The organism is Aetokthonos hydrillicola CCALA 1050 (assembly GCF_017591665.1).
In the GTDB taxonomy this organism is placed as follows: Bacteria; Cyanobacteriota; Cyanobacteriia; order Cyanobacteriales; family Nostocaceae; genus Aetokthonos; species Aetokthonos hydrillicola.
This window is the reverse complement of the sequence record NZ_JAAKGC010000059.1, coordinates 1-45906: the sequence shown is the minus strand read 5'-3', so window position 1 is coordinate 45906 and position 45906 is coordinate 1. Positions and strand designations below refer to the sequence as shown.

General features: G+C 41.0%; 38 protein-coding genes, 1 tRNA gene and 1 rRNA gene. 16 read left to right on the top strand and 24 right to left on the bottom strand.

Annotation, left to right across the window (positions count from 1 at the left end; genetic code table 11):
- Positions 1-3: 3 nt before the first annotated feature.
- The 4 genes from rrf (at position 4) to G4P69_RS24560 (ending at position 4846) form a co-directional block, all read left to right on the top strand.
- Positions 4-121, top strand: a 5S ribosomal RNA gene (rrf, locus tag G4P69_RS24575).
- 697 nt (positions 122-818) lie between these two features.
- Positions 819-1601, top strand: coding sequence for a hypothetical protein (locus G4P69_RS24570; protein ID WP_208351887.1), 783 nt, complete (start codon positions 819-821; stop codon positions 1599-1601).
- A gap of 134 nt (positions 1602-1735) precedes the next feature.
- Positions 1736-2545, top strand: coding sequence for an ABC transporter permease (locus tag G4P69_RS24565; protein ID WP_310833858.1), 810 nt, complete (start codon positions 1736-1738; stop codon positions 2543-2545).
- A 468-nt stretch (positions 2546-3013) separates the two neighbouring features.
- On the top strand, positions 3014-4846 hold the full coding sequence (locus tag G4P69_RS24560; protein WP_208340503.1) for a bifunctional serine/threonine-protein kinase/formylglycine-generating enzyme family protein: 1833 nt from the start codon (positions 3014-3016) through the stop codon (positions 4844-4846).
- Positions 4847-4863: 17 nt separating this feature from the next.
- On the opposite strand, the gene G4P69_RS40035 is transcribed toward G4P69_RS24560, so the two are convergent.
- Together G4P69_RS40035 and G4P69_RS24550 are read right to left on the bottom strand one after the other, a co-directional pair.
- Positions 4864-4995: an AAA family ATPase gene (locus G4P69_RS40035; RefSeq protein ID WP_279605124.1), complete on the bottom strand. Its 132-nt coding sequence runs from the start codon at positions 4993-4995 to the stop codon at positions 4864-4866.
- Positions 4996-5265: 270 nt separating this feature from the next.
- Entirely contained in the window at positions 5266-6252 is a 987-nt protein-coding gene (locus G4P69_RS24550) for a DUF1517 domain-containing protein (RefSeq protein WP_208340502.1), read from the bottom strand.
- A gap of 419 nt (positions 6253-6671) precedes the next feature.
- Between G4P69_RS24550 and G4P69_RS24545 the strand changes: the two genes are divergently transcribed.
- Positions 6672-7889 carry a glycosyltransferase family 4 protein gene (locus G4P69_RS24545; RefSeq protein ID WP_208340501.1) on the top strand — a complete coding sequence of 406 codons (1218 nt, stop codon included), beginning with the start codon at positions 6672-6674 and terminating at the stop codon, positions 7887-7889.
- A gap of 106 nt (positions 7890-7995) precedes the next feature.
- Here the strand turns inward: G4P69_RS24545 and thiS are convergent, their stop codons facing one another.
- Together thiS and G4P69_RS24535 are read right to left on the bottom strand one after the other, a co-directional pair.
- Positions 7996-8208, bottom strand: coding sequence for a sulfur carrier protein ThiS (thiS, locus tag G4P69_RS24540; RefSeq protein ID WP_208340500.1), 213 nt, complete (start codon positions 8206-8208; stop codon positions 7996-7998).
- On the bottom strand, positions 8201-9319 hold the full coding sequence (locus G4P69_RS24535; RefSeq protein ID WP_208340499.1) for a thiamine phosphate synthase: 1119 nt from the start codon (positions 9317-9319) through the stop codon (positions 8201-8203). Before G4P69_RS24535 ends, thiS begins: the two co-directional genes overlap by 8 nt.
- A 346-nt stretch (positions 9320-9665) precedes the next feature.
- Here G4P69_RS24535 and G4P69_RS24530 point away from each other — a divergent pair, with 346 nt between their 5' ends.
- Entirely contained in the window at positions 9666-11651 is a 1986-nt protein-coding gene (locus G4P69_RS24530) for a DUF1565 domain-containing protein (RefSeq protein WP_208351885.1), read from the top strand.
- Between the two features lie 275 nt (positions 11652-11926).
- Here G4P69_RS24530 and G4P69_RS24525 read toward each other — a convergent pair whose 3' ends face one another.
- The 3 genes from G4P69_RS24525 to G4P69_RS24515 all read right to left on the bottom strand — a co-directional run bounded on the left by G4P69_RS24525 (position 11927) and on the right by G4P69_RS24515 (position 15819).
- Entirely contained in the window at positions 11927-12598 is a 672-nt protein-coding gene (locus G4P69_RS24525) for a hypothetical protein (RefSeq protein ID WP_208351874.1), read from the bottom strand.
- A 95-nt stretch (positions 12599-12693) separates the two neighbouring features.
- The gene (locus G4P69_RS24520; protein WP_208340497.1) at positions 12694-14853 is read right to left on the bottom strand and encodes an S-layer homology domain-containing protein; all 2160 of its coding nucleotides are present in this window, start codon (positions 14851-14853) and stop codon (positions 12694-12696) included.
- Between the two features lie 723 nt (positions 14854-15576).
- Complete coding sequence (locus tag G4P69_RS24515) at positions 15577-15819, bottom strand: antitoxin family protein (protein WP_208340496.1); 243 nt, start codon at positions 15817-15819, stop codon at positions 15577-15579.
- 141 nt (positions 15820-15960) lie between these two features.
- On the opposite strand from G4P69_RS24515, the gene G4P69_RS24510 reads away from it, so the two are divergent.
- Complete coding sequence (locus tag G4P69_RS24510) at positions 15961-16434, top strand: cupin domain-containing protein (protein ID WP_208340495.1); 474 nt, start codon at positions 15961-15963, stop codon at positions 16432-16434.
- A 6-nt stretch (positions 16435-16440) separates the two neighbouring features.
- Here the strand turns inward: G4P69_RS24510 and G4P69_RS24505 are convergent, their stop codons facing one another.
- Complete coding sequence (locus G4P69_RS24505; protein WP_208340494.1) at positions 16441-16836, bottom strand: nuclear transport factor 2 family protein; 396 nt, start codon at positions 16834-16836, stop codon at positions 16441-16443.
- An 81-nt stretch (positions 16837-16917) separates the two neighbouring features.
- On the opposite strand from G4P69_RS24505, the gene G4P69_RS24500 reads away from it, so the two are divergent.
- Positions 16918-17388: a hydrogenase maturation protease gene (locus G4P69_RS24500; RefSeq protein WP_208340493.1), complete on the top strand. Its 471-nt coding sequence runs from the start codon at positions 16918-16920 to the stop codon at positions 17386-17388.
- Here G4P69_RS24500 and G4P69_RS24495 read toward each other — a convergent pair.
- The gene (locus tag G4P69_RS24495; RefSeq protein WP_208340492.1) at positions 17369-18022 is read right to left on the bottom strand and encodes a response regulator transcription factor; all 654 of its coding nucleotides are present in this window, start codon (positions 18020-18022) and stop codon (positions 17369-17371) included. The two genes, G4P69_RS24500 and G4P69_RS24495, sit on opposite strands and share 20 nt — an antisense overlap.
- Positions 18019-19140: a sensor histidine kinase gene (locus G4P69_RS24490; protein ID WP_243903049.1), complete on the bottom strand. Its 1122-nt coding sequence runs from the start codon at positions 19138-19140 to the stop codon at positions 18019-18021. Before G4P69_RS24490 ends, G4P69_RS24495 begins: the two co-directional genes overlap by 4 nt.
- 499 nt (positions 19141-19639) lie before the next feature.
- On the opposite strand from G4P69_RS24490, the gene G4P69_RS24485 reads away from it, so the two are divergent.
- The 5 genes from G4P69_RS24485 to G4P69_RS24465 all read left to right on the top strand — a co-directional run bounded on the left by G4P69_RS24485 (position 19640) and on the right by G4P69_RS24465 (position 28822).
- Entirely contained in the window at positions 19640-21085 is a 1446-nt protein-coding gene (locus G4P69_RS24485; RefSeq protein WP_208340490.1) for an efflux RND transporter periplasmic adaptor subunit, read from the top strand.
- 48 nt (positions 21086-21133) lie between these two features.
- Entirely contained in the window at positions 21134-24370 is a 3237-nt protein-coding gene (locus G4P69_RS24480) for an efflux RND transporter permease subunit (RefSeq protein WP_208340489.1), read from the top strand.
- A 57-nt stretch (positions 24371-24427) separates the two neighbouring features.
- Positions 24428-27556 carry an efflux RND transporter permease subunit gene (locus G4P69_RS24475; protein WP_208340488.1) on the top strand — a complete coding sequence of 1043 codons (3129 nt, stop codon included), beginning with the start codon at positions 24428-24430 and terminating at the stop codon, positions 27554-27556.
- 494 nt (positions 27557-28050) lie between these two features.
- On the top strand, positions 28051-28461 hold the full coding sequence (tnpA, locus tag G4P69_RS24470; protein WP_208340487.1) for an IS200/IS605 family transposase: 411 nt from the start codon (positions 28051-28053) through the stop codon (positions 28459-28461).
- Positions 28462-28492: 31 nt separating this feature from the next.
- A complete protein-coding gene (locus tag G4P69_RS24465) occupies positions 28493-28822 on the top strand; it encodes a CpcT/CpeT family chromophore lyase (RefSeq protein WP_208340486.1) in 330 nt (109 codons plus the stop codon).
- A gap of 133 nt (positions 28823-28955) precedes the next feature.
- Here G4P69_RS24465 and G4P69_RS24460 read toward each other — a convergent pair whose 3' ends face one another.
- The gene (locus tag G4P69_RS24460; RefSeq protein WP_208340505.1) at positions 28956-30257 is read right to left on the bottom strand and encodes an MFS transporter; all 1302 of its coding nucleotides are present in this window, start codon (positions 30255-30257) and stop codon (positions 28956-28958) included.
- Positions 30258-30415: 158 nt separating this feature from the next.
- Between G4P69_RS24460 and G4P69_RS24455 the strand changes: the two genes are divergently transcribed.
- On the top strand, positions 30416-30898 hold the full coding sequence (locus G4P69_RS24455; protein ID WP_208340485.1) for a hypothetical protein: 483 nt from the start codon (positions 30416-30418) through the stop codon (positions 30896-30898).
- Between the two features lie 117 nt (positions 30899-31015).
- Here the strand turns inward: G4P69_RS24455 and G4P69_RS24450 are convergent, their stop codons facing one another.
- The 5 genes from G4P69_RS24450 to G4P69_RS24430 all read right to left on the bottom strand — a co-directional run bounded on the left by G4P69_RS24450 (position 31016) and on the right by G4P69_RS24430 (position 37847).
- A complete protein-coding gene (locus tag G4P69_RS24450; RefSeq protein ID WP_243902270.1) occupies positions 31016-32563 on the bottom strand; it encodes an ATP-binding response regulator in 1548 nt (515 codons plus the stop codon).
- Between the two features lie 168 nt (positions 32564-32731).
- Positions 32732-33184 (bottom strand): DoxX family protein, encoded by a 453-nt coding sequence (locus G4P69_RS24445; protein WP_208340483.1) that lies wholly within the window; start codon positions 33182-33184, stop codon positions 32732-32734.
- Positions 33185-33528: 344 nt separating this feature from the next.
- Positions 33529-35526, bottom strand: coding sequence for a DUF4129 domain-containing transglutaminase family protein (locus G4P69_RS24440; RefSeq protein WP_208340482.1), 1998 nt, complete (start codon positions 35524-35526; stop codon positions 33529-33531).
- Positions 35523-36869: a DUF58 domain-containing protein gene (locus tag G4P69_RS24435; RefSeq protein WP_208340481.1), complete on the bottom strand. Its 1347-nt coding sequence runs from the start codon at positions 36867-36869 to the stop codon at positions 35523-35525. The genes G4P69_RS24440 and G4P69_RS24435 overlap by 4 nt, the downstream gene beginning before the upstream one ends.
- Positions 36870-36884: 15 nt before the next feature.
- Positions 36885-37847: an AAA family ATPase gene (locus tag G4P69_RS24430; RefSeq protein ID WP_208340480.1), complete on the bottom strand. Its 963-nt coding sequence runs from the start codon at positions 37845-37847 to the stop codon at positions 36885-36887.
- Positions 37848-39291: 1444 nt separating this feature from the next.
- On the opposite strand from G4P69_RS24430, the gene G4P69_RS24425 reads away from it, so the two are divergent.
- Positions 39292-39639, top strand: coding sequence for an STAS domain-containing protein (locus G4P69_RS24425; RefSeq protein ID WP_208340479.1), 348 nt, complete (start codon positions 39292-39294; stop codon positions 39637-39639).
- 127 nt (positions 39640-39766) lie between these two features.
- Entirely contained in the window at positions 39767-40207 is a 441-nt protein-coding gene (locus G4P69_RS24420; protein ID WP_208340478.1) for an ATP-binding protein, read from the top strand.
- 16 nt (positions 40208-40223) lie between these two features.
- Here G4P69_RS24420 and G4P69_RS40030 read toward each other — a convergent pair whose 3' ends face one another.
- The 8 genes from G4P69_RS40030 to hisF form a co-directional block, all read right to left on the bottom strand.
- On the bottom strand, positions 40224-40355 hold the full coding sequence (locus G4P69_RS40030) for a hypothetical protein (RefSeq protein ID WP_279605123.1): 132 nt from the start codon (positions 40353-40355) through the stop codon (positions 40224-40226).
- A gap of 66 nt (positions 40356-40421) precedes the next feature.
- Positions 40422-40661: a hypothetical protein gene (locus G4P69_RS24415; protein ID WP_208340477.1), complete on the bottom strand. Its 240-nt coding sequence runs from the start codon at positions 40659-40661 to the stop codon at positions 40422-40424.
- Positions 40662-40801: 140 nt separating this feature from the next.
- The gene (locus G4P69_RS24410) at positions 40802-42265 is read right to left on the bottom strand and encodes a hypothetical protein (protein WP_208351872.1); all 1464 of its coding nucleotides are present in this window, start codon (positions 42263-42265) and stop codon (positions 40802-40804) included.
- 116 nt (positions 42266-42381) lie between these two features.
- Complete coding sequence (locus G4P69_RS24405; protein WP_208340475.1) at positions 42382-43542, bottom strand: hypothetical protein; 1161 nt, start codon at positions 43540-43542, stop codon at positions 42382-42384.
- 763 nt (positions 43543-44305) lie between these two features.
- The gene (locus tag G4P69_RS24400) at positions 44306-44530 is read right to left on the bottom strand and encodes a hypothetical protein (RefSeq protein WP_208340474.1); all 225 of its coding nucleotides are present in this window, start codon (positions 44528-44530) and stop codon (positions 44306-44308) included.
- Between the two features lie 67 nt (positions 44531-44597).
- Positions 44598-44670: transfer RNA gene (locus G4P69_RS24395), tRNA-Ala, on the bottom strand.
- A gap of 102 nt (positions 44671-44772) precedes the next feature.
- Positions 44773-44964: a hypothetical protein gene (locus G4P69_RS24390; RefSeq protein WP_208340473.1), complete on the bottom strand. Its 192-nt coding sequence runs from the start codon at positions 44962-44964 to the stop codon at positions 44773-44775.
- 79 nt (positions 44965-45043) lie between these two features.
- Positions 45044-45835, bottom strand: coding sequence for an imidazole glycerol phosphate synthase subunit HisF (gene hisF, locus G4P69_RS24385; RefSeq protein ID WP_208340472.1), 792 nt, complete (start codon positions 45833-45835; stop codon positions 45044-45046).
- Positions 45836-45906: the final 71 nt, after the last annotated feature.

Genomic DNA, 45906 nt, shown 5'->3' with positions numbered 1-45906 from the left:
ATTCCTGGTGTCAATGGTGCGGTGGAACCACACTGATCCCATCCCGAACTCAGAGGTGAAACGCTGTTGCGGCGACGATAGTCGGAGGGTAGCCTCCCGCTAAAATAGCTCGATGCCAGGTAGATATATCAAGAAAGCCCTCTAACCAATTGGTTAGAGGGCTTTCTTTTTATATCTATCTAATTAATCATCAATTTCTTGGCCTATTTGAAGCTTAGGAAGCAGGCAAGATATCCCCCCACTACAATAATTTTACGTTTTATCCTCGATTAATAAATCTATTATCAATCTTCGACATCCTTGAGAAGGAAACTTTCTTTATATTTTCAGTGAATAGTGTAAGTTAAATCTCCAATTTTTTACTTCATTTCTCAAAGCCGCATCAAACCTAGATATAGGTGTTTTACACTGTATGAAAATTATTACCTGCAAAAAATAAACTTCCGAAATATCCTTTTGCTAAAAATTAGAGCTAATGCGATCGCCTAATGGCAGTAAGCTTTTTACAAGCCCTTATCTTCTGAAAAATGGCAGAAATACGTAGGTGTTGACACAGAAACTTAACAAAAGGTAAAAATCTATTACTTTAGTAGCAATACATCTACTCCAGTGGTAGAAGTTATCTAAAATATTAGTAGTTATTCTAATCATTAATCATAATAATTGATTCAAATTACATTTTTATAGGATTATTTTTGAATAATTATCATGATAGTCATGAGTGGTAAATTTTCAATTGTTTCCGCAATTTTCTAAATTGAAATAGAAATAAAAAAATTGAACTGAGAGAAATTTCAAATATCAAAGGAAGCAAGAACATGAAAACTTCTAATAAATCTAAAACTTTCTGGGCTAGTATTTTTGCCATCAGCTTAGCTGCTTTGCCTTTAGCCGCCCCTGTTTACGCTCAAGGAGCAGGTGGTGGTGGTGCTGGTGGTGTTGGAGCAAGCGGATCTGGTACAGGTTCCAGCACGGGTACTGGCACGGGCACAGGTACTACAGGTACTGGCATGGGCACAGGTACTACAGGTACTGGCACGGACACAGGCACTACGGGTACTGGCACGGGCACAGGTACTACAGGTACTGGCACGGACACAGGCACTACAGGTACTGGCACGGGCACAGGCACTACAGGTACTGGCACGGGCACAGGTACTACAGGTACTGGCACGGACACAGGCACTACAGGTACTGGCACGGGCACAGGCACTACAGGTACTGGCATGGGCACAGGTACTACAGGTACTGGCACGGACACAGGCACTACAGGTACTGGCACGGGCACAGGCACCACAGGTACGGGTACAGATACTACGGGTGGTGCTGGCACCGGCAGTACAGGTAGCGGCACAGCTTCTGATGGTACAGGAACTACAGGTAATAGCTCAAATTCTGGTGGTACTAACACTGGCAGTAGCACCAATAGTACCGGAACAACTACTGATAATAGCGGTTCTCAAGGAGCTAGTACGACAAATGACAATCGCGGTTCTAGTTGGGGTTGGTTAGGCTTACTTGGTCTAGTTGGTCTTGTGGGTTTAGGTCGTAACCGCTCTAAATCTGTTGCTTATCGCAATAACGTTGATCCAACGCGGTGAACTTAAAGCAATTTGGGCCTGAGCTATTGACTTATAACTAAAAGTATGCTAGCTATAGTTAGTAGCTGTATTGTTGTTGGTTGTTTCATGCCAACTACTAAGTAATAGCTAACAACTAGCAACTGACAAAAACGGTGAATAAATCTCCATCCCAAAACAAACCGCGTGTCGTATGGCAGGCGGTTTTCTCACTGCTGATGTTTATTTTCATGTATCTACCCATACTGATACTTGCGTTTTATAGTTTTAATCAGTCCCCTTATAGTGCAACATGGCAAGGGTTTACGTGGGATTGGTATCGCAAATTATTTAGTGATGAACGAATTTTAACTGCTTTGCAAAACAGTTTGCTCGTTGCCTGTGGTGCAGTAGGTGTTTCAGCCGTATTGGGAACTCTGATGGCAATTGGTTTAGCACGATATCATTTTCCAGGGAAGGTATTGTATCGTGGTATTGCTTACTTGCCATTGATTATTCCCGATATTGCGATCGCCGTATCTACCCTAGTTTTTCTAGCAGCATTCGCTATCCCGCTGAGTTTATGGACAATTATTGCTGCCCATGTGGTATTCTGTCTTGCCTACGTTAGCCTTGTTGTCTCGTCTCGACTGAATAACTTAGATCCGCATTTAGAAGAAGCAGCACTAGATTTAGGAGCAACACCAGGACAAGCCTTGATTAAAGTATTACTCCCTCAGTTAATGCCTGGCATTATAGCTGGCTGCCTACTAGCCTTTGTCTTAAGCTTAGACGATTTTCTGATTGCCAGTTTTACTGCTGGTAGCGGTTTTAACACTTTGCCAATGGAAATTTTCAGCCGAATCAGAACAGGTGTCAAACCAGATATTAACGCTCTCTCAGTTATCTTAATGTTAGGCTCTGCGATCGCTGCTTTTGTCGCTGAATGGATTCGGGCTTCTTTTGAGGATAAACGTCGAGCGTGAAGGGTGTAAGAGTGAACAGGGTGTGGGGTGTAGGGTGTAGGGAAAATATAAAGCCACCACTCATAGGTGGGGTTTCAACCGAACCGTATAGAGATCGATTTTTTCGACCACTTTCAAAGCGAGACTTTAAACCTTACGCTCGCGGGCTAGTTTCTCACCCCACACCCGCCCCGGAGGGGCTAATCTGTACGCTTGACAAGATTAGCTCTTTGGAGATATCTTTGAAAAATGGAAATCCGTGCGCTCATATATTATAGATATATTTAATTTCTAAGAGTAGACGAATAAATAGCTCCTTTTACCTTGTTGTACTAGTCTGTGTTAGCCCCGTATGAGATTATATACAGACTCTCCAATATGGATCTTGCCCTTATAAATATCTATTTTGCACTTACTCTTATAATTAAGATTATTTTGCACTTGCTCTTATAGAGTCAACTTTGAACAGGATGGGGTCTACGGCTCATTATGGAAATATGCCAAAATCCCGATTGCTCAAATCCTTTCAACCCTGATGGCAATAGGTTTTGCATTAGTTGTGGAGAAAGAAACTTTGGCAAGCTTCTGAGAAACCGATTTCGGGTATCAACATTATTAGGCGAAGGTGGGTTTAGCAGAACTTATAAAGCAGAAGATGTAGATAGACTCGATGCGCCTTGCGTTATCAAGCAATTTTTTCCCCAAGTTCAGGGAACCTCCCAACTTACCAAAGCAGCGCTTTTGTTTAAAGAAGAAGCTTTTCGGTTGTATGAACTGGGAGAGAACCACCCTTCAATTCCCAGATTACTTGCTTATTTTGAACAAGGTTCATGCTTGTATTTAGTGCAAGAGTTTATTCAAGGACATACTCTCCTAAAGGAACTTCAAGAAAAAACCTTTAGTGAGCAAGAGATTTGGGAAATCCTAGGTGATTTATTACCTGTTCTCGAATTTATTCACTCTCGTAACGTTATCCACCGAGATATAAAACCAGAAAATATCATTCGCCGAACCTTTCCTAAAAAGGAACTCGTATTAATCGACTTTGGCGGTGCAAAACAGGTAACTCAAACCAGCATAGGTAGACAAGCAACAGCAATCTATACAATTGGCTATGCGCCTACAGAACAAATGGCTGGGTTTGCCTACCATTCCAGTGATTTATACTCTCTAGGTGTCACTTGTATCCGTCTTTTAACTAAATGTTTACCCATACAAGATGATTATGGACAAATTCAAGATCATCTTTATGATCCCATGAGTGGGCAATGGCTATGGCGAGAGTGTTTGCAAGAAAAAAGTCTTACCGTTAGCAAAGAATTAGAACAAATTCTAGATAAATTACTAAAACATTTACCAAAGGAAAGATATCAATCAGCAGCAGAAGTTCTCAAAGATTTATCTTCTTCACAATTAAGCAGTACACAATTGCTTTCCCATTCGCAATATGAGTCACCGACTCGAATACAAAAAATAATATCAGTCTTTCCCCCCCTACAATCTTTTGAATTTGAAGTGGTGACAGTAAACGCTGCTGGTAACGAAATTAGGCGCGAAGAAAGGAGTGGGAACTTTTATATAGAAGAATTGGGTAATGGCGTTACTGTTGAAATGGTAGCAATTCCTGGTGGCAGTTTTATGATGGGATCATCAGATGAAGAAGGGGATGCTGATGAACGTCCTCAGCACCAAGTTAATCTGGAACCTTTCTTTATGGGTAAATTTCCCATAACTCAAAACCAATGGAGATTTGTAGCAAATTTACCAAAAATCAAACAATCATTAAACCCCAATCCATCGAAATTCCGAGGCACAAATAGACCAGTTGAAAATGTATCATGGCACGAAGCTGTAGAATTTTGCGCAAGATTGTCAGAAAAAACTGGACGCAATTATCGCTTACCCAGTGAAGCTGAATGGGAATATGCGTGTCGTGCAGGTACTACTACACCATTCCATTTTGGCGAAACACTTACCAGTGACTTAGCAAACTGTAGTGACAGTGATATCCACTCTTTTGCATCAAAAGGTAAATCTCGTAAAGAAACGACTGTTGTAGGTAGTTTCCAGGTAGCAAATGCTTTTGGGTTGTATGATATGCATGGACTAGTGTGGGAATGGTGTGCTGATCCTTGGCATAAAAATTACGATGGCGCACCACGAGATGGCAGAATATGGGAAATAGGAGGAGATCATAATCGCCGAGTGCTTCGCGGTGGTTCTTGGAGTTTCAGTTCTGTACTTTGTCGTAGCGCGAGTCGAAGCTGGAACGAATCGGATGGTGGACTCAGGGTATGTGGTTTTCGAGTCATAGCCACGTGAATGATTTCGCAGAAGAATTAGGTAGCGCTGTACTTAACAGATTTTAACCAGACGTCTTCCACATGATCTAAATGTTTATATATTTGACCTATTAGACGAGCAACTGTCGTTTTCCCTGTTCCGGGGGGACCACAAAATACTGAGTGCAGTGTTACAGAAATGCTAGCAAGTCCTTTTTCCTGGCGAAGCTTCTGTATCTTAAGGAAGTTGATTAGAGTAAGGCTTAATTAAATCTTCCGGTTAAAAATGAGCGAACGTACAGTTATAAAAATGATAATTATTCTCATACAAGATGAGGGAAGGGAGAGGCTGCTGATCGCAGCCTCTCCCTTCCCCCCTTTTTATAATTCGATTACAAATCCCCTATTTTAATAATGGAGATTTTCCTGTTGCTTGTTGCCTGTTCCCTCTTCTCTTAATTAAACCAATTTCAGATCAGCATATTCTGCCAACAAATCATCAGAAGTAAGGGTATCACCTTCAGCTTGTGGAGTCCAAAGGACTTCGATAGCAAGCAGTTTATCGCTAGGAATGCTGCCAATTTGACGTAAAGCTTGACGCAAGTCGTCACTGCCGTTAATCGTCGGGATTTGGAACTTACCTAATGTCGCCGCTAGCAAAGTGACGATAATATATTCTCCAGGACCTTCGCTAATTAGACGAGTTGGATTATCTAACTCATTACCACCAGGTAAAATATCTTTGGGTGCAGCAGATTTGAGTTGGTTATTCACATTAGAAAGTGTTTCTGCTGTAAATTTACTGCGTTCTGCCAATGCTAGACGGTTAAATTCTGCTTCAGCGGAATTTAACCGAGCTTGCCCTGATCCACCACCAGCATATATCCAGTACTCTGGGTGGCGCAGTAAAGCGAGGCTTGCTTCTTGCAAAATTTCTGCTCTACCTTCTGGGGTGTTAGTGTCAGCAGTTTCGGCAATGTGGTTCAGATCATTCTGCAGATTACGAGCGCTTGCTAGCATACCAACCTGGACACGAGTAATAGAAACAGGTGAGTTGCTGCTGATATCGCCTTCTTCTACTTCAGTGCTACCAGCACGTCGGAAGGCTTGTACTATGAAGTTAGCGATCGCTAGAAAAATTAGAATACTGAATAAACCGCCAAACCCTCCACCGATACCCCAAAAGGGAATCAAGAAAGGAAAGCCAAATCCACCACCAGGGTAGGGAGAATAATATCCCCCGCTCGGATAGCCATAACCGCCGCGACTTGGTGACGAGTAAGTACGGCTCGAAGAAGGCATTCTAAAGGAGCCACCGCCGATTCTTCCTCCACTGCGAGCAGCTAGAGCTCCATCAGCGTGACTAAATGCCAATGCGAAGACAAGGCTAAGGATGAAAAGAGATTTAAAAAGCGGTTTAATCGCTTGTTGTAGTTTGTGACGCATAACACAGTCGCTTGAAAAACGTTATAACTTTTAAGTTCTACCAGTACTGGTAGGAGTGTTGCAGCGCGCAGGTGACGCAGCCCGTAGCCCTACAGAGTAGTGAATTGGCAGTAGCCCTAAAAAATAGGCTACATTTCAAATCTACCTTTTCTTATGCTCAATAGGTAGGGAGCTTAAGAGGGATTTCCTCGTGTAGATAACCGTACATAACCTTTAGGCATTTTGGCATGACATTTTTATAGTCTGTGAATAGGCTCTAATAACAGCTTTACTTGGGGAGTTAGTAGACTGGAGGCGGAAATAAAGCAACCGTTCTAAATCAACGTTAACGTTTATAAATTTTTTGAAATTTCAATCAGTTAATTCTGCCTTGCGGTACTAGGGGTGTAAGAGAACAGGGTGTAGGCTTTATAAAAGATATGGAAAATATTTCACGAATAAAGACAAAAATCAGGGATCAAACTGTATCTGCTGACATCTTAGTTATATCCCGTACTTTCCTGCCTTCATCAGGTGGTATCGAGGAATATCTTTATAATCGTTGTTTACAAGATCCAGACCGTATCATAGTTCTAGTTGGTGGTTGCTCAGGAGACAAAGCCTTTGACAAAGCGCAGAAGTTTCCCGTCTATCGCTGGCCAAACCTTACATACTACCGTAATGGTTTAATCGGTAACATTATACAAGCTATACTGAATACAGTCTGGTCATTTCTACTCGCAATCAAACTTTATTTTCGCTATCACTACCGGTATATTGAATGGGGTCACGGTTACGACTTTATTTCAGTACTTCTCTTAAGCTACCTGCTTCCTATCCGTTTTTTTGTCTACGTACATGGAAACGATATTCTGTGTGCTTTACGTAACCACATAATAAAATCCCTATTTGAACTGACACTAAAACGAGCCAAAGGCATCGTTTGTAAAAGTTCGTTTACACGAGACTACCTAAGTACTCATTTCCGATTTAACACCCCTACCCACGTCATTAACCCTGTGGTTAGAAGGGACAAATTTGGTGCAACTCTAGGTCAAAGCTATCTTGATAGTTTACGCTTGCAGACGCGGAGTGCACACGATATTCCACAAACAGCACTGGTGATTCTTTCTGTAGGAAAGTTTGTCAAGCGTAAAGGCTTCGACCTAATTATCGAGACTTTAACACCACTATTGACCTGGGGGTTCGATGTCCACTATATACTTTGTGGATACGGTCCAGGTGAATCAGAACTTTATTCTTTGGCTCGTCGCTTACGAGTCGAACGGCGAGTGCACTTTGCTGGGTATAAGCCTGATTATGAATTGGCTGGGTACTATGCAGCTTGTGATATTTTTGCAATGCTGACTTTAGATAACATCCAAGCCGCTAGTATAGAAGGTCTAAGCATCGGTATCATAGAAGCAGCTTACTTTGGTAAACCCGTAATTACAAGTAATGTCGGTGGTATAAAAGATGTAGTTAGCCACGAAGAAAATGGTCTTTTAGTCAATCCCTATTCTGGCAACGAAATTTTGCAAGCTTTCCGTCGCCTATGCGAAGACTCCCAACTCCGCCAAACACTAGGTTGTAGAGCAAAAGCATTAGCTAACCGCAGAACCCTATATCGTTCTCTTTATGCTTCAGATAGGGAGTGACAGGTAAACAGTGAACAGTTATCAGTAATCAAGGTGTATGGTGCGGTGTTTCGCGCTCGTATAAACACATTATTCTTGACTGATAACTGATAACTGATAACTGTTTCTACCCTCCACCAACAATTGTCACCACTTCCAAATTATCTCCCTGCTGTACTTGTGTCTGAGCCCAAAACTGGCGGTGTAAAATTTCACCGTTATACTCGACAGCTACTAAGCGAGGATTGAACCCCAGTGTTTCTAACAAATTGGGTAAAGTAACTTGAGATGAACAGCTACGTGTTTCCCCGTTAACAACAAGGGTAATCTGATTAGACATGAGAGTTCTTAAATTCTGGTTGAATGCGATTTAGTTGAGAGAGAAAATACTGTGTTACTAAAGTTGGTTGCTCTGCTTGCATCAGACTTCGCACTACCGCCACACGATTTGCTCCAGCGTCAATCACCTCGTTTATATTATTGGGGTCGATTCCGCCGATCGCAAACCAAGGGATAGGAGAATTTTTAGCAGCATAGCTTACATACTCTAAACCAGCTGCTGGCTTACCTGCTTTTGTAGGCGTTTCATAAACTGGTCCTACCCCGATATAATCTGCACCTTCGGTAATTGCCCGTTGCATTTCTTCAGAATTTGTGGTAGATTTGCCTATTATGCGCTGTGGACCAAGTAATTGTCTGGCAATAGCAATAGGCATATCTTGCTGTCCCAGATGCACACCATCAGCATCAACTGCCAATGCCACATCTACACGGTCATTGATAATAAAAATAGCACCGTATAGGTGACACAGTTGTCTCAACTTTTTTGCTTGTTCTAAGTGAAAAGAATCATCGGCAGTTTTATTGCGGTACTGCAAGAGAGTTAAGCCGCCTTTAAGGGCAGCTTCAACAATCTCCAACAATTTTTCGTGAGGGGAGGTGACAAGATATAAGCGCGATCGCAAAAGCACCTGATGCCGCTCTTGACCCATTAAATCAGTTTCTAGGGTATAAATGCGGTAGCGCATCTGCTTGAATACTTTCCCCATATTTGGGTTGTATAGTTTGCTATATTCTTCTACCACACGCAAAGCTTCTTGCACTCGGCAGAAGTTAGCCTGTAACAAGGATTTAATGCTATTACGTTCTTCCTCTTGAGGATGGGTTAAATCAGTACCTGGATCATTTAGTGTATCCCGTGTTGCACGTATTTGTGCAGTATGCCAATTAGCTATTTCTTGTCGCTCTTTTTTGCATTGACTAGCCAAATGGGCATTATTCAAGCCAAAGCGACACCATTCCTCAATAATTCGCAAACCTTCACGAGCGCGGTCTAAATTTGCATCTAAAATGCGGTAAACCACTTGCTTTATTTGCTCTGTTTGGCTGTTTGGCTCGACCATGACAACAACCCCATTAGTGCTTTCATCGTAACAGCCAGCCCCTTTCATATTTGCAATATCTTTCTTATCTGTATTGATTTGTTAACAAATTACTTTCTATCAAAAAGTAGTAACAGGTCAATTGCTGACTGAGATGATCGACATATCAGCGTCTTAAAGACTATAAAAAGTTATATTTGGTTCAAGGAGTGCTCTTAAAGTGTTTCATCTCAACATTTTCCCTAAGTCTTGTAAAATAAATTTCGCATCTGCTAAGTTGAATCCATTATGTGATCCACCGTATCGATGTTTAGAACTACGAACATTTTCAATATTTAATGGTTCAGTATCGTTTTGCACAACCAGTATAGCACTAGCAAATATAGTATTTTTCGCCACAAACATAGATGCCGTAATGGCTCAGACGCCTATAGCTTCAAAGGAACTGCAAGCTAGTGCCAAAACAATGTCTCAGGTTAATGTACTTTTTGTCAACCCAAGTGTTGGAGATGACAAAGTTGGGAATGCTGATGAACGCACTCCTTTAAAAACCATTACCCGAGCACTACAATCGGCTAAACCTAACACTGTCATCATACTCTCAAAAGGCACCTACAGCGCTGAAAATGGAGAGAGATTTCCTTTAATGCTCAAACCAGGTGTTTCAATCCAAGGAGATCAAGGCAACAAAGGCCGTGATATTGTCATAGCTGGAGGTGGAGATTATCTCAGTCGCACCTTTGGTGGCAAAAACGTTACAGTTGTTGGTGCAGATCAAGCGAGGTTGACGGGAGTAACAGTAACAAATTCCAACCGCCGTGGTTACGGCTTGTGGATTGAATACACTAGTCCAATAGTCGCGGCAAATACTTTTACTGGCAATACCCAAGATGGAATTTCTATCACTGGTAATAGTCAAGCCTCAGTTCGGAATAACCACTTTGAACGCAATGGGGCAAATGGAATCACAATTACTGGTAATTCTCGTCCTGAGGTGCGCGAGAATGTGTTTCAACAAACGGGCTTTGGGATCAATATTGCTCAAAATGCCCAACCAATGTTAATAGGTAATCGAATTCAAAACAACAGATCCGGTATTGTAGTGCAAGCTAATTCTCACCCAGTTTTGCGGAATAATTTAATTCAAGATAATAAAGAAGATGGATTAGTAGCGATCTCCCAAGCAACACCAGACTTGGGTAGCCCAACAGAACCAGGGCAAAATGAGTTTCGCAACAACAAACGTTATGACATCAATGCTAGTGCTGCTAAGCAGATGATTAGTGCTTATGGCAACACCCTAAGAAGCGATCGTATCACCGGCCAAGTAGATACTAACACTAAAACAGCTACACAGATTACTGGGACAACCGCTGCATCCGCATCACCAACAATCCCACTCTCTATATCTTTTGAGAGAAGTTCCAACAGCAGAAATTTGCCTAATAACTCTAGTTCTCGCAAACAATACCTATCACAGCAGCCAAAGGCTTTGCCAGAGCCGGTTGCTTCTGTTAATCAAAAGCCATCTATTTCTAATTCTAAATATACAGATTTTCCTAGCCCTACTAACTTGACAACGAATAGCAATAAACAACCCTTAAAAGTCAACCCCAGTAATAACCGCCAGGCTGCGACAGATAAACCCAATACATCTCAATTGAATTATGTACAGATTCCTCCTGTTACTGTTGAGTTTTCTGCATCAAAGGCTACAACAGTACCACCTGCACAACCACCTAGTAGTCAAGGAAAGCAAATTGCTGTAGCTCCTGGAGCCTTACAGAGACTCAATAGCCCAAGACAATCCTTACCAGTGGAATCAGCACCTGTACAACCACCTAGTAGTCAAGGAAAGCAAATCGCGGTAGCTCCTGGAGCCATACAAAGACTCAATAGCCCAAAACAATCGTTAGTAGTTGAATCAGCACCCATACAACCGCCTAACAATCAATGGCAGCATTCAGGATCTATACAAAGACTGAATAGCCCAAAACAATCCTTACCAGTCGAATCAGCACCTATACAACCCCCTAGCAGTCGATGGCAGGAATTACCAGTAGTAGATGGAGCTCCCATACCCAATTACAATGCCGCGACAGACAACTCTAGTAGTACCCAGATGCCAGTACCTCCAACGGTAATTGTTACTTATAACAACCAACCTTCCCCAAGGGTAACGAATGTTGGACAAATCAATTTACGTTACCGAGTGGTGGTGGCGGCTGGAAGCCAACAAGATGAAGAATTAGTAAAATTTATTGCCCCTGGTGCTTTTCACACCGTGTGGCACAGTCAAGAAGTTATGCAAGTAGGCGTTTTTACCAGTCGCTATAACGCCGATAATATGTTAAAACTTCTCTCTGGAAAAGGTTTAAGAGCTATGGTAGAGCCGATTTAGAGCAATGGGCATGGGGCATAGGGCATGGCGCATGGCGCATGGCGCATAGGAATCAGAGGAGAACTGATTCGTACTTTGGCTAAACGAGCCACGGTTGGGTGAATATCCTATTTTTTGCCCGCAGACTCTGGCGATAGCTACATATTAGACATTGCTTGTGATTTGCTGGATTTTTGTCTGAAATATCCCATTTTTTATATTCTCGCAACGCCCCATTCCCCATTCCCCATGCCCTATGCCCCATGCCCTATGCCCCATGCCCTATGCCCCATGCCCTAATTCAACCTATCGTGTGACAGTGCTTGGAGTTTAGATGTGAAAGACTCTGAGCGCTTAGTTGTTTGTGGAGTAAATTGTCCAATTGGAGGATGATTTGTGGTAGGGGGGGAGACAAGTGCCTCATTATTGGGGATTGATGAGCGAGAAGAAGCTGGAAGTTTGAGGCGCTGTGGCAAAGGTGGAGAAGAAGACTGGCTTGAAAGTGGAAGACGCGGAGATGGACGAACTTCACTTCTCAATAGCTTTTCTTCACTAGTTTCTAAAGCCCTAGACAATTTGTTAGAGGCGGGATTTATTGCGAGTGATGAAGAAGAATTTTTGAATTCCTCTCGGGGAGTGTTTTTTGGAACAGGAGGTAGGCTAAGCGATGATTGTAAGGTGAGGCTTTGAGGAAATTTGCTACAAATCAGGCGTTCAAACTCCATGTTGAAATGAAAAGTAGCCTGTCCTCGACGATGCCACATAATTAAAATTTGCTGTACTGAAACTGCTTTGTATCGACCTTGATACAGAGCTTCTATAACGGCTAGGTGCAACCAGTCAACTGAAAATTGCTTGTGCCAAATGTTAACCAGTTCATTGGCGCTATAGCCACTCAGGTCGAAGCTATAGTGAATTAGTAAGGCTATTGCCAAATCGGCAGAAGTGCTGGAAGCTGGTGTAAACATTATGGCTATCCGCTTAGTGGCATAAGCATAAATTCTGTTTCAATCTCATATAGCCTATCGTGCTTTTAGCTACAGTTTGTTTTTTTCGAGCGTTTTTAGTTTACATTTTCCATAAGAAAAGGTGAAACTCGCCCCATCGCTACTAACGCTTGATAAACCATTGCCCCCACCTCAGCGCGTGTTGCTTCATTAGAAGGTTCAATTCGCTTAGGATCTGGATAATTGACAATGATATTGCGCTGTACTGCTGTGACAACTGCTGCACGAGCAGACTCAGAGATTGCATTAAGGTCACTGTAGTCAAGTAAAGTATCGCAGTCAGATGCTTTTAACGCAAGTCCATTCACTAAAGATACTATTACTTGTATTCTGAGTACGTTTTGCTCAGGGCGGAACGTGCGATAGCGAGGCGCTGCCGCCTTCGGCGGAACGCTAAATCCTCCAACGAAGCCACTTTGGGCTGCGATTTGAATAGCGCTCGACGCCCAATAATCTCTTGGTATATCAATAAAAGTAGGTGCTGGGCGTTTGGAAACAGGCCCAAAAGCTCCTACAATTAAAGCTGCGTACTCAGCACGAGTCATAGGCTTATCTGGCTGATAGCTACCATCAGCAAAACCCCGAGTTAAGTTCATCCTCATTAATGCCCGAATAAATGGTTCTGCCCAGTGACTTATTAAATCGGCACAAGAGAACCCATCAACATTAGGATTGACAATATAGGGAGATACAATCGCTTTTTGTTTACCGCTTGCAACTAATGCTTGATAAATTAATGCTGCCACTTCAGCGCGAGTTATATTTCGCAGTGGCTCTAATAATTCTTTTCTAGGATAGTTTACAATTAACATCTTTTGTGTAGCTGCTGCTACAGCATTGGTGGCGTAACTGGGAATTTGAGTGCGATCGGCGAATAGCCACAGCGCTTCACTATCGCAGTACCTATTTAAAGCATTCGGATTACCCCCACTCAGTTTTAATCCATTCACCATAGAAAGGAAAACTTCAACCCTTGTTAAGTTTTGCGTAGGTCGAAACGTCCCATCCGGAAATCCGTCAAGAAAACCCATGCCTACCGCACGGTTAATGGCTGATGTTGCCCAAAAGTTTGGTTTGATATCTGTAAAGTTTTGTATCCGTTTGCAAATCGGTAACTGAAAAATCTTAGCAACCAAAGCAGCATATTGAGCACGAGTTACGGGGGCTTCTGGCGCAAAAATGCCATTAGGAAAGCCATTCATTAAAGCTGACGAAAGCAATGCTCCCACAAAAGGTTTTGCCCAATGCCCCACCATGTCGGAAAAACTAGAGATATCATCTGGCAGAGTAACTAAATCTACCAAGCCCTTTACTTGTACAAGGTTTAAGTTATTTCCTGAGCAAATCACTTTGCCAGAGGTAAGATTTTGCACATCGAACTGTGCGTTATGACGAAAAATATTACCCGCTGGATCTTGAGCAGTACCAAAGTCAGGAGCTGCATGACCATTAATTAGTAAACCGCCTTGGGTATTTTTTTCAATGAGATTGTGACGCAATATAGGTCGTGCTTTTCGTGACAGTGCGATCTGCGCTTCTCTGCGAGACGCTACGCGAACGCAGCAGCGCTTCGCTATCGCAGTCCGGTTTTGTGATAGTTTGTTGTTTGCAATCAAAGGCGCAGCAAAGTCACTAATTATTATAGCCAGAGCATTATTCTGAAAAATATTCCGTAGCACTTCCCCTTTGCTATAGTGTGCCACTACTAACCCTCCAGCAACATTTTGCACAAAAACATTATCCATGATGACTGGTTTACCAGCACCACAGGCAAACACACCTTCCCGACCACAGCTAGTAAAGGTGTTATTAGCCAAAGTTGGCGAGGTAGTTGATTCAATCCAGACACCAGTACCTTTTGCTGTTGGATTTGTGACACTTACTCCCTTGAGTTGAGCATCATCAAGTAATAGCAATGTAATCTTTTGAACGCCGAAGGTAAGGCTGTGATACTTACCACTACCCAAGATCAAAATACCTTGTCCTTTAGTGGCTTCATTACCTATAACAGTTACATTAGGTGGAATCACCACCGGAAATACATCACCGCTAGCAGTGCTATATGTTCCTGGTGCTAGCTGAATAAATTTAGGTGTGGTGGTTCCTCTTAAGGCACGGCTCAGAGTTTTATAGGGTTCTGACCGTGACCCGGTGTTGGCATCATTTCCCACCACAGGATTGACATAGAGTGTCGCAACTAGGGTAGAGTTGACCATTGGTTTTCGATTATCGCTCTTTTGTCAATAGTCAACAGTCATGTGTCAATCGTCAATAGTTTTATGTCTCAAGTTTAACAAATAGTTCCCATCCGTAGGGTGCGCCCTTGCGCAGTATTAAGTATAAGTTTTGACAAAAATATACATATAAGAATTTTTGTATAGTACAGAAAACCGTACTTTCATAGGAGGAAAATAGTAACAAATACTAGAATAAACTTGCGGAACATCTTTGAGTCTTTGTGTATCTTTAACTGTTAGATAATTGGGAATTTACATATGAATCTAGGTCTAAAAGACCAATTTTAGTTGATGGTATGACGAAGCACGTGCAAAACTACTCACATAGCAAACTTATGTAACACAGTAACGCAGATTTTCAAAACCTTAATTTTCTGCAGTCTTAATGTCCAGCTTCAGTAGTGTCTTTAGAAGAAAACATTCACAAAAAGGACTACATTTGTGATAATCCCTTTAGGAGCTTTAGGAATAATTGGAATTGGGCTATATACATTACAATGGTATTTCCGGTTAGACCCAGAGTCAAGAAAAAAAGCTGATCGACGAGCTAATGAGCTCGCTTGGGATTTGTTTTGTAAATCCCTGGATAGGTTAGAGCCAAATCAAGTGAAAAAGATTGTTGATAAAGATGAAACTAGAGAACCCGCAATTTTTTGCTTAATCAGATCACGAGAATCGTTTACATAAATCAAAATATTCGTATCAACGGCGTTCATGTAACATGTCCCGTGTAAATCGAGGCGCATTCTGTGGAATTGGATTTTGTTGCATTCGCTCAACTAACGACCTTAATAGTAGTTTTTTAGCCTCTGGATCAGAAATAGGTGGCGAACTGACTAGAGGTGCTTGAATCAACAATTCCACCTCAGATCCTTCAGGCAAGTCGCAAGCTGTTTGTAGAATGAAGGCTCCGTTGCGATAAATTGCTTTTAGAGCAGGGGACATGGCGAAAGCTCCATAAGTTGTAGGATTAATATTATTATGCGGAGAATTTTTATAAAATTACGTCTAATTAGTATGGATTATAACTAATAACTCTATATAATAGTGCGTTGCACCACGTTAACGCACCCAGGAGAATGAAAAATGACGATTCAGCAGCAGCCAGGACAAGGCAATTCTTACTGGTTTGGGCAAGACTTGTATACTTTTAAGGCAGTGGGCGCGCAGACGGGTGAAAGTTATGCCCTTTGTGAAGTCATTGTTGCGCCGCAAGGTGGTACTCCTCTACATCGACACAGCAGAGAAAATGAATCGTTTTATGTTTTGGAAGGGGACATTGAATTCCAACTAGACGATCGCACCCTCACTGCAACGCCTGGAACCTTTCTCTATTCTCCTCAAGGTCAACTCCATCAATTTACTAATACCACCTCTACACCAGCTAAAATGCTAGTTTGGGTTACACCAGCAGGATTTGAGAAGTTTATTGCAGAAGTTGGAAAAGCCGTGTATCGACAAGTAACTCCTGCACCAACTTTAAGTCCCACAGATTTAGAAAAAATTCTTGCCACTGCTCCTAAGTATGGGATTGAGATTATTCCGCCAGCTTCTGCTTAGTTAAACTTAGACTTTCATTTTCGCATCTTTTACCATCCCTATATGAGCCGTAACGATGTGCCAAGTTCCACGTGAAGAGACAGCCCAAACTCGTGTGTAACAAAAGTCGCCATTTGTGGGAGTGCCTTTATAGCTACCAGACAATTGCATTCGGACTGAAACAACCGCTACTTCTCCATGGATTTGAATATGCTGCTCAGAGGGTTTCAACTCGTGTATCTTAAATAAACCAGATTCATGGGCGGCTAGATCATCTTGTTTTCGTAATAATTCTCCCTCATGACTGATGATGATAATTTCGGGTGCTAGTAGCTCATTCAAAACGCTAACATCAGAAGCAAGCATTGCCTGTCTAAGCCGTTCTTCGACATCGATAATCTGAGCTTCAACTGTTTCAGTCATGGTGTTTCTTTCCTCAATATCAACACTCTTGCCTTACGCTCTCACCCCCACCGAATTTCTAGCTTCTGACTTTTTGATAAAATGCTAACTATTATTGGCTGTGGTAATCTTAATCGTAGTGATGATGCTGTAGGTGTAATCATAGCTCAACGTTTACAGCGATATCTAAACGAACATCCTCAACCGAATGTCCAAGTCTATGACTGCGGGACGGCAGGGATGGAAGTGATGTTTCAAGCTAGAGGTAGCAAAAAGTTAATTATTGTTGATGCAAGTTCTACAGGTTCCGAACCAGGTGCTGTGTTTAAAGTTCCTGGAGAAGAATTGGAAGCTTTACCGGAACCGACCTATAATTTGCACAGTTTTCGTTGGGATAATGCTTTAGCCGCAGGTAAGAAGATTTTTAAGGATAATTTTCCCGAAGAGGTGACGGTTTACTTAATTGAAGCAGAAAATCTTAGCTTAGGGCTTGAGTTAAGTCTTGCTGTTAACAATTCTGCTAACTTGGTTTTTGAAGAAGTTGTTGCAATTATCAAGCAGAATGTTCTTTAAACAAAGAATGGGCTAGTAAAGCTGCTTGAGTGCGATCGCGCAAATTTAAGTGGCTGAGTATATTAGTTACATAGTTCTTCACGGTATTTTCGGAGAGAAAAAGGGTTTGTGCAATCTCGCGGTTGTTAGCTCCAGAGGCTATTAATCGCAAAACGTCCATTTCTCTGGGTGTGAGGAGCGCCAATTCTGGTGGAGGTTGTTTAACTGGCTCGGCTGGTGTTGGAGGCGACATAAGTGCTTTTTCCAACAATCCTGGTCCTAATTGAGTATGTCCCTTATAGACAGCGCGAATTGCTAATGCTAGTTCATCAGGTTCAGTGTCCTTAAGCAGATAGCCTTTAGCGCCTAAGTGCATAGCTTGTGAGACGTACTCATCATCATCAAAAGTCGTCAAAACAAGCACCTTAGTTTGGGGATATTGTTGAGCGATCGCACCAGTAGCAGCGACTCCATCCATCACCGGCATTCTGATATCCATCAACACTATATCAGGTTGCAGCGTAGGTATTTGTTCAAGCGCCCGTTGCCCATTTTCTGCCTCGCCAACAACTTTCATATCTGAATTAGACTCAAGCAGACTCTTAAGTCCTTGACGGATAATGAATTGATCATCAACTAACAAGATGCGAATCATAGAACTACATTAGATATTGGAAAAGAAACAGAAATACGACAACCTTTCCCTGGTTGACTGTGAAGTTGAAACTTACCACCCAAAGCCGCCGCTCTTTCTCGCATACCTTGGAGTCCAAACCCAGTCGTATTTTCAATTGGGTTAAACCCTTCTCCATTATCCACTATCGAAAGCTCAAGCATCCCGACCTGTGGAACGAGTTCAACGATGACAGTGGTTGCGTGAGCGTGTTTATAAATATTGGTCAGAGATTCTTGGATAATACGGTAAAGGGTTGTGTTTGCTTCTGTACTTAAGGATAATGGCAAATGAATTTTGCTCTCTAGTTTAATCCCTGTTGTGTTTTGAAAATCTTTCAATAGCTTGTCAATAGCTGATTCAAGGGTTTGTCCTTGTAGGGGGTTGGAACGCAACACTGAAACAGAACGCCGGATTTCTAGCAACGCCTCAGATCCTAATTGCTTTGCTTGTTTAAGAAAAGTCAATGCTTTGTCATTATTTGACTGCCAAAAAAGCAAGGCGTTATTGATCTGAATCGTTTGGGCTGCTAGGGTATGTCCCAATCCATCGTGAATTTCGCGGGCGATCCGATTTCGTTCCTGTAGGGTTGCTTGATCTTGAATTCGCAGCGCATAGTTTCGCAATTGGTCGTGAGTAATTTCTAGTTCCTGATAGACTTTCTGCAATTGCTCTCTACTTTGTCGTTCTGCATGCAGGGCATTAATCAACAATAAAGCAAATAGCAGTGTTAAGCTAAACAGCAATAAAGAACTTAATCGCCAATCCCATACAGCTACTCTATACTTTCCAATCGGTTTTGACAGAAGTATCGTTCCATGGCACAGAAAAGCTAAACTTAAAACAGTAAACTGTCCTGCACGCGGGAATATCAGAGAACTCCGCATCACCAGCACTAGACACATCAGGAAAACGGAGCGACTAGATAAGTCAAACTTAGTAGCTGGCAGCAACATTAAGCCAAATTCTATAGCAGTGTAAAATAGTTTTGCTCCTAGATTAGAAGTTGGCAATTTTAAACCCATCAGACCGAAAGCAGTGATCGCTAGAATTTGCAGCAGTAAATCCCAAGACAACTCGAAAGGAAAAAAGACTTCCATGAAAGCTGCTGTCACTAGCAACAGCCACTCCAGATAAAGCAATAAACGAAAGGATTGCGAGGTTGGGCGGAGCATAGGGTTAAGAGGGAGCAGGGGGGCATGGGGCATAGGGCATGGGGCATAGGGCATGGGGCATAGGGCATGGGGCATCGGGAACAGGAAGAAAGAGGGTTTGAGGCTTTAAATAGAACCCGAATTACCTTATATATAAACCCACTCCTGCTGCCAATTCTCTATGCCCTATGTCCCATGCCCATTTTGCAAATTCTCTTCCTCCTGTTTATAAAATTTGTTCCTAGTGCCCATAGACCATTTAGTACTGATTTGTTAGCTTTAGACTAGGAAAAAAGTCACATTCAATATAGTAATTTTCTCCTGCTGACCTTAGGAATTCCGCTCGATGTAAACTTTACTCTTAATTTTTAAGATTGATATCATAAATGCGAATGCGGAGATTTTTTTAACCCTCAACTACAACTTAAACTTATGGGAGGCTCTCTTGCAAGATAACATTCCAAATGAAATTACAGCAGAGAAACACTTAAAATTGACCAATGAGCCTTCATCCAAAAGGCGTCTTATTTCGGTCATAGTAGGTGCAACACTGCTTACTGGACTGGGCTTATATGGTATCCATTCAGCTGTCAAGCCCAACAGATCTGAAAACTCCCAAGCTAGAAGCGGGCGGAGACAGGGAACACCTGTTGTGACTGTGGCGACGGCAACTCAAAAAACGGTTCCAGTGCAATTGCAGCAAATTGGGAATGTTCAAGCAGAGTCTACCGTATCGGTTACACCCCAAGTCAGTAGCACAATTACCGGAGTCTACTTTAAAAAAGGTCAAGAGGTGAAAAAGGGGCAACTCTTATTCACACTAGATGATCGTACACAGCAAGCTGCCATTCAACAAGCTAAGGGAACTCTGGCGAGAGACTTAGCATTGGTACAACAGTATAGAGCAACATTAGCCAAAGACCTAACGGCAATAAAACAAGCACAAGCAACTCTGGCGAAAGATCAAGCACAAGCCAAATTTGCACAAGCACAAGCGACTCGTTACAATAACTTGCTCGCCTCCGGTGCAGTTAGTAGGGATACTGCTCAACAATACAGCACAAACCAAGCAACTAGTGCAGCAACTATTCAGGCAGATCAGCAAGCGATCGCCAATGCTCAAGCAGCAATCAAAGTGGATCAAGCGCAGATAGAAAATGCACAGGGAGTTGTAAAGTCAGACGAGGGAGCATTGCAGAACGCTCAAGTACAACTGTCCTACACCAAAATTTACTCTCCTATCAATGGTCGTGCTGGCAATACCCTCGTAACTCTGGGCAACGTCGTTCAAGCTAACAGCACAACTCCTCTTTTGTCAATTTCCCAGATTCACCCAGTCCAGGTTTCCTTTTCCGTTCCTGAAGCGAATCTGCCGACAATTCAAAAGTATATGCAAAATAATAAGCTAACAGTCTTAGCTTCTTTTCCTAACAGCAATACTCCTCCAGAAAAGGGAGTTTTATTTTCCGTAAATAACGCTGTTGACACCACCACTGGAACCATTCAACTTATTGCTGAATTTCAAAATCCTCAAGGAAGACTTTGGCCAGGTCAATATGTTAACACAACGCTGCAACTAACTACAGAACCGAATGCAACTGTCATTCCTTCACAAGCAGTTCAAAATGGTCCTAATGGACAGTTTGTCTTTGTACTCAACCCTGACATGACAGTACAAAATGTTCCAGTCACCGTCAGCAGCACTATAAATGGCTTAGCTGTAATAAAGAGTGGAGTAAAACCTGGTCAAAAAGTTGTGACTGACGGACAAGCGAATCTGATTTCTGGTAACAAAGTACAGCTTAAAGGTGCTGCTCCTCAAGCAGCAGGAGGAGAAGGAGGACAAACGCAGCGTAGGGGCAGAAGGCACAGGGGAGGTGATAACTCTTAAGTACTCACTCTTGCTGTTCCCTGTTAAGAGTTCCCTTTTAAATAAATTATGAATTTATCAGAACTATTTATTCGTCGCCCAATCATGACGACGCTCGTCATGGCAGGTATCCTGATCTTCGGTTTGATGAGTTATCGCTTACTACCAATTAGCGATTTGCCGAGCGTTGATTATCCAACTATTCAGGTAACGGCGTCAAGACCAGGGGCTAGCCCAGAAACTATGGCGTCATCTGTTGCTCGACCTTTAGAAAAACAATTTTCTAGCATTGCCGGGTTGGATTTGCTGAACTCGACTAGTACTTTGGGCAATACCCAAATTACACTTCAGTTCAACCTGAGCCGTGAAATCGACGATGCTGCTCAAGATGTGCAAGCAGCGATATCGGCGGCATCTGGACAGATTCCTAGTGATTTACCTAACCCCCCATCTTATAGCAAAGTAAACCCAGCGGATCAACCGATTCTCTATTTATATATGTACTCGCCTACCTTGCAACTTTCGCAGGTAGACAGCTACGCTCAAACCTATTTAGCACAGAAGTTATCTACGATTAGTGGGGTGGCGCAAGTACAAGTATACGGTTCGCAAAAATATGCTGCTCGTATTCAGCTTGATCCTTCAAAATTAGCGACTTACCAGATCGGACTGGATCAGGTGCAAACGGCGATTCAACAAGGAAACGTGAATTTGCCTACAGGTAGCCTTTCGGGTAATTATAAAAACTATACTGTACAGGCAAACGGTCAACTACAGGATGCCGCCGCTTATCGATCGCTCATTGTTGCCTATCGAAATGGTGCGCCAATCTACCTTGATCAACTCGGTAGAACCGTTGACGGTGTTCAAAATCCTAAAGTTGCAAGCTGGTATAATGATCAGCGCGCGATCATTCTGACGATTCAACGGCAACCGGGCACAAATACGGTGCAAATCGTCGATACAATCAAGCAAAAGTTGCCAGATTTAAGAAGTCAAATTCCAAAATCAGTTGAAATTGGGGTTTATTATGATGCGTCTCAGTCAATTCGCGACTCAGTAAATGACGTTAGATTTACCTTGATTCTCACCATTGGTTTGGTTGTCTTGGTGATCTTCCTATTTTTGCGGAACCTCTCTGCGACGGTGATCCCCAGTTTAGCTTTACCTGTCTCGCTGATTGCTACCTTTGCAGTGATGTATCTTTTGGGGTACTCGCTGGATAACCTGTCGATGATGGCGTTGACGCTTTCAGTGGGTTTTGTTGTGGATGATGCGATCGTCATGCTAGAAAATATTGTTCGCCACATGGAAATGGGTGAACGTCCTTTAGAAGCAGCATTGAATGGTTCTAGAGAAATCAGCTTCACAATTTTGTCCATGACAATTTCACTCGTAGCAGTGTTTATCCCAATGCTGTTCATGAATGGATTGTTAGGACGACTATTCCATGAATTCGCTGTAACAATCGCCGTTGCTATTTTGGTATCTGGGTTTGTTTCTTTGACACTTACCCCAATGCTATGCAGTCGCTTTCTGCGTCCGCCAGATCATGAAAATCAAAGTCGCTTGTATCAAGCATCAGAGTACGTGTTTGATCGCTTCCTGGCACTCTACGATTGGACACTGAAAAAAGCCTTAAAGTATCACCGCACGACGATGATTTTATCCGGTGCACTGTTATTTGTCACCGTTTATTTGCTCTTGGTAGTTCCCAAAGGCTTTATTCCTAGTGAAGATACAGGGCAAATCACCGCCATTACACAAGCAGCTTCCGATGCGTCTTTTGATGATTTAGTGCGTCACCAGCAAGATGTCGTTAATATTATTCGGCAAAATCCGAACGTAGATGCTGTTAACTCTAACATTGGACCTGGTTCCAGTGCTAGTGGTAGTGGTGGATCCGCCACAGGAAATACAGGGAATTTGTTAATTCGCCTCAAGCCTCGCGATAAGCGTACCGCCAGTGCTGACGAGATCCTCCAAGCACTGCGATCGCAACTAGCTACCGTTCCAGGTATGCAAGTTTTCTTACAAATTCCACCTGCTATTCCCATTGGTACACAACAGAGTACAGGACTATATCAGCTGGCTCTACAAAGTACCGATATAAAACCTCTTCAGCAGTATGTTCCGCAACTCGTCGCTAAGTTGAAAACTCTACCACAACTTCAAGATGTTAACAGCGATTTGCAGCTAGCACCACAGATAAGGATTAGTATTGATCGCGATAAAGCCTCAGCCTTAGGGATTAGCGCACAGGCGATTGAAAGCACGCTAAGAAATGCTTATGGCGGTTATCAAGTCTCTACCATCTATGCTGCCAGTGACGAGTATGAAGTTATTCTCGAACTAGAACCACAGTATCAGCAAGACCCTAATGCTTTAATGCAGCTTTATGTTAATGCTAGTACTACCAGTTCTACAAGTAATTCTAGTGGTAGCACAACTGGTGCTGGTTCTAGTAGTAGTAGCATAACTGGTAGTGGGTCCAGTACTACTACCAACACTTCCACTGCTGGAACAGAAGTGCCTATGAGTACATTTGCCCAATTATCTCAAACTGTTGGACCGTTGATGGTCAATCACTTTGGGCGGATGAATGGGGCAACGATTTCCTTTAACTTATCACCCAATACATCATTAGGGGATGCCACTCAAGCAATAGAAGAACTTGTGCGTCAAGTTGTACCTGCAAGTATCGTCACGAACTTCCAGGGAGCAAGTCAACTGTTTCAATCTTCCCTACCAAGTTTAGGACTGTTGTTAGTCATTGCTATCTTAGTGATTTATCTTATCCTTGGTATTCTCTACGAAGATTTTATTCATCCTTTAACTATTCTTTCTGGTCTACCTTCGGCTGGATTTGGTGCATTATTAACTCTGCTACTTTTCCATGTTGAATTGAATGTTTACTCATTCATCGGTATTATGCTTCTGGTGGGTATTGTAAAGAAAAATGGCATTATGATGGTGGACTTTGCGATTGAAGCGCAAAGGAACGAAGGTAAAAGTCCATTTGATGCTATATACGAAGCTTGCTTGATCCGGTTTCGTCCCATTATGATGACAACAATGGCAGCGCTGATGGGAACATTACCGATCGCTATTGGTTTTGGAGCTGGTTCAGAATCCCGCCGCCCTCTGGGTATTGCGGTTGTGGGTGGACTGGTGTTTTCTCAAATATTAACTCTCTATCTCACTCCAGTATTTTTCACTTATATGGAAGCTTGGCGGAAACAACTTACTAAGAGGGCAAGGGGCATGGGGCATAGGGCATGGGGCATGGGGAAATTCCAACCTTAACCATTTACCCATTACCCAATGCCTATTACCCAATGCCCAATGCCCTATTAACAAATTATGAACCTTTCAGAGATTTTTATTCGTCGTCCTGTCATGACGACTTTGGTGATGGTGGGTATCGTCATCTTTGGGCTGATGGGTTATCAGTTCTTACCGATCAGTGCTTTACCCAACGTTGAGTATCCCTTCATTTCAGTTTCAGCAAGTTTGCCTGGTGCAACGCCTGAAACAATGGCATCTGCTGTGGCTGCACCGTTAGAAAGACAGTTCTCTAGCATTGCTGGACTAAACTCTTTTAACTCTACCAGTTCAACAGGCTCCACCAACATCTCGTTACAATTTGACTTTAGCCGCAGCACAACCGACGCTGCTAAAGATGTACAAGCGGCTATTTCAGCAGCAGCGGGGCAATTACCTCAAAATATGCCCCACCCCCCGACTTACCGCAAAGTTAACCCATCCGTTGCGCCTATTCTTTATGTATATCTTTATTCTGATACACTCCCTATTTCTACTGTAGATGAATATGCAGAAGTAACACTTGGTCAACCAATCTCAATGATTGATGGAGTTGCCCAAGTGCAAGTATATGGTCAGCAGCAATATGCAGTGCGTGTCCAAGTTGACCCGCGAGAGTTGGTAACACGAGGAATTGGGCTGGATCAGGTGCAGAGTGCTATTCAGCAAGCGAATGTGACTTTGCCGACAGGTAGTCTTTCAGGCAAAGACAAAACCTACATTATTCAAGCTGATGGTCAACTTAAGAATGCAGCAGCGTACCGACCACTTATTATCACCTATAAAAATGGTGCACCTGTACGGCTTCAAGATGTAGGGCAGGTGATTGACAGTGTGCAGAATAATAAAGTCTCGAACCGCTACAATGGTCACAATTCCGTTGTCTTAGCTGTACAGCCTCAGCCGGATGGTAACACGGTGCGGATCGTTGATGCTATTAAGCAACTCTGGCCTACTTTGCGCGAGCAAGTGCCCGCAGCCATAGAAATGGGTATTATGTATGATCGCTCACAAACAATTCGAGCTTCAGTACACGATGTGCAATTTACCTTATTTCTATCGGTTTGTTTGGTTGTCCTGGTTATTTTCTTGTTTTTGCGCGACTTAGCAGCTACACTCATTCCCAGTCTAGCTTTACCGGTAGCCATTGTAGGTACTTTTGCAGTGATGTATATTTTAGGCTACTCACTGGATAACCTCTCGCTAATGGCACTAACACTGTCTGTCGGCTTTGTGATCGATGACGCAGTTGTTGTACTAGAGAATATTGTTCGTCATCGGGAAATGGGTGAACCTCCACTCGAAGCAGCGCTAAATGGCTCCAGAGAAATCGGCTTTACTATTGTGTCGATGACTCTATCTCTAGTCGCTGTATTCATCCCCATGTTGTTCATGGGTGGATTGATAGGGAAGTTATTTCACGAATTTGCTGTAACGATCGCTGTTGCTATTTTGGTATCTGGGTTTGTCTCCATCAGTCTAACACCAATGTTGTGTAGTCGTTTTCTCAAACCCCATGCACAACAGCGAAATCGCTTGTATCGTGTATCAGAACGTGCGTTTGATTTCCTGCTGCACGGTTACGAGGTGACTCTTAAACCTGTTTTACAATACCGTATTATCACGTTGATTGTTTCCGGTATTATCTTGGTGTCTACGTTCTACCTCTTTACGGTAGTTCCTACAGGGTTTATTCCCACTGAGGACACTGGACAAATTATGGCCAACACAAAAGCCGCACAAGATATTTCTTTTGATGATATGCTGCGTCATCAAGAGGAGATCGTTAACATCATTCGCAAAAACCCAAATATTGCGGCGGTGGACTCCATTGTGGGTGCAAGTGGTCCTAATGCTTCAGCTAACTCAGGAAGAATCACGATTCTACTAAAACCACGTTCCCAGCGTCGTCTGAATTCTGAGCAAATCATTGCAAAATTACGACCCAGATTAACGGGTATCCCAGGTATTCAAGCATTTCTGCGTGCTCCCCCAGCCATCCCCATTGGTGGACAGCAAACAAACTCCTTGTATCAATACACCTTACAAAGTCTCAACCCTCAAGAACTTTATCAATATGTTCCGCAACTAGTAGAGAAAATTAAAGGTATACCAGGACTGCAAGACGTTAATAGCGACGTTCAAATGAGCACTCCACAGTTGCAAGTGGAGATTGATCATAAAAAAATAGCAACTCTTGGTATTACAGCTCAACAAGTTGAAAGTACTCTTAGCAGTGCTTATGGTTCTCGCCAAGTTTCGACCATTTATGGTTCCAATGATCAATTTTACGTGATTTTGGAACTGCAACCACAGTATCAGCGTGATCCTAATGCTTTATCTCTGCTATATATTCGCGCAAGCAATGGAAAAATGGTTCCGTTGAATACGATCGCGAATATCACCCAAAAAGTCAGCCCCCTCACCCTCAACCACGTCAGTCAAATTCCTTCTGCAACTATATCGTTTAACTTGATACCAAATATGTCATTGGGTCAAGCAACGCAAGCGATCAATCAACTAGCTAGTAATATTTTGCCTTCGACGGTTACCGCTAGCTTCCAAGGTTCAGCGCAGGTTTTCAAACAATCTTTTAACGATTTAGGAACGTTGCTGGCGGTGTCGATAATAGTTATTTATCTGATTCTGGGTATTCTTTATGAGGATTTCATTCATCCTATAACGATTCTCTCTGGTTTGCCTTCCGCTGGTTTTGGTGCGCTGTTAACTTTGTTGATTTTCCAGGTTGATTTAAACCTTTACTCCTTCATCGGTATTATCTTGCTGATGGGGATTGTAAAGAAAAACGGTATTATGATGGTAGATGTTGCTATAGAACTACAACGAAATGAAGGGAAACATCCCTTCGATGCAATTTACGAAGCTTGCATAATTCGCTTCCGACCAATTATGATGACGACAATGGCAGCTTTGATGGGGACATTACCAATTGCGATTGGAGCGGGTTCTGGTTCTGAAGCTCGTCGTCCTTTGGGTATTGCGATCGTTGGTGGATTGGTGTTCTCTCAGATATTAACGCTCTATCTGACTCCAGTGTTCTATACTTATATGGAAACATGGCGTAAGCAGATTGGTGAAGCTAAGCTAGGGCGAATCTTCTTCTGGAAGAAACGGAAGAAAGCTACCAACCTGACCGCCAGGGAATAGCCAGGGAATAGCCAGGGAATAGAATTCCCTGTCTAATAGTGCAAGTCCTCTAGAAGAGGACTAGAAAAAACTTGGTTTAATAATTCACGATTTTCACATAGTCGTCTAAAGACGACTTGAGCTTTCAGACAGGGAATTTCATTCCCTGGATTTTGGATTCGCTTTTAGAAGAAAGGTAAAAAAGTTACCAACCTGACCACCAGAATAGCCAGGGAATTCTATTCCCTGTCTAATAATGCAAGTCCTCTAGAAGAGGACTAGAAAAAACTAGGTTTAATTATTCACGATTTTCACATAGTCGTCTAAAGACGACTTGAGCTTTCAGACAGGGAATTTCATTCCCTGGATTTTGGATTCGCTGGATTCCTGGATTCGCTGGATTCATGATTCTGTGGCTTCGTGAACTGGCTGATGGACACTGCTAATATGATAATTTTTCCAGCAACAAGGGAAACATAAATATATGTAAATAAATACAAAATTTAAAAAATATTATGTCTCTCTGGCAACTTTATTATCATATTGTTTGGGCAACAAAAAAACGCCAACCTCTAATTACCTCCGACAAAGAAACTGAGCTTTATAATTACATCATTGGTAAATCCAATAGTTTAAATTGTATACTCCATACCATTGGAGGTATTGAAGACCATATACATTTAGTAGTATCTATCCCTCCAACAATGGCGATTGCAGAGTTTGTAAAAAAAATTAAAGGAAGTAGTTCTCACCATTTCAACGACAATCTTTGCCCTACATCAGAAAAATTTGCTTGGCAAGAAGGATATGGTATATTCTCTTTGGGCAGTAAGCAACTTGAGCAAGCTATTATATATGTTCAAAATCAAAAAATACATCATCTTGAAGGCACAGTAAATTCCCATTTAGAAAAAGCAGACGCATAACCAAACCTAAATCGTCGAGACGTCAGAACAGGTGAAACAAGTAGTGCAATGGTTCACCGGTTCCTTCGACAATTCTCAGCAGGTAGCGAAAAACTCTGCTGTTCCACTGGTTAGTCTATCTGATTGTAGGGTAAAACTTACTGGCGTTGACTCCAGTGATGACGTACAAAACCTTTATCTTCAAGAAACAAGTCCCGGGTTCGAGCGCGATCGCCTTTATTCTTTCAGTCAGGGAAATTCTGCAGTAACGCTCGGTGTCCGTAGCTTTGGGAACGCTGGTATTTTAAGTGGTATATGTAATCGTCCTGAGTCTGAGCGAGTCATCAGCTATCAAAATGTAGTTCCTATAAGCTGTAACTAGGATCTTGTGTTATTGTAGTTAAGACTATCGGAAAAGATGCTGGATATTTAGCTTGCAAAGATGTATTCTAAAATAACTCATTGAGACCTTTCTCTTGTGCAGAGCTATCGGGCTTCGGAATCTATTATAGGTATTAAATTGCTGGAGCGTCTTCTTGGGATTCCAAAGAAATCCAGCTTTTCAAAACATATAAAAGTACTAAACCCGAAAGGCTACTGACAGCGATCGCGATCCAAAAATAGTGGGCGATTATAGGAGATTGATCCATTGCCCAACCGCCTAACAACGGACCAAAGAACAAACCAATTGGCCAACATTGATGGCTAATAGCCAAATAAACCCCTCGCAATGATTCTGGTGCTAACTCTGCTACAAATGTTGCGGAAAATGGTCTGTATATGTCAGACGCGATCGTCAACACACTAAATGCTATAATCATGCCTATAATCGGCAGTGACGAAATTAGATGAGTCGCCCAGACGAAGAAGAAACCAGCGCCCCATAAAATCATTGAAATCATCAACACTTGAGTATTTAACAACCATGAACCTAATAGTTGCACTAATGGTAACTGTAATAGTGTGCCAAGACCAACATAAAACCACGTAAATAAGTTTGCAACACTAGTGACTGTTGCGTCCTTGCTGAGAGTTATTTGTGAAACACCTGCCGAAATAAAGTTTGTAAAATATAGCGGTAGGATATTATTAACTAAGGCAATGTAAGTGGTAAAAAGAACGTTCAATAAAACAAATAATAGCAGTGTTCGATCCTTCAGCGCTGATCCAAACTGGGGTCGAGTTTCAGAATGTTCATGGTTCTCCTGTCGAGTGTCGGGGATTGCAATTTGAATTAACACTAAAAACGCTACAAGAACCAGTCCATTAATTGCAAAAATGACTTGTGACTCTCGCGCCAGTATAGAAAGTAATATTCCACCACCAAGCACTCCAATCCCGGTACCGAGATTACTTGCCAATCCCAAAAGAGCGAAGGCTTTTTGGCGTTGTTCTTTTGGAGTCGTGTCAATAATCAGGGCATCTACTGGTGTCCAATAACATCCACCACTTAATCCCATAAGTATATTGGCGACGATAAGTGAGGGAAAATTTTGGAGCCATGCTAACATCAGGGCACCAGCAATCGATAGCACGCCAGATAATAACAGCGTTTGCTTGCGACCATACCTTGGAGAATCTGCTAAGTAACCACCAACAAAATTTCCTATCACCCCAGTCAGTGATCCAATGCTTATTCCTAAGCCGATCATTGTTGCTGAAAAGTGTAATTCATTAACAAAAATTAGGGGCATAAAGAAGTGTATACTTCCATGTCCCACCTGATGGAGTATTCGCCCAATTACCTGTATCCAGACTTGATAACTCGACGCTTGTAGTAAAAAGGGTCTAGGACTGACACTAATTTGATTTTCCAAAGATCCTCCTACAGGAAATTTTTTCAACACCGCCTGTTTTCAACCATTCTAGTATCGATCTCAGTTTGTAGATAGATTTCGGTTTTTCAAAAAAAGCTATAGAACCAAATATAAAGTTCTACGATTTTAGTATGAACATACTACTTTAAGAGGTAATTATGATCCATCACATTTCTATTTCTGTAAAAAATCCTCAGCATGTAGCTAATGTCATGGCAGAAATTATGCATGGCAGGGTAGTGCCGTTTTCACCTAATCCTGGTGGTTATATGATGATGGTGCCAGATGAATTTGGCACAGGAATTGAGTTTTATCCATTGGGTAGTGAGATGATCCCAGATGCGTGGCAAGGACAAGTTGGGTTTCAAATAAATGAGCATCCTGCAAATTACACACCTGTTCATGCAGCTATTTCCGTTGATCTTTCCATAGAGGAAATCCAACGAATTGGCGCACGCGAAGGATGGCGAGTGTTCCCTTGTAAGCGTGGTCCTTTCGAGGTTGTAGAATTCTGGATTGAAAACCGTTTGATGTTGGAACTGTTAACCCCACAGATGAGTGAGCAGTACCTGAATGCGGTAAACCCGCAAAAATTAGAACAGATGGCGGAAGCTGCTGCTGGTGGAGATGCGCGTAGATAGTAACACCGTAAACCATCAAGGTTAAGCGCGAAAACCCCCGGTGGTCAGCCGAGGGTTTTTCATTGTTTGAAATTGTATCAATTTTTACACTGCTTCAAATTGACAAACAAAAAATAGCTACTTTTTTCCTATTAACTCAGCAACGACTTCAGTCAGCACCATTGGATCTACAGGTTTAGTTATATATCTGGTGAACCCTGCTTGTTTCATATGTTGAAAGTCTCTCTCCTGTGCATAAGCAGTAAGTGCGATCGCAGGAATTTGTCCTCCTTTTTCTACTGGTAACGCTCGCAATTGGCGTAGTAGCATATAACCATCCATTTCAGGCATTCCTATGTCGCTAATGAGTAAATCTGGCTGCCAAGAAGGCAGTACGTCCAGCACTTGTTGTGCCGATGCTACATGATTTACAGTTGCTCCGTACTCTTCAAGGATAAATACGACAAGCTCACGGGTGTCTAGATCATCGTCCACGACTAGTACTTTCAGTGATGTAAAATCTGGAGAATCACTAGAAACATCAAGCTTTTCAGTTTTGTCGGATACAATGGCCTTTAAGGGAAATGTAACAATAAAGGTTGATCCAAGACCAACTCCTGGACTCGAAGCAGTGACTGTTCCACCATGTAGTTCTACTATGTGACGGACGATCGCTAGTCCTAACCCCAATCCTCCAGATTCTCTTGTCGTTGTGCTATTCTCTTGACGAAAATAATCAAATACGTAGGGCAAGAAGTTCGGTTGGATACCTTGACCTGTATCACTTATTTGGATTTGAGCATGTGTATCGCTTGCGGATAATTGCACTTCCACATGACCATTGATTGGTGTAAACTTAACAGCATTAGACAATAAATTCCACAATACTTGCTGTAGGCGATTATAATCGCCTGCTACTTGTACTACATTTAAAGGATATACAGTTTTAATTTCAATCGACTTAGCTTGAGCCGCTAATCGTACTATTTCAATTGCGGCTTCAATGGGAGAAACTAGGTTAACCACACCAATTTTGAGACTCATCTTCCCCTGTAATATTCGGGAAATATCCAACAAGTCTTCTATCAACTCAGCCTGTAACTTAGCATTGCGCTCGATTATTTGCAGCGCGCGAGTTGTGGTAGCTTCATCGTATTTACGCTCTACTAGCAGCTTTGACCACCCAAGAATTGAGTTGAGTGGGGAGCGCAATTCATGGGAAAGTACTGCTAAAAACTCATCCTTAACACGGTTAGCTGCAACCGCCTCCTCTCTTGCAGCTCGCTCCCTTTCCAAGAGTTGATCACGTTCTTCTCCTGCTTGTTTAGCTTTGACTAAACTTTCATCAGCGCTTTTTTTTGCAACCCTTAACTGTTCATTCAGTCCGCTAATTAATAGCGATACTAAACTGAAAATCAAAATTAGAACAAGACTAGCTGGTCTTATTTGTTTTTGCAAGTAGATGCTAGGAAGGAAGAAGTAGTTACACGCTATCACCGATAGAATAGTCGCTAGTAGTCCAGATTTAAGCCCACCATCCCATGCTGAAAAACTCACTGCTGCAAAAAACAATATGAATACGCTATGGTTCAGAACTGGCTTCAACCACAGAGTTACAAGCACTGCTAATGCCACGCTTGCTATAACAACGCCGTAAGACAGCAATGGAAAAGGCTTTCTTTTCAAGAGTTTATTAACCTGCACTACTTTTTAGATAGTAACTCAGGTGTACTCATAGATACTAACAGCCTTAAATTAAGGTTTTACCAACAATTTTAACTGTTGACCAAAGGTATCCCCGAAACCCACAAGGTAAAGGTTCGGAGATATCCCTGCATCCCATTGGCTCTCCTCCTACAGCCTCCCAAAGATTAGGAAATCTAGGGAAAGCGCGCCTGGTCCCAAACACACAAATAATAGAGCAAGCATAAAGTAAAGAAGAGAGGTGTCATAAGACTCACCAGGGGCATCTGGAGCCGATTTTACAAAGGGAATACCATGTGCCAGATGTAGGGATAGAGCGATTATCATAGCAAAAGCTAAACCTAAAGCAGCGAGTGGAGTCAACAGACCAAACATCAGACCAATACCCCCGCCAAACACTGCTATTGCCCCAAGTGCTTGAAGAAAACCTGGAAATCCAGAAGGTTTTTCATTGATATCCATCCAATGCAATGGATTTTTAATCATTGGGAAACTGTACACAACCAGTACTGTCCCCCAAACTAATCTAACTCCAAGCAGTACCCAAGCATTAAGACCAGTCAAAAACGGTGGTAAATATTGAGCTAAAGTTTGTATTTGCATGAGTTAATTACTCTCTTTGTTGTCAAAATTTAGTTCACTAAATACAAAATATGCACGCGATAGCTTGCCTAAATTAGAAAACATATTAAACACTCCAGTTATCATACTTGTTTCTCTATTAATTGTCTATTATTAACGATAATAGAGACCCCTAATTCGACGATAGTAGCTAATATTTAGGTATGGGATAGTTAAGATGAGTAAGTGTAATGGTTTGAGGAGGAATATGGACGATGGGGAGAATATCATTTTACTCTGCGTCCTAAAGGAGTGGAAATGCTTAAGAACTTTCAGTCTTAATATCCTACGCACAGAATTCAATTCTGAATTCTGGCTCCTGAATCCTAAATTCTTCTTTGGTGATATTTGTCCAACCAGGATTTAACAGATGATTTTAATCTCGCTGTTTCACTTTCTTCAATTCCTTGAGGATCGAAACGGTGTCGATAATAAAGTTCAATGATCGAGGTGAGTTCTTCTATTAAATCTGACGTGTGCAATTCCTGTTTCAGCCTCTCAATCCACTTTTTTAAAGACTCTGAAGGTTGACGGCTTAAGCCTAACTCGTTTAACACCTTCTCTATTATATAAAACTCGGAAGGTGTTTTATTTGCAACATTTGTAGCAAGTGTTTTTGACAAAGTTCGTTTTTTAGATCTATGGAGTAACAATTTCTCCCGATTAAGAATTCGCATTACTATAAAAATCAACAGAAAGAGCAGCCACCATACATGCTTAAATAAATTACTATGTCGGATGTATCGGAAACATGCTGAAATTTTAAAAATCAAAAACGACCATAAATCAGAAATCAATGCCCATTTGGGAGCAGTTGCATCTTCGAGAGTTGTCCAATCAGCAGGGGTTGTGTCAATTACTTGCCATTTACCCCCTACATATGCAAGTGTCCAAGCATGAGCGTGGCGAGATCTGACAACATATTGGTTCTCTAAAGGGCTAAATTCATGAACTGAATACCCTACAGCATAACGAGCTGGTATACCCACCGCACGCAACAGAAGCGTGGTTGCAGTTGCAAAATATTCACAGTGTCCAGAACGAGTTTTGAGTAAAAATTTAGATATAGGTGTTGAATATTCGCCTTTACCAGCAAGTTTTAGTGAATAGCTAAAATTCTTTTGAAAAAAAGTCTCCACACGTGGTAAAATTTGTTCTGGCGATTTTCCTAGAATATCTATTTGGCTAATAACTTGATTAAGTGCTGGTTTTTCTTGTTTCGGTATTTGTAAGTCATTTTCCGTCGGTGGCTTATCCAAAGAAAGACTAGGCTCAAAATGAATTTGGTACGCGATCGCGTCGAAGTTTCCCTCCACCTTTACCGTTCCATATTTGTTTCTCTCCATACTATTAACTGGTAATTCATCAATTTGGAATGTTCCATCCGCCAGCTTTAACAAACCTTTCCCATTATTAAGGCGAGTAGATATAGAGACGGTAGAACTATGAGCAGGTTTATTTGCTAAATGCCAAGTGGTACCATTGCTTTCGGGTTGTATAGAAGTAAAATCAGGACTAGACGCTAGCCAATCGGAAGATTGGTACTTATTATAAGTTGCTTCCCTTAATAGTAGAGGAGAAGTGAGTTGAGCCCGAGAAGCCACTCTGAAAAGAATGTCGTTCGACATTTTTAACAAACCAATCTCGCCGATATTGGTTTGCTTATTTAACGGATCTATATATTGTCCACTAGTGTTAGCTAACCATTCAACAACACGCTCTTCTACAGTTAGATGGAGTTGGTGTAGTCCAAGATGTCCTATAAATCCGATATTGCCAGCAAGAAGAATTAAGATAAACCAATTAATAAAAGGGAATCTTTTAGAACGCACAAACCAAAGCGCAACAGATGTAATTAAAAACATCCCGAAATAGAAATAATTATCCCTGTTGTTGGCACAACTTGACGACAAAATACAAATAGCAAGATAGAAATAATTTAAATTAACTGTTACACTTTTAAAGTTATGTTCATTGTGTACTTTCTTCAGTATAAAAAATTGATTATGTATATCAATATGGTCATTGATAGAGTAAGATTGAGCTACAATAAGCGGAAAAAATATACAAGGAAGCCATTGTAGAAGATGATAAATGAAATAAATTGAACGATTTTCTAGGAGAATATAAACAAACGAAAGAAAAAAAACAATGATGCATAAATCAGTAATTCGCCTAACATCGTATGCAGAAAAATCCCAGCGCCAATCGATGAAGTGTGAAGCTTCAAGTATTAGAGCTATTGGTAAAGCAAAAATCCATAGTCCTGTCTGCCAACCCCAAAAAATCACAGATGCACCAAGCAGAAGCACAGGAGTTTTCATAGACTCATCAATCCCTCTTGTATTTTCCCTAACGTTAAGATGTGAAAAGTTGCTAATTCATCGCTCGTAAACTCTGAATTAAATTTATGTAAGAGTTCTGGTTTATCTGTAATAATAAACACTGTAATATAGACACCAACATCCCTCAAATAATTGACTAATTTTCTTCTGTTCTCATCCCAACAAAGAAATATAGCAATACAACTGTTTAATAAAGAAACTCTTTCCATCACTATTGGGATAAGAGAATCGAAAGATTTATCTTGGCAGGCAACAACAGATGCTAAAATTTCTAGAATTTCGTTGGAAGAACTTAGCCCTCGACCAATCGTAAAACAATAAGCTCTATTACCTACAAAAATTAGATCTAATAACGATTCTTGTGTCTCAATATCGCAAGCAAATGAAGCTGCAATTGATACTGCTTCTTCTAAAATTTCGCTATATTTTGCAGTTTGAAATGTATCTAAAATAATGGCGTGCCGAACCAAAAATTCGTCCTGTTCTTCTTTAACAATTGGGTGACCAACTTTTGCCCAACTTTTCCAGTGAATTTTTCGCAGAGAATCTCCAGGACGATAATCGCGCAAAGATCTAAATTCTTCAGATTCTCCAACAGATAAGGCTAATGTAATGCCAGCAGATTGATATCTTTTCGAGCCAGGAAGTTCGATTCGGGGTAATTTATATAGTTTTGGTAGAATCAACAAAGATTGCGGTAAAGAAACACTGATCCAAGCATTTACAAGACCAAAAGGATCTGGTCGCGCAACTGTTATACTAGTAAACCGAGTGGTACCTCTGTAAGAGGGTTCGATTTCAAAAACGACTTCTGTTTTACTATTGGGAGGTAGAGAGGGTAAATCGAGTGCTTTTGCCTTTACTCCTTGGTTCCTAGAAATTAGCCAAAGCCAGCGGTAATATAAAAAATCTAGCCTAATAGACTCAATAGATTTATTTTCAAAGATTTCTGTCAACTCTTTCAAAGTAGGGCGGGGATCTGCGAAATTTTCAAAAAGTTTTAGTCCATTTTGAGTTTTGTTACTTTTATTGTGAATCACAATGCGGTACTTTAATTTAATACCGACAGAGGCAAATCGTGGTAGAGTGCGTGTGGCGCTGAAGCGATAGCGAAAAAAATGCCTAGACGCGATCGCTATAATTAGAATCGATAACAACAAAGTAAATATTTGATAGGTTACGCTTTGGTTAGTATCTAAGCTAAGAAACCCACAAATAACTATCCAAGAAAGAACCGCCAAACCACTTGCAGTGAATCTTCTGGTTAGCTCTATTTGAAAGCGATAGCTAAAACACAAAAGACAGTAAAGAAAATGTTTCATCTTTTAGCTTCAATTTCAGACAGGAACAGGGACTGATTGTAGAATCTCTTCAACAACTGCTTGAGCAGTTCTACCCGAGAAGCGGGCTTGGTTTTCCATGACTAACCGATGAGCAATGACTGATACCGCAAGTTCTTGAATATGTTCTGGTGTCACGAATTGATAGCCATCGAACAGTGCCAAGGCTTGAGCAACTTTCATTAACGCTATTGAAGCTCTTGGGCTAGCCCCTAATTTGACACCTTCTGCTGATCTAGTCGCATTGACAATCTTGACAAGATATTCTTTTAATTCCTGACTTATCCTAATCTGCTTGACTTGCTGCTTTAAAGTGATGACATCTTCGAGGTTAACGCAAGGTTGAATTGTATCAATCGGATGTCGCTGGATTTGATCTTTTAAAAGGTTCACCTCGTCTTCCGGTGATATGTATCCCAGACTAAACTGGAGAGCAAAGCGATCCATCTGAGCTTCTGGAAGCGGGTAAGTTCCCCGCAATTCCACCGGATTTTGAGTAGCGATGACAAAAAAAGGATCTTTAAGTGCTTTCAAATTACCGTCAACGCTCACTTGAAACTCTGCCATAGCTTCTAGTAGTGCAGATTGCGTTCTTGGCGAAGCCCTATTGATCTCATCAGCTAAAAGAATATGCGTAAAAATCGCCCCTTCGTGGAAATGAAAGGTTCGTGCGTTTGGATCTAGCACGGAAACGCCCAAAATATCAGACGGTAGAAGATCTGGCGTAAATTGAATCCGTTTAAACATTACATCTACAGAGTAAGCTAGAGCTTTCGCTAGGGTAGTTTTACCAGTTCCTGGATAATCTTCTAACAAAACGTGTCCACCACTAGCGAAGGCTGACAGTAACTTCCTAATTGCTGATGATTGCCCTTTCATCACTTTTTGAATGTTGTCGCAAATCTTCTGATAAATTTCTGTGCCTGATAAGCCAGTCTTTTGTGTGTTTACATTATCCATTCTCATTTATCTTGACATCTAGTTTTATTTGCTCCTACCAAGCTATGAATCTCCAAATATTGGAACGATTCTAACTCCTGTATTCTGACTCCTGTATTCTTACAGTAATGTTTACCTCGGCAGAGCTTGTTTATGTTATGTTTCCCATTTAGGCATCAAAAGCTATCGCGATTCGATCAGGATCTATAAACTGCAAAGTTAACCATCCGCAAGACACCCCACCGTCTACTTTTTGTGCGATCGGGCAGCGCTTCGCTATTGCTCAAGGGTGAATGGCTGAGCCAATCGCACTTGTGGGAGCTTGTGGTGCGACTATCGCCCTGAAAAACCTATTGCTGAGGGTGTTAAGTTTTGTATGTGCTTCATTGCACAATTAAAGCTTACAATTTTACAATGACTCTGCCTTAAGAAATAACCACTCAGGATGAGGATCGAGCAATCGATTCTTTATAACCTAAGAGTTAAGAATAAGCGTTGCTTTAAGCTTATGGTTACTGTACTCATTCTCATTGCCTTGGGTGTTTTGACTCAAGTTGTAGTACTAGCAACTTCGAGAAACACAACTCCGCGATTTACTCCGCCTTGTAGCACTTGCGGATATCAAATCCCTTCAACAGAGTATGGGATCGTGACAGAGAAGTGTCCAAATTGCGAACGATTAATAAATCTTGGTGTTGATCTGAGCGACTGGGGATCCTAAAAAGAGAATCGACAATAGAATTCATTGTATGATAAGGGTTTTGCAAAACTGGCAAGAAATTGGTGAGGCATTCGGTAAGTAGAATTACCAACCAGCAACCTTGGAAGACTGAAATGTTGAGTTGTTTACCCTTAGATCCCCTGAAATCCCTGTTTCTGTAATATTTTTTGCAAAAAATTTATAATCCCTATACTTATCACGTAAAAGCTGGGAATACTAACTTCAACAACTTTGTGAAACGGAGTCATAACAAGCTTGATTGTAGAATTCCTTGTTCGCACAATTCCCAAAGCTCAGCCCCGGCTTTGTTCGGCTATATATCTTTGGCTATGTAATACCTCATTAATCACAGGGAGCTGCAGTAACTTTAACCTTGAGCCACACGACCTAGAATCTACCATTTCTGAAGTTAGAGTTCAACCTCAACCACTTGTAATTCTTGACAAATGTGATCAGAGTGATGTGCCTAGCCAAAAGGATAAGCTTGCATATTTAAGTAATGAGCAATCTTTACTATGGCGATTGAAAGTTGCTTGGAATAAGCGTATAAAAAATCAATCCCGAGTTCATCGGTATAAAGCCACAGGTATTCTCATAGCATTCAAAGAAGATGCTTTAGACATATTTACGTATTTTCTAGATTCAAGTGTTTATGTAATCATAAATACAATAAAAGTGTTGCCACTTTTACTTTTATAGTGCAACATAATAATATATTCACATACTAAATTTTACCAAAGTATCATGAATAATACTGTCAAAATTTTTCAGCCATCTGGAAGATTAAATGCTATTACTGGCAATAAATTACGTCGTGAAATTAAAGAGCTTATATGGTCTGAAAAGAATATCATTGTTCTAATTGATTTACAAAATGTGAACTTTATAGATAGTTCTGGATTAGGGATTTTGATTTCTGCTATGCAAATGATAAAATCCTCAAACTCTCAATTTTTTATATGTTCAGTAAATCAACAAGTCAAAATGTTGTTTGAGTTAACGAAGATGGATCAAATATTTAAAATATTCAGTAATAAAGATGAATTTGAGCGTCAAATATTGACGATTCAGTTATCGAATAGTGGAATGTAATTACTATATATAACCTGATTAAGATGATTTTTTGAAAAAGAATATTTAGCGAAGATCTACGTTTTAGTTTTTTTATCCATCACCAATTAGTATTATCTGTCCTAAGCCAGATGTATTTGGTCAAAGTATGAATATAGATTTTATCAATGTCACTCAAAAAATCCAGCTTCAAGTAAGCACAGATCTTGGTGCTTCTGAACAGGTGCTATCATGGTTTGAGCAAATTAATCGCCCACCAATTGCAGACGAGAAATTATGGTGGCAATGCCAGACGCTTTTAATAGAAGGATTTATCAACATTGTTGAACACGCTCACAAAGGCTTACCGCAAGATACTCCTATCGATATAGAAGCAATTCGTTTCGATCAACATATAGAAATTCGTATGTGGTCGTATGGTCAGCCATTTTATTTAGAGTCTACATTACAAAAAATGTCTGAACTACACGAGAATTTTGATGAGGGTGGGCGTGGTTTAAAAATTATGTCTGCTATTGCAGATAAACTGAGCTATGATATCCAACCAGATAATCGCCAGTGTTTGTTTATATCTAAAAAAATTTGGTAAATTATAACATTTTCTCTCAATCAGCACAGATAACAGGATTACTTCTATCTTCCCAGCATTTTAAAGGGCGATCGCTAAAGTCTTTAGCTTCACCTGCTACCATTTCTATATAGATGATGCTATATCGCGAGATTTTATGACGCTTCAAATGTCCTTAGTTTCCTCCAGGACGCAGTAGAATTTTGTGCTATTGCACCTGAAGTAGCATGGTTAATCAACCTACTAGCAGGTTATCGTCTTCACCTATAGTTAGGTAACATTCTGACAATTTTCCTTTGTATTTTAATTTGTCACTAATCGGTATTTCGTAGAGATTTATCCACTGTCTTATTACTTCTGCTGCGCTTACGCCTTTGCTCAAAGCTATTTCTTTCAACTTATTTTTTTCTTCTTGAGTCATTTTGATTTGAAGATATTCCTGTTTTTTAGGATTGTGTAAAGTTTTATTCGTCATAGATAATTACTGGTATTTTTACTGATATTATAATCAAAGCCCAAAAAAAACACCACAGAGAATAGTGATCCTTTGTGGTGACAGATTTAAAATAAAACTTCACCTAAAATTATGACAAAAATAACCGCTGATTTCAACCGTTAGTTTAAATCTAGGCAAATCTGGGTATAAGTAGACATTCTACACTTACCTGATTTTCTTCTAGACCTAGACACGGCAACGGATACCGTATCATTTCCCGTGAGAATTGCACTCACCTCGAAAAGCTCCAGCTGAATTGAATTGCTTAAGAGTCTGGGCTCGGTTACAGGATAACCAAGCTGACTGTTAAGCGTAACCTTTCGTGTCCTGTTAAGACGGGCGGTGTAATATTGATGCCTGGGAGTGCCTTTGACACTCCGAGCAAATCTACTCCAATGCGACCAAACGTGCTTCACCTTATTATCCTCAGTGTAGGCGGACTTGGAAGGAAGTAAATGATGTTGGTTTGGAAGTCTTTCGGAAAATCTTCGACCACGACGAGCTATAACAAACGCCGCAGAAGATGACGAATTCATGCCATAAGTAGACATGAATTTCATGAGTCCGACTAAACTGCTATAAGCAGGTTGAACTTTTTTGTGATAAATACCGTGCTTTTGACAAGCATTATTTAGCGTGTCATTCCATTGAGAATAGGCAAAAGAAGATAGCATCCTCGCGTATTTCTTACCTTTTTCTCGTAACTGCGCTTTCTTACCAGAAAAGTCTAATTTCTCTGACGCTAGAGGGAAATTATATAGCTTTGCCTTGAGAGCGATAAAAGTGGCGGCATCACTAAGAATTGCTTCTCGTTGATTCGAACTTTTAGAATGTAGGTCGATTTTGTAATCACCGAATTCTAGTAAATTCCCCTGCGCATCGCAGACAGCCCAACCAACAGAATCTGCATTTAAATCAATACCAACGTAGCCAGAAAGGTACTCTGAAGTAATTTCCCTTAGATTTATATCCGTCGTTGCCGCCACATACCAACAATCATTTTTCCAATAAAAACGGAGTGTTACGGCACTGTATCCAACCTCCCATTTTTCGGTTTTATTTTTAGTTTTTACTTGATAACAGCGAGGAGAAATCGCCTTAACAATCTCATGCTTGCCATGCTTGAAATTTAAGCTATTAATTTGAATATATTGCCCACCCAACCTTTTTTCTAAAGCGTAAGGGGTGCGAATAGAAAGAACAAAGTTATCCGTCTGTTCAATGTAGTCAAACTGCGCTGTCTGGTTGCCGGAGGATTCATCTTTACTACCGACAAGCATAAAGCTATTTGGTTCGGGCAAGACATAATTAGGTTTGGTGTTGGCAAGGTGTTTCAGCTTATTTTCTAATAAGTTTAATCTCCGTTTCTTTTGGTGTAAAGCAAATTTAGCATCTTGAAGTTGTGTTGATTGACGCTGCTTAGCGTTAATGTTGCAAGCTTTTTTAATTTTTAACTTGAGACCTGAAAAGCCCTTTTTGGAACGTTTTGATTTCCCCTTCTTCTCTTGCTTAGCAAAATCTCTAATTTGTTTTTCACGTTTATTAATGTCAGACTTAATTGATTTAATCTGACCTTCTAGCATTTTGATATGGTTAGCTCTGTTCTCATCAATGTTTAATACAAAGCCTGGGCCCAAAAGCAAAGAGGTTAGGCAGCGGCATGAAGCTCCGTCTTTTTAGAGTGGGGTACTTACTAGTCTCACTCAGTGTAAGATTGCTTTAAATTATCATTTATCAGCTTACCTACTATCTCTGTAGCTTTGGCTCTAGCCTTTTGTCTTTGCTCAGCAGAGGTAACCTTCACCTCCTCCTCTGGATTTCCGTAGAGGAGGTAGTAAGCTAATTGTTGGAGGTATTCTATATGCTCTTCCAGAAAACTGTTTTCTGGACAACTGCCTGAATCTAATATCTCACCTATTAAATCACTTATTGGTATGTCTCTTTTATTTGCTATAGTAGCTAGTGAATTATAGTGAGTATTTGCCTCTTTCCTCATGTGAGGAGGAAAATAGGAAGCATACATAAATCTACAAAGATAGAGTCTGCGATAGATCTCTACCATATGTAGGTAGTTATTACCTAGATTATTAGAGTTCAACTCTTGTTTGATAGTTTTCATGGTAGTGTTTTGTAGTTGTTTTATTAAAACATCATTCCAAGGTACTACTTTTACAGCATCACCTTCTTCTACTTCACGCCCCTTAAGGTGTCCCGTAACTGCAGCAGGACGGTCTACTTTTGCTAAAAATTCAGGACCAGGAGTTACAAGAGATGCAGAAAGAATATCTTCATTGCTTAATTGAATGTTGAGTACAGTATGCTTTATATAATAAGCAAAATTTAGTCTAGAAAGTCTTGAAGTATCTTGCAATTTACCAATTAACAATTGTAATTGTAACTTTTGATTTTTGGTTATGTATTCACAAAATTCCTTCCAAATATTATTTTCTTTCTTATTACTCCTAAGAAGATTCTTTAAGAAGTTATTGTCTAAATTAAGATTCCAATTAATTGGAACTCCATCTACTTTGGGAATAATATGACTCGCACGGTCGTAGTGAGTAAGAGTAATTTTACTTTCTCCATTGGGGTGAATCCCAAAGCCATTCCAAGAAACTAGTAATGGAATAGTTGCTTCTTTTTCAGTTTTTTCCCAAGCTTTAGAGCAGTAGCCATTGTTGACTGTATAAACATCTACACCTTTCTTGGAAGGTTTTTGTTCAGCTCCAGAAAGAGAGATAGCTAAAATGAAACCATGCTTTTTCACATACTCTCTATCTGAAGGATTTACATTGGCTAGATGCTTTTCCCAAATGTCACACAAAGATAGTTTGCTTTTAGCAGAGCTGTTGTTAGACATTATCCTAAAACTCCAGGAGGCACACTACTATATGATTCCCACTCCCAATGAATTTTTAGACACATCTTGACTTAGATTTAATAAATCACCTGAGACTTAAGCGGATTCGAACCGCTGACCCCTTCAATTCTATTGAAGCACAACTAAATATAGTACGCTATATTAGGACTTATCATTGAAGTTGTCTCTATGCAGTGGCATAAATTAGCATAGGGACTTATGAGACAGATCCAGGTGAGAAGAAATGGCAACTCTTTCTTTATTAGGCGAGTATTAAGAATTTATGCCTGTCATCCTACCTAGTAACATCATAGACACTACGATCTTGCCCTGAGTACTTCTCATAAATATGCTGATAAACCTCCTAGCACTTTTGATCATATAGCTCAAGAGAATAATTTTGGGAGAGCTTATCCAACTGGTTTTTAACAGTAGAGTGGTAGCAGTTTAATCTCAGTTATCTAGGACTTCCATTTTTTCTGATTGAGCAACGGTAATTTGTAGCTTTCCATCAGCTAACTTTTCAGGGGTGCTATCAAAGCTATGAGACAGCTACTTGTCTTAAGTGCAGTAGTCTTTTTACTTACGTAATCACAAAAAGAAAAAAGGAAGAATTAATCTACCTTAATAATTTATTCAGTAATTACTAAATTACATACCAAACTTAGAGAATTCGTTTTCTTCATCTATATCGTTAGTATCACTAGTAGAAGCAGCAACGACTTCCTGTTGAGCTTGTCGAGTAGGTTTAAGGAATAGGCTTTTAACCTTCTCTCTTTCTTAGGAGACTATCCCAAGAGACTACTTCTACAGTATCTACTTCTTCTATTTCACGCCCTTTTAGACGCTCCATCACCGCAGATGGGCGATCTACTTTGGCAATCCACTCAGATCTGGGAGCTATAAGAGATGAAGAATAGATTTCCTTTCTGCTTATATGAATGCGGAAGGCATAAAGTTGGCTCTGATTATTGGCATAGATTGGCATAATGAATTTTTGGAGACAACTTCAGTGAGATTGAATAAATCACCTGAGATGCTCGCTGTATAGTAGATGGAGCTAAGCGGATTCGAACCGCTGACCCCTTCAATGCCATTGAAGTGCTCTACCAACTGAGCTATAACCCCGAACAGTGCAGTTACTAATTATGCCTTAACTATCGCAGTTTGTCAATAGGAAGTGACAAAATTAGTTGATAGTATAATAAAGAACAACTAGCACTGGAATATTTACGATACTTGTAATAAGTAGCTCATGCAATGCCCCATAAGGAAGTAGACTACTAACATAGCAGCAGCAGCCACAGCGACTAGCGCACCAGCCAACATCATTGAAAATTCCTTATCTGCTACCGCTCGCTCCATTAGGTGGAGCGACCACGCTACTAACGCTACATCAAAAACTAAAATAGGAATCAACATACGTTTTAATAATTGTTAAATCTTTTTAACTAATGTTAACATCCTTTTCCAGAACTGTGTTGAACAACTGTAGATGTAGTTAGACAGGAATTTCCAAACTAGGGGAATTTCTCACGGGGACGTTATTAGTCTGCAAATAGCTTTTAATTTCTGCCACACTCAATTGCCCATAATGCAAAAGTGATGCAAGTAGTGCTGCGTCTGCTTTGCCTTTAGTTAAGGCATCATAGATGTGTTCACAATTACCAGCGCCACCAGATGCAATAACTGGAATTTCTACCGCATCCGCGATCGCGCGCGTTAGCGGTAAGTCGTAACCTGCTTGAGTCCCATCAGCATCCATACTTGTCACCAAAATTTCACCTGCACCCCGTTTTTCGACTTCTTGCGCCCAAAGTAAAGCATCTATACCTGTATTTTCTCTACCTCCTCGCACATACACATCCCAGCCTGGATTATCAGGGTCTTGTCGGCTTTTGGCATCAATAGCAATGACTATGCACTGATTACCAAAGCGTTCACTTGCCTGATTAATCAAATCAGGATCGCGTACTGCCGCAGAATTAATACTAACCTTATCTGCGCCTGCTCGTAAAAGATTTTTAACATTTTCTAAGGATTGAACTCCACCACCCACAGTTAATGGAATGAAGACCTGTTCAGCAGTCCGGTACACAACGTCGATAATCGTATCTCGGTCTTCATGAGTTGCTGTAATATCAAGAAACACTAACTCATCAGCACCAGCTTCGTTGTAAACCTTTGCCAGTTCTACGGGATCGCCCGCATCAGCAAGATTAACAAAGTTAACTCCCTTTACAACCCGTCCCGCCTTAACATCCAGACACGGTAAGATTCTTTTAGCCAACATGAGTACTTTTACACTCCTGAGTAATCACCCGGAAATTAAATTTTAAATTGGAGAGAGGATTTCCAACAGAA

Excerpts from the sequence above, each read along its gene's own strand:
- G4P69_RS24415 (WP_208340477.1), bottom strand. The coding sequence starts at position 40,661 with ATGACGAATAAAACTTTACACAATCCTAAAAAACAGGAATATCTTCAA.
- G4P69_RS24490 (WP_243903049.1), bottom strand. The coding sequence starts at position 19,140 with ATGGAAGTCTTTTTTCCTTTCGAGTTGTCTTGGGATTTACTGCTGCAA.
- G4P69_RS24390 (WP_208340473.1), bottom strand. The coding sequence starts at position 44,964 with ATGTTGATTCCTATTTTAGTTTTTGATGTAGCGTTAGTAGCGTGGTCG.
- G4P69_RS24505 (WP_208340494.1), bottom strand. The coding sequence starts at position 16,836 with ATGACTGAAACAGTTGAAGCTCAGATTATCGATGTCGAAGAACGGCTT.
- G4P69_RS24515 (WP_208340496.1), bottom strand. The coding sequence starts at position 15,819 with ATGTCCCCTGCTCTAAAAGCAATTTATCGCAACGGAGCCTTCATTCTA.
- G4P69_RS24520 (WP_208340497.1), bottom strand. The coding sequence starts at position 14,853 with ATGGTCAACTCTACCCTAGTTGCGACACTCTATGTCAATCCTGTGGTG.
- G4P69_RS24480 (WP_208340489.1), top strand. The coding sequence starts at position 21,134 with ATGAATTTATCAGAACTATTTATTCGTCGCCCAATCATGACGACGCTC.
- G4P69_RS24435 (WP_208340481.1), bottom strand. The coding sequence starts at position 36,869 with ATGAAACATTTTCTTTACTGTCTTTTGTGTTTTAGCTATCGCTTTCAA.
- G4P69_RS24410 (WP_208351872.1), bottom strand. The coding sequence starts at position 42,265 with ATGCTAGAAGGTCAGATTAAATCAATTAAGTCTGACATTAATAAACGT.
- G4P69_RS24445 (WP_208340483.1), bottom strand. The coding sequence starts at position 33,184 with ATGCAAATACAAACTTTAGCTCAATATTTACCACCGTTTTTGACTGGT.
- G4P69_RS24475 (WP_208340488.1), top strand. The coding sequence starts at position 24,428 with ATGAACCTTTCAGAGATTTTTATTCGTCGTCCTGTCATGACGACTTTG.
- G4P69_RS24420 (WP_208340478.1), top strand. The coding sequence starts at position 39,767 with ATGAATATAGATTTTATCAATGTCACTCAAAAAATCCAGCTTCAAGTA.
- G4P69_RS24560 (WP_208340503.1), top strand. The coding sequence starts at position 3,014 with ATGGAAATATGCCAAAATCCCGATTGCTCAAATCCTTTCAACCCTGAT.
- G4P69_RS24525 (WP_208351874.1), bottom strand. The coding sequence starts at position 12,598 with ATGTTTACACCAGCTTCCAGCACTTCTGCCGATTTGGCAATAGCCTTA.
- tnpA (WP_208340487.1), top strand. The coding sequence starts at position 28,051 with ATGTCTCTCTGGCAACTTTATTATCATATTGTTTGGGCAACAAAAAAA.
- G4P69_RS24400 (WP_208340474.1), bottom strand. The coding sequence starts at position 44,530 with ATGCCAATCTATGCCAATAATCAGAGCCAACTTTATGCCTTCCGCATT.
- hisF (WP_208340472.1), bottom strand. The coding sequence starts at position 45,835 with ATGTTGGCTAAAAGAATCTTACCGTGTCTGGATGTTAAGGCGGGACGG.
- G4P69_RS24510 (WP_208340495.1), top strand. The coding sequence starts at position 15,961 with ATGACGATTCAGCAGCAGCCAGGACAAGGCAATTCTTACTGGTTTGGG.
- G4P69_RS24455 (WP_208340485.1), top strand. The coding sequence starts at position 30,416 with ATGATCCATCACATTTCTATTTCTGTAAAAAATCCTCAGCATGTAGCT.
- G4P69_RS24440 (WP_208340482.1), bottom strand. The coding sequence starts at position 35,526 with ATGAAAACTCCTGTGCTTCTGCTTGGTGCATCTGTGATTTTTTGGGGT.
- G4P69_RS24545 (WP_208340501.1), top strand. The coding sequence starts at position 6,672 with ATGGAAAATATTTCACGAATAAAGACAAAAATCAGGGATCAAACTGTA.
- thiS (WP_208340500.1), bottom strand. The coding sequence starts at position 8,208 with ATGTCTAATCAGATTACCCTTGTTGTTAACGGGGAAACACGTAGCTGT.
- G4P69_RS24500 (WP_208340493.1), top strand. The coding sequence starts at position 16,918 with ATGCTAACTATTATTGGCTGTGGTAATCTTAATCGTAGTGATGATGCT.
- G4P69_RS24530 (WP_208351885.1), top strand. The coding sequence starts at position 9,666 with ATGGCTCAGACGCCTATAGCTTCAAAGGAACTGCAAGCTAGTGCCAAA.
- G4P69_RS24570 (WP_208351887.1), top strand. The coding sequence starts at position 819 with ATGAAAACTTCTAATAAATCTAAAACTTTCTGGGCTAGTATTTTTGCC.
- G4P69_RS24405 (WP_208340475.1), bottom strand. The coding sequence starts at position 43,542 with ATGTCTAACAACAGCTCTGCTAAAAGCAAACTATCTTTGTGTGACATT.
- G4P69_RS24495 (WP_208340492.1), bottom strand. The coding sequence starts at position 18,022 with ATGATTCGCATCTTGTTAGTTGATGATCAATTCATTATCCGTCAAGGA.
- G4P69_RS24550 (WP_208340502.1), bottom strand. The coding sequence starts at position 6,252 with ATGCGTCACAAACTACAACAAGCGATTAAACCGCTTTTTAAATCTCTT.
- G4P69_RS24535 (WP_208340499.1), bottom strand. The coding sequence starts at position 9,319 with ATGAAAGGGGCTGGCTGTTACGATGAAAGCACTAATGGGGTTGTTGTC.
- G4P69_RS24430 (WP_208340480.1), bottom strand. The coding sequence starts at position 37,847 with ATGGATAATGTAAACACACAAAAGACTGGCTTATCAGGCACAGAAATT.
- G4P69_RS24425 (WP_208340479.1), top strand. The coding sequence starts at position 39,292 with ATGAATAATACTGTCAAAATTTTTCAGCCATCTGGAAGATTAAATGCT.